General features: G+C 61.4%; 58 protein-coding genes and 3 pseudogenes (2 of these 61 running past the window's edge). 39 read left to right on the top strand and 22 right to left on the bottom strand.

The features are described from left to right. From AC5ZFO_RS19115 to AC5ZFO_RS19080, 8 genes and pseudogenes are all read left to right on the top strand, one after another. Positions 1-828 carry the 3' portion of an MFS transporter gene (locus AC5ZFO_RS19115; RefSeq protein ID WP_496122385.1) on the top strand. It extends 489 nt beyond the left edge of the window, so only the last 828 of its 1317 coding nucleotides appear in the window; the start codon falls outside the window, past its left edge; the stop codon is at positions 826-828. Positions 829-1055: 227 nt separating this feature from the next. Continuing rightward, on the top strand, positions 1056-1970 hold the full coding sequence (trbB, locus tag AC5ZFO_RS19110; RefSeq protein WP_496122393.1) for a P-type conjugative transfer ATPase TrbB: 915 nt from the start codon (positions 1056-1058) through the stop codon (positions 1968-1970). A gap of 1 nt (position 1971) precedes the next feature. Next, entirely contained in the window at positions 1972-2295 is a 324-nt protein-coding gene (locus tag AC5ZFO_RS19105; protein ID WP_496122384.1) for a TrbC/VirB2 family type IV secretion system protein, read from the top strand. Then, the gene (locus tag AC5ZFO_RS19100) at positions 2295-2558 is read left to right on the top strand and encodes a VirB3 family type IV secretion system protein (RefSeq protein WP_496122383.1); all 264 of its coding nucleotides are present in this window, start codon (positions 2295-2297) and stop codon (positions 2556-2558) included. The genes AC5ZFO_RS19105 and AC5ZFO_RS19100 overlap by 1 nt, the downstream gene beginning before the upstream one ends. A 10-nt stretch (positions 2559-2568) precedes the next feature. Then, positions 2569-3687: pseudogene (locus tag AC5ZFO_RS19095) on the top strand (conjugal transfer protein TrbE); the annotation flags it as partial. Between the two features lie 192 nt (positions 3688-3879). Next, positions 3880-4767, top strand: a complete 888-nt coding sequence (locus AC5ZFO_RS19090; protein WP_496122382.1) for a LysR substrate-binding domain-containing protein — start codon at positions 3880-3882, stop codon at positions 4765-4767. A 231-nt stretch (positions 4768-4998) separates the two neighbouring features. Further along, positions 4999-5199 carry a hypothetical protein gene (locus tag AC5ZFO_RS19085; RefSeq protein ID WP_496122381.1) on the top strand — a complete coding sequence of 67 codons (201 nt, stop codon included), beginning with the start codon at positions 4999-5001 and terminating at the stop codon, positions 5197-5199. Positions 5200-5202: 3 nt separating this feature from the next. Next, positions 5203-5580 (top strand): NUDIX hydrolase, encoded by a 378-nt coding sequence (locus tag AC5ZFO_RS19080; protein ID WP_496122380.1) that lies wholly within the window; start codon positions 5203-5205, stop codon positions 5578-5580. A 260-nt stretch (positions 5581-5840) separates the two neighbouring features. Here the strand turns inward: AC5ZFO_RS19080 and AC5ZFO_RS19075 are convergent, their stop codons facing one another. Together AC5ZFO_RS19075 and AC5ZFO_RS19070 are read right to left on the bottom strand one after the other, a co-directional pair. Then, entirely contained in the window at positions 5841-6575 is a 735-nt protein-coding gene (locus tag AC5ZFO_RS19075) for an NAD-dependent epimerase/dehydratase family protein (RefSeq protein ID WP_496122379.1), read from the bottom strand. Positions 6576-6771: 196 nt separating this feature from the next. After that, the gene (locus tag AC5ZFO_RS19070; RefSeq protein ID WP_496122378.1) at positions 6772-8175 is read right to left on the bottom strand and encodes an aldehyde dehydrogenase family protein; all 1404 of its coding nucleotides are present in this window, start codon (positions 8173-8175) and stop codon (positions 6772-6774) included. A gap of 414 nt (positions 8176-8589) precedes the next feature. On the opposite strand from AC5ZFO_RS19070, the gene AC5ZFO_RS19065 reads away from it, so the two are divergent. The 3 genes from AC5ZFO_RS19065 (at position 8590) to AC5ZFO_RS19055 (ending at position 10581) form a co-directional block, all read left to right on the top strand. Further along, complete coding sequence (locus tag AC5ZFO_RS19065) at positions 8590-9576, top strand: nitrilase-related carbon-nitrogen hydrolase (RefSeq protein WP_496122377.1); 987 nt, start codon at positions 8590-8592, stop codon at positions 9574-9576. A gap of 42 nt (positions 9577-9618) precedes the next feature. Next, positions 9619-9837 carry a DUF302 domain-containing protein gene (locus tag AC5ZFO_RS19060; protein WP_496122376.1) on the top strand — a complete coding sequence of 73 codons (219 nt, stop codon included), beginning with the start codon at positions 9619-9621 and terminating at the stop codon, positions 9835-9837. A 75-nt stretch (positions 9838-9912) separates the two neighbouring features. Continuing rightward, a complete protein-coding gene (locus AC5ZFO_RS19055) occupies positions 9913-10581 on the top strand; it encodes a cysteine hydrolase family protein (RefSeq protein ID WP_496122375.1) in 669 nt (222 codons plus the stop codon). A gap of 156 nt (positions 10582-10737) precedes the next feature. Here the strand turns inward: AC5ZFO_RS19055 and AC5ZFO_RS19050 are convergent, their stop codons facing one another. The 4 genes from AC5ZFO_RS19050 to AC5ZFO_RS19035 all read right to left on the bottom strand — a co-directional run bounded on the left by AC5ZFO_RS19050 (position 10738) and on the right by AC5ZFO_RS19035 (position 15498). Beyond that, positions 10738-11376 (bottom strand): FMN-dependent NADH-azoreductase, encoded by a 639-nt coding sequence (locus AC5ZFO_RS19050; RefSeq protein ID WP_496122374.1) that lies wholly within the window; start codon positions 11374-11376, stop codon positions 10738-10740. A gap of 252 nt (positions 11377-11628) precedes the next feature. Next, positions 11629-12258 (bottom strand): response regulator transcription factor, encoded by a 630-nt coding sequence (locus tag AC5ZFO_RS19045; protein ID WP_496122373.1) that lies wholly within the window; start codon positions 12256-12258, stop codon positions 11629-11631. A gap of 31 nt (positions 12259-12289) precedes the next feature. After that, positions 12290-12700 (bottom strand): response regulator, encoded by a 411-nt coding sequence (locus AC5ZFO_RS19040; RefSeq protein WP_212258240.1) that lies wholly within the window; start codon positions 12698-12700, stop codon positions 12290-12292. After that, positions 12700-15498, bottom strand: coding sequence for a PAS domain S-box protein (locus AC5ZFO_RS19035; RefSeq protein WP_496122372.1), 2799 nt, complete (start codon positions 15496-15498; stop codon positions 12700-12702). The genes AC5ZFO_RS19040 and AC5ZFO_RS19035 overlap by 1 nt, the downstream gene beginning before the upstream one ends. 366 nt (positions 15499-15864) lie before the next feature. Between AC5ZFO_RS19035 and AC5ZFO_RS19030 the strand changes: the two genes are divergently transcribed. The 5 genes from AC5ZFO_RS19030 (at position 15865) to AC5ZFO_RS19010 (ending at position 20193) form a co-directional block, all read left to right on the top strand. Next, positions 15865-17469: a GMC family oxidoreductase gene (locus AC5ZFO_RS19030; protein WP_496122371.1), complete on the top strand. Its 1605-nt coding sequence runs from the start codon at positions 15865-15867 to the stop codon at positions 17467-17469. 28 nt (positions 17470-17497) lie between these two features. Continuing rightward, positions 17498-18211, top strand: a complete 714-nt coding sequence (locus AC5ZFO_RS19025; RefSeq protein WP_496122370.1) for a sensor histidine kinase — start codon at positions 17498-17500, stop codon at positions 18209-18211. A gap of 79 nt (positions 18212-18290) precedes the next feature. Next, positions 18291-18782, top strand: coding sequence for a carboxymuconolactone decarboxylase family protein (locus tag AC5ZFO_RS19020; protein ID WP_496122369.1), 492 nt, complete (start codon positions 18291-18293; stop codon positions 18780-18782). 198 nt (positions 18783-18980) lie between these two features. Further along, positions 18981-19766 carry a meso-2,3-butanediol dehydrogenase gene (gene budC / locus AC5ZFO_RS19015; protein WP_496122368.1) on the top strand — a complete coding sequence of 262 codons (786 nt, stop codon included), beginning with the start codon at positions 18981-18983 and terminating at the stop codon, positions 19764-19766. Between the two features lie 109 nt (positions 19767-19875). Further along, a complete protein-coding gene (locus AC5ZFO_RS19010; protein ID WP_496122367.1) occupies positions 19876-20193 on the top strand; it encodes a DMT family transporter in 318 nt (105 codons plus the stop codon). Between the two features lie 919 nt (positions 20194-21112). On the opposite strand, the gene AC5ZFO_RS19005 is transcribed toward AC5ZFO_RS19010, so the two are convergent. From AC5ZFO_RS19005 to AC5ZFO_RS18995, 3 genes are read right to left on the bottom strand one after another with little or no spacing between them, the layout of a single operon-like run. Beyond that, positions 21113-21913 (bottom strand): ABC transporter permease, encoded by an 801-nt coding sequence (locus tag AC5ZFO_RS19005; protein ID WP_496122366.1) that lies wholly within the window; start codon positions 21911-21913, stop codon positions 21113-21115. After that, positions 21910-22506: an ABC transporter ATP-binding protein gene (locus tag AC5ZFO_RS19000; RefSeq protein WP_496122365.1), complete on the bottom strand. Its 597-nt coding sequence runs from the start codon at positions 22504-22506 to the stop codon at positions 21910-21912. Before AC5ZFO_RS19000 ends, AC5ZFO_RS19005 begins: the two co-directional genes overlap by 4 nt. Before the next feature lie 3 nt (positions 22507-22509). Beyond that, entirely contained in the window at positions 22510-23544 is a 1035-nt protein-coding gene (locus AC5ZFO_RS18995) for a Cj0069 family protein (RefSeq protein ID WP_496122364.1), read from the bottom strand. A gap of 336 nt (positions 23545-23880) precedes the next feature. Here AC5ZFO_RS18995 and AC5ZFO_RS18990 point away from each other — a divergent pair, with 336 nt between their 5' ends. From AC5ZFO_RS18990 to AC5ZFO_RS18950, 9 genes are all read left to right on the top strand, one after another. Then, positions 23881-24699 carry a chromate resistance protein ChrB domain-containing protein gene (locus AC5ZFO_RS18990; protein ID WP_496122363.1) on the top strand — a complete coding sequence of 273 codons (819 nt, stop codon included), beginning with the start codon at positions 23881-23883 and terminating at the stop codon, positions 24697-24699. Between the two features lie 49 nt (positions 24700-24748). Further along, positions 24749-24982 (top strand): PepSY domain-containing protein, encoded by a 234-nt coding sequence (locus tag AC5ZFO_RS18985; protein ID WP_496122362.1) that lies wholly within the window; start codon positions 24749-24751, stop codon positions 24980-24982. 17 nt (positions 24983-24999) lie between these two features. Next, on the top strand, positions 25000-25911 hold the full coding sequence (locus tag AC5ZFO_RS18980; RefSeq protein ID WP_496122361.1) for a DUF1259 domain-containing protein: 912 nt from the start codon (positions 25000-25002) through the stop codon (positions 25909-25911). 27 nt (positions 25912-25938) lie between these two features. Continuing rightward, a complete protein-coding gene (locus tag AC5ZFO_RS18975) occupies positions 25939-26535 on the top strand; it encodes a superoxide dismutase (protein ID WP_496122360.1) in 597 nt (198 codons plus the stop codon). Between the two features lie 11 nt (positions 26536-26546). After that, complete coding sequence (locus tag AC5ZFO_RS18970) at positions 26547-26705, top strand: hypothetical protein (RefSeq protein WP_496122359.1); 159 nt, start codon at positions 26547-26549, stop codon at positions 26703-26705. Between the two features lie 37 nt (positions 26706-26742). Then, entirely contained in the window at positions 26743-27144 is a 402-nt protein-coding gene (locus AC5ZFO_RS18965; RefSeq protein WP_496122358.1) for a hypothetical protein, read from the top strand. After that, the gene (chrA, locus tag AC5ZFO_RS18960) at positions 27144-28328 is read left to right on the top strand and encodes a chromate efflux transporter (protein WP_496122357.1); all 1185 of its coding nucleotides are present in this window, start codon (positions 27144-27146) and stop codon (positions 28326-28328) included. Before AC5ZFO_RS18965 ends, chrA begins: the two co-directional genes overlap by 1 nt. Before the next feature lie 10 nt (positions 28329-28338). Then, positions 28339-29757, top strand: a complete 1419-nt coding sequence (locus AC5ZFO_RS18955; RefSeq protein WP_496122356.1) for a hypothetical protein — start codon at positions 28339-28341, stop codon at positions 29755-29757. Between the two features lie 78 nt (positions 29758-29835). Continuing rightward, complete coding sequence (locus tag AC5ZFO_RS18950) at positions 29836-30594, top strand: hypothetical protein (protein ID WP_496122355.1); 759 nt, start codon at positions 29836-29838, stop codon at positions 30592-30594. Here AC5ZFO_RS18950 and AC5ZFO_RS18945 read toward each other — a convergent pair whose 3' ends face one another. The 4 genes and pseudogenes from AC5ZFO_RS18945 to AC5ZFO_RS18930 form a co-directional block, all read right to left on the bottom strand. Then, positions 30595-30882 (bottom strand): hypothetical protein, encoded by a 288-nt coding sequence (locus tag AC5ZFO_RS18945; protein WP_496122354.1) that lies wholly within the window; start codon positions 30880-30882, stop codon positions 30595-30597. It abuts the gene before it with no gap. Positions 30883-31271: 389 nt separating this feature from the next. After that, positions 31272-31499 (bottom strand): annotated as a pseudogene (locus AC5ZFO_RS18940) (efflux RND transporter permease subunit); the annotation flags it as partial. Between the two features lie 166 nt (positions 31500-31665). After that, entirely contained in the window at positions 31666-32304 is a 639-nt protein-coding gene (locus tag AC5ZFO_RS18935; protein ID WP_496122353.1) for a LabA-like NYN domain-containing protein, read from the bottom strand. 650 nt (positions 32305-32954) lie between these two features. Further along, positions 32955-33650 carry a protein-L-isoaspartate(D-aspartate) O-methyltransferase gene (locus tag AC5ZFO_RS18930; RefSeq protein WP_496122352.1) on the bottom strand — a complete coding sequence of 232 codons (696 nt, stop codon included), beginning with the start codon at positions 33648-33650 and terminating at the stop codon, positions 32955-32957. Between the two features lie 584 nt (positions 33651-34234). Between AC5ZFO_RS18930 and AC5ZFO_RS18925 the strand changes: the two are divergent. From AC5ZFO_RS18925 to AC5ZFO_RS18915, 3 genes and pseudogenes are all read left to right on the top strand, one after another. Then, positions 34235-34794 (top strand): annotated as a pseudogene (locus AC5ZFO_RS18925) (NADPH-dependent FMN reductase). 54 nt (positions 34795-34848) lie between these two features. After that, complete coding sequence (locus tag AC5ZFO_RS18920) at positions 34849-36117, top strand: amidohydrolase (RefSeq protein WP_496122351.1); 1269 nt, start codon at positions 34849-34851, stop codon at positions 36115-36117. Positions 36118-36210: 93 nt separating this feature from the next. Then, the gene (locus tag AC5ZFO_RS18915; RefSeq protein ID WP_496122350.1) at positions 36211-36858 is read left to right on the top strand and encodes a trimeric intracellular cation channel family protein; all 648 of its coding nucleotides are present in this window, start codon (positions 36211-36213) and stop codon (positions 36856-36858) included. A gap of 266 nt (positions 36859-37124) precedes the next feature. Here the strand turns inward: AC5ZFO_RS18915 and AC5ZFO_RS18910 are convergent, their stop codons facing one another. Next, entirely contained in the window at positions 37125-37316 is a 192-nt protein-coding gene (locus tag AC5ZFO_RS18910; protein WP_496122349.1) for a hypothetical protein, read from the bottom strand. 161 nt (positions 37317-37477) lie between these two features. Here AC5ZFO_RS18910 and AC5ZFO_RS18905 point away from each other — a divergent pair, with 161 nt between their 5' ends. Both AC5ZFO_RS18905 and AC5ZFO_RS18900 read left to right on the top strand, forming a co-directional pair. Further along, positions 37478-37840, top strand: a complete 363-nt coding sequence (locus AC5ZFO_RS18905) for a PRC-barrel domain-containing protein (RefSeq protein ID WP_496122392.1) — start codon at positions 37478-37480, stop codon at positions 37838-37840. Positions 37841-37952: 112 nt separating this feature from the next. Continuing rightward, positions 37953-38339 carry a response regulator transcription factor gene (locus AC5ZFO_RS18900; protein ID WP_496122348.1) on the top strand — a complete coding sequence of 129 codons (387 nt, stop codon included), beginning with the start codon at positions 37953-37955 and terminating at the stop codon, positions 38337-38339. 469 nt (positions 38340-38808) lie between these two features. Here the strand turns inward: AC5ZFO_RS18900 and AC5ZFO_RS18895 are convergent, their stop codons facing one another. From AC5ZFO_RS18895 to AC5ZFO_RS18885, 3 genes are all read right to left on the bottom strand, one after another. Continuing rightward, a complete protein-coding gene (locus AC5ZFO_RS18895) occupies positions 38809-39138 on the bottom strand; it encodes a hypothetical protein (RefSeq protein WP_496122347.1) in 330 nt (109 codons plus the stop codon). 80 nt (positions 39139-39218) lie between these two features. Then, positions 39219-39707 carry an Hsp20/alpha crystallin family protein gene (locus AC5ZFO_RS18890; RefSeq protein ID WP_496122346.1) on the bottom strand — a complete coding sequence of 163 codons (489 nt, stop codon included), beginning with the start codon at positions 39705-39707 and terminating at the stop codon, positions 39219-39221. Positions 39708-39788: 81 nt separating this feature from the next. Beyond that, on the bottom strand, positions 39789-40247 hold the full coding sequence (locus AC5ZFO_RS18885; RefSeq protein WP_496122345.1) for an Hsp20 family protein: 459 nt from the start codon (positions 40245-40247) through the stop codon (positions 39789-39791). Positions 40248-40628: 381 nt separating this feature from the next. Here AC5ZFO_RS18885 and rpoH point away from each other — a divergent pair, with 381 nt between their 5' ends. Next, complete coding sequence (rpoH, locus tag AC5ZFO_RS18880; RefSeq protein ID WP_496122391.1) at positions 40629-41585, top strand: RNA polymerase sigma factor RpoH; 957 nt, start codon at positions 40629-40631, stop codon at positions 41583-41585. A 249-nt stretch (positions 41586-41834) separates the two neighbouring features. Beyond that, a complete protein-coding gene (locus tag AC5ZFO_RS18875) occupies positions 41835-44918 on the top strand; it encodes an EAL domain-containing protein (protein WP_496122344.1) in 3084 nt (1027 codons plus the stop codon). A gap of 56 nt (positions 44919-44974) precedes the next feature. On the opposite strand, the gene AC5ZFO_RS18870 is transcribed toward AC5ZFO_RS18875, so the two are convergent. Then, on the bottom strand, positions 44975-45166 hold the full coding sequence (locus tag AC5ZFO_RS18870; RefSeq protein WP_496122343.1) for a hypothetical protein: 192 nt from the start codon (positions 45164-45166) through the stop codon (positions 44975-44977). A gap of 317 nt (positions 45167-45483) precedes the next feature. On the opposite strand from AC5ZFO_RS18870, the gene AC5ZFO_RS18865 reads away from it, so the two are divergent. Then, positions 45484-45651 (top strand): hypothetical protein, encoded by a 168-nt coding sequence (locus AC5ZFO_RS18865; protein ID WP_496122342.1) that lies wholly within the window; start codon positions 45484-45486, stop codon positions 45649-45651. Between the two features lie 396 nt (positions 45652-46047). After that, positions 46048-46275, top strand: coding sequence for a hypothetical protein (locus tag AC5ZFO_RS18860; protein ID WP_496122341.1), 228 nt, complete (start codon positions 46048-46050; stop codon positions 46273-46275). A gap of 1454 nt (positions 46276-47729) precedes the next feature. Here the strand turns inward: AC5ZFO_RS18860 and AC5ZFO_RS18855 are convergent. Then, complete coding sequence (locus AC5ZFO_RS18855) at positions 47730-48224, bottom strand: Lrp/AsnC family transcriptional regulator (RefSeq protein ID WP_496122340.1); 495 nt, start codon at positions 48222-48224, stop codon at positions 47730-47732. Between the two features lie 340 nt (positions 48225-48564). Here AC5ZFO_RS18855 and AC5ZFO_RS18850 point away from each other — a divergent pair, with 340 nt between their 5' ends. Continuing rightward, the gene (locus AC5ZFO_RS18850) at positions 48565-48999 is read left to right on the top strand and encodes a GAF domain-containing protein (protein WP_496122339.1); all 435 of its coding nucleotides are present in this window, start codon (positions 48565-48567) and stop codon (positions 48997-48999) included. 81 nt (positions 49000-49080) lie between these two features. Here the strand turns inward: AC5ZFO_RS18850 and gabT are convergent, their stop codons facing one another. Together gabT and AC5ZFO_RS18840 are read right to left on the bottom strand one after the other, a co-directional pair. Further along, on the bottom strand, positions 49081-50385 hold the full coding sequence (gene gabT / locus AC5ZFO_RS18845) for a 4-aminobutyrate--2-oxoglutarate transaminase (RefSeq protein ID WP_496122338.1): 1305 nt from the start codon (positions 50383-50385) through the stop codon (positions 49081-49083). Positions 50386-50542: 157 nt separating this feature from the next. After that, positions 50543-50887, bottom strand: coding sequence for a tRNA-binding protein (locus AC5ZFO_RS18840; protein WP_496122337.1), 345 nt, complete (start codon positions 50885-50887; stop codon positions 50543-50545). Positions 50888-51035: 148 nt separating this feature from the next. Here AC5ZFO_RS18840 and AC5ZFO_RS18835 point away from each other — a divergent pair, with 148 nt between their 5' ends. After that, positions 51036-52535 carry an NAD-dependent succinate-semialdehyde dehydrogenase gene (locus AC5ZFO_RS18835; RefSeq protein WP_496122336.1) on the top strand — a complete coding sequence of 500 codons (1500 nt, stop codon included), beginning with the start codon at positions 51036-51038 and terminating at the stop codon, positions 52533-52535. A gap of 20 nt (positions 52536-52555) precedes the next feature. On the opposite strand, the gene AC5ZFO_RS18830 is transcribed toward AC5ZFO_RS18835, so the two are convergent. Then, positions 52556-53125 carry a LuxR C-terminal-related transcriptional regulator gene (locus tag AC5ZFO_RS18830; RefSeq protein WP_496122335.1) on the bottom strand — a complete coding sequence of 190 codons (570 nt, stop codon included), beginning with the start codon at positions 53123-53125 and terminating at the stop codon, positions 52556-52558. Positions 53126-53325: 200 nt separating this feature from the next. Between AC5ZFO_RS18830 and AC5ZFO_RS18825 the strand changes: the two genes are divergently transcribed. The 3 genes in view from AC5ZFO_RS18825 to AC5ZFO_RS18815 are tightly spaced (at most 34 nt apart) and all read left to right on the top strand, a layout consistent with a single transcriptional unit that may run on beyond the window. Further along, the gene (locus tag AC5ZFO_RS18825; protein ID WP_496122334.1) at positions 53326-54102 is read left to right on the top strand and encodes an ABC transporter ATP-binding protein; all 777 of its coding nucleotides are present in this window, start codon (positions 53326-53328) and stop codon (positions 54100-54102) included. After that, positions 54099-54833, top strand: a complete 735-nt coding sequence (locus tag AC5ZFO_RS18820; RefSeq protein WP_496122333.1) for an ABC transporter ATP-binding protein — start codon at positions 54099-54101, stop codon at positions 54831-54833. The genes AC5ZFO_RS18825 and AC5ZFO_RS18820 overlap by 4 nt, the downstream gene beginning before the upstream one ends. 34 nt (positions 54834-54867) lie before the next feature. Further along, positions 54868-55151: the 5' end (the start) of an ABC transporter substrate-binding protein gene (locus AC5ZFO_RS18815; protein ID WP_496122332.1), read on the top strand. 928 nt of this gene lie beyond the right edge of the window; 284 of the gene's 1212 nt are visible here — the first part of the coding sequence; its start codon is at positions 54868-54870; the stop codon falls past the right edge of the window.

Genomic DNA, 55151 nt, shown 5'->3' with positions numbered 1-55151 from the left:
GACTGGCGACAACTCTTCGAAATCCTGGCGGCCGCGACCGGTGCGACAGCCATGCTCATCTATATCGTGGTTCCTGAGCGAGTCATCGTTCCGTCGACATCATCAATTCCCACCACCCTTGGCTCCGTTTTTGGCGATAGGCGTTTCTGGCGTATTGCGCCGTTGTCGGCGACCTGCGTTGGATCGTCCTGGTCTTTGCAAGGATTGTGGGCATCGCCGTGGCTGATGGACGTGGAGGGGTTTAACCGGGCTAGTCTCGTCAGACAGTTATTCATGATGTCGCTCGTACTCAGCGGCGGTGCCTGGTTGTTCGGAACGACGCTTCATTGCATCAGACGAAGAGGAGGCGGGGCGGAGACAATACTGGCGACGGTGGCACTTCTGTTCATCGTGGCGCAGATCGCCTTGATCCTGCGCGTGCCTTTGCCGTCCATTTTGCCGTGGTCAGTTGTGGCGATTGTCGGAACGGCAACCGTGGTCAGCTTCGCTGTGATCGCTGACTATTATCCGCCACAGCTTGCCGGTCGTGCCAACGGCGCCTTAAACGTTCTGCATTTCGGTTCTGCATTTCTGGTCCAATACGCGACGGGTGTGGTCCTGGAGCAGTGGCCCGCAGGGGATGGTCATAGATCTATTGTGGCCTATCAAGTCGCGTTCGGTCTCAACGTCGCAGTTCAGATCGCGGCGTTGGTCTGGTTCGCGCTACCCTGGCTCCAATCCGCCACTTTGCGGATAGCTTCTTCTCCTTCCATCATGCCGATCGCAGCTTTCGATGCCGTCGAAGCAGGCATCTTCTGCGAGCAAACCGATGACGATGCGGAATGGTGAACCGCGCCTGCAACGAACAGATATGGCCGAGAAGGCATCAAATAGCAGTTCGTAGCCTTTCCTTTTCTACGCTGATCTACGATCGCCGAAAGCACTCGTTGCCTTTGATCGTTTGGTGTCTTTTCTAATCATCCCATCTGAGGGCGCTCTTTGGACGTTCTCATTCGGTGGGGACCGCGGTGACAATCTATTCTATTCAATCGGAAGCGAGTTCGCGCGGTGCGCGAATGCTGCGCAGCGCGCTTGGCTCGGCGATTGCCGGCTACCTCGAAGATGAAGCGATCATCGAGGTGATGCTCAACCCAGATGGTCGGCTGTGGATCGACCGGTTGTCGAATGGTCTGATCGACACAGGCGAAACTCTGTCGGCTGCGGATGGCGAGCGCATTGTTCGCCTGGTTGCGCATCACGTCGGTGCCGAGGTGCATGCCGGCTCGCCGCGGGTTTCGGCAGAACTGCCTGGAACTGGTGAGCGTTTCGAGGGCCTGTTGCCTCCGGTCGTTGCCGCCCCGGCCTTTGCCATCCGCAAGCCAGCGGTCGCAGTGTTTACGCTCGACGACTACGTCGCCAAGGAGATCATGACCTCGGAGCAGGCCAAGATCCTGACGAGCGCGGTCGCGGTACGGAAGAACATCCTGGTCGCCGGTGGGACATCGACTGGCAAGACCACATTGACTAATGCGCTCCTGGCCGAGGTGGCAAAGACCTCTGATCGCGTAGTGCTGATCGAAGATACGCGCGAACTTCAGTGCAAAGCGCCCAATCTTGTGGCGCTCCGGACCAAAGACGGCGTTGCCACGCTATCGGACCTCGTTCGGTCCTCCCTGCGCCTACGACCTGATCGCATCCCGATTGGCGAAGTCCGAGGTGCCGAGGCGCTTGATCTTCTCAAGGCTTGGGGCACAGGTCATCCCGGCGGCATCGGCACTATTCATGCGGGTAGCGCGCTCGGTGCGCTGCGGCGGCTCGAGCAACTCATCCAGGAAGCCGTCATCACCGTTCCGCGTGCCCTAATCGCTGAGACCATCAACATCGTCGCTGTCCTTGCGGGCCGCGGCGCTGACCGCCGCCTCGCTGAGCTCGCCGTCGTCGCGGGGCTTGGTGCCGCCGGCGACTACAGCCTTTCATCAGCAGGAGACTGACATGCGTCAGCAATTTCGCTTTCTTCGAGGTGCGGCATCACTGGCTGCCTTCGGCACCATTCTTTTGGCGGCGCCGGCATGGGCGGCTGGCTCGAATATGCCGTGGGAGCAGCCACTCAATCAGATCCTGCAATCGGTCGAGGGGCCGGTCGCCAAGATCATCGCGGTCATCATTATCGTCGTGACCGGGCTCACGCTCGCGTTCGGGGACTCGTCGGGTGGTTTCCGAAGGCTGATCCAGATCGTGTTCGGTCTGTCGATCGCGTTCGCCGCCTCGAGCTTCTTCCTGTCGTTCTTCTCCTTCGGCGGCGGTGTGGTGATCTGATGGATGAGCCGGTCGCAGGTTTTGCCGTGCCCGTTCACCGCGCGCTCACCGAGCCGATCCTGATGGGCGGCGCGCCGCGGTCGGTCGCAATTGTCAACGGCACGCTTGCGGCTGCCCTGGGGCTGGGACTTCGGCTCTGGATCGCGGGTCTTGTCCTCTGGTTCATCGGCCACATGGCCGCCGTCTGGGCCGCCAAGCGCGATCCCGCCTTTGTCGATGTGGTGCGGCGACATCTGCGCATTCCCGGCCATCTCAACACCTGAGCTCGATAACATGATGAACCTTGCCGAATACCGCCATTCCGACGCGCGTCTCGCCGACTTCCTGCCCTGGGCAGCCCTTGTCGACGAAGGAATTATCCTGAACAAGGATGGCTCGTTTCAACGGACAGCAAAGTTCCGGGGGCCTGACCTCGACAGCGCGGTACCGGCCGAACTTGTCGGCGTCGCCGGTCGCCTGAATAACGCCCTGCGTCGCCTGGGATCAGGCTGGGCCGTGTTCGTCGAGGCACAGCGTCATTTTGCGGGGACCTATCCACCTAACTCCTTTCCGGATGTCGCGTCTGCGCTGGTTGACGCGGAACGCAGGGCTCAATTCGAGGAGGCGGGTGCTCATTATGAGTCCAGCTACTTCCTGACGTTCCTCTATCTGCCTCCAGAGGAAGGAGCCGCCAGGGCAGAGCAACTGCTTTACGAGGGGCGCGACCGCACGGTTGGAGCAGATGCCCGAGAGGTGCTGCGCGGGTTCATCGATCAAACCAATCGCGTGCTGCAACTCGCCGAAGGGTTCATGCCGGAATGCGGCTGGCTCGATGATCAGGACACGCTGACCTACTTACACTCGACGATCTCGACCAAGCGTCATCGGGTTCGCGTGCCCGAAATTCCCATGTACATAGATGCGCTGTTGTCCGACCAGCCGTTGGCTGGCGGGCTAGAGCCGGTGCTGGGTTCAGCTAATCTTCGGGTCTTGACGATTGTCGGTTTCCCGGGCGCGACGACCCCGGGGATCTTGGACGACCTGAATCGCCTCGCATTCTCGTATCGTTGGTCGACGCGCGCAATCATGCTCGACAAGACCGACGCCACCAAGCTGCTGACCAAGATTCGACGGCAGTGGTTTGCCAAGCGAAAGTCCATCGGCGCCATCCTCAAGGAGGTGATGACGAACGAGGCGTCGACGCTGCTCGATACCGATGCCCACAACAAGGCGATAGATGCCGATGCAGCTTTGCAGGAACTTGGCTCGGATCAGATTGGGCAGGCCTTTGTCACGGCGACCGTTACCGTCTGGGACCGCGATCCTAATGCTGCCGATGAAAAGCTCCGCCCTGTCGAGAAGGTCATTCAGGGCCGCGATTTCACCTGCATGATCGAGACGGTCGGTGTGGTCGTTCGGAACGGCAGCGTTCTCTTTCATGATCAACCTTGTGCTGGCGATGGGCGGCTGATCATTGGCGGGACACCGCCGGCGTTCAATCGAATAAAACGACCGCTTGTGTGAGGAAAACTCACTCTCGAAGGCGCCGCTTCGGATTGCGGCGGCGGTGCTTGTGGCCGGATCCTGAGTGAGTTAAATTCACACATGCCCCGTCGCCTCCCGCCGCTGTCCGCATTGCGTGCTTTCGAGGTGGCGGCGCGCGCCGGCAGCTTCACGGCCGCGGCTGCCGAACTGGGCGTGACCCATGGCGCCGTTAGCAAGCAGATCCAGTTACTGGAGGCGTGGCTCGGCCGTCAGCTGTTCCGGCGCGCCGGGCAACGGATGGAGCCGACGCCGCATGGCCGGGCGTTTGCGCGCGAAATCGGCGGTGCGCTGGACCAGATCGCGGATGCCGCGAGGCGCTACGGATCTTCGCTATCGAGCAGCGTGCTGCAGGTCCGCGCACCGGCGACGTTTGCCATGCGCTGGCTCATCCCGAGGCTACCGAAGTTTTATGCCAGACGGCCGCGGGCGGAAGTCTGCGTGTCGACATCGATGACGACCGACCGCGGCATCACCGGGCACTTCGATCTTGTGATCGGCCGGGGCCCGGAGCCCGGGGATCAATACGACTCCGTCGAATTCATGGACGAGCGGAATACCCTGCTTGCGAGCCCGTTGTTGCTCAAGCGAAGACCGCTGCGAAAACTGTCGGAGATTCCCCAGCACACAATTCTGTTGACCGATAGCCGGCCAGGGGATTGGGAAGATTGGCTGCAGGTCGCCGGCTATGCGGGCGAATTTCCGCCACGGCGGCAGGCGTTCGATCATTTCTTCGTCACCCTCCAGGCGGCGCTGGACGGTTTCGGGCTGGCGATAGGGCCAGTTTCGGTCTTAGCCAATGACCTCGCGCAGGGACATCTTGTCGCGCCGTTCGCAGGCATCGAAGTTGCACGGCAGAGTTACGTGGCGCTGACACCGCGCGACATCCACAAGCCGCCGTTGCTGGTCAGCTTTCTGAACTGGCTCCGCGAGGAGGGGAAGGCGGAATAGGGTCTTAGGAGTGTTGCTGCGAAATGCGCGTTCGGTTCCAGTACATAACGATCGCTCACATCGACTTGGAATGCCGTGGATCTCCACGGCCGAACTTGATCGACGATGAGCCGTATGGAAACCAGACCGTCGCTGCGTCGAGCCTGATGTGCGGCGACTTCAATTTCGACGTCGCTGATCCCCAGCATGCCTTGATCGATCGGTCCGGACGGCACGGGCTGAACTATCGCGATGCATGGACTGCCGGTCATCCCGGCCGCGCGCGCGCCGACTTGCGGTATCTACGACCGCGCGCAATGGGCCGATGGGCCCGATTGTCGCGACTTCATTTTCGTGACCGAAGATCTGATCAGTCAGGTTCGCAGCATCGACGTCAACGAAGCGACCGATGCGTCCGATCACCAAGATGTTGCGATCGAACTGGCGGAATAGAGAATGGCGAAGTCATCAAAACTTGTGGTCGCGAGGAGGGGCAGGGTACTCCTGGTCAGACGTCGACGCGACAAGCGTTGGATGTTTCCGGGCGGTCGCAGGCGAGCCGGTGAGAGTGAGAGAAAGTGTCTCCGTCGCGAGATTACCGAAGAGCTACCGAAGCTCAGGCTTGGTGACCTGAGGCTGTGGAAGGAAGTCAATGGCAAGAATCGCCTCACCGGCCGAAAGATGAGCGACGCGATATTCCTGACTAAGAAGGTTTCAGGTCCATTGAAGATTGGCGACAAGAGGGAGATCGACAGGGCGGCCTGGCGAAAACCGCGCGGGCTCAAGCTGACCCCAACCTCACGATACATTCGGGACAAGCTGTTTCCGAAATGAATCGCGCCGGTGAATTATAACGCATCTCCGTATGTAGATCGGCCGGAGCTTGTTGAGCCCGCGCCTCAGGTCAAGGGAAGGCCGCTCTTGGCGCAAACCGGACGTTCGGTCGGCCCCGCATGTCCCAGAAGGGCCATAAGCGGTCCTCAATGACCAAACTGGTGAGGTCGGCTAGGGACAAATGCCTTAAGTGGATACGCTGGAAAGCGACAGAGCACTTAAACAACACCGATTGGTAAGCTGAACCGCGCTCGAAATCGTCAAGCCGGAAGACGAAAGTCGGGAGTCCAACTCAGTTGCGCGCGTGCTTTTTCGGTTGCCACGTATCTGTCGGATTGCGCGATGTTATAGATACCCGGATCGCCGTGGTCGATGGCGAGCAGAGCAGCATAGGCCGCCGCATCCACATGAACCGGCGCAGAATTCGACGGCCGGTCCGAAACGGTTCCGGGACCATAAAGCTGGCCATAGCGAAGGACGACGCCCTCGAGCGGCGGCGATTTCAAAGTGAGATCCTCCAGCGCAATCACCCCTTGCAGGTTGATACCGCTCTCTCCCTCGGCCCCAGCATCGAGCGCATCCGTCTCCGCGTGCGGCTCGATCCCCGGCGCGTAGGCCCACGCGATGCTTTGTGCCACCAACCGACGGGCACCAGCCGCGATTGCTGCCGTGACGAGGTTGCGCGTTCCTTCGCTACGGATGCGGGCGGTACGAACGATTGCTGCTCCCATTTCAAGCGGGTTAAGATCCTTCGGGAGGTCGGTGAGCTGATGGATCACGATATCCGGGCGCGCCGATGCAACAACGCGTGATAGCGCTGACGCGTCGAAGACGTCGACCACGATCGGATCCGCCCCGAGCGACCGCAGCGTATCGACATTCGCTTTTGATCTGGTGCTACCATAGACATAGTGGCCAGCGCTGCGCAGGAGCGGCGTCAGGCGCCTACCGATGGCCCCTGACGCACCCGCGAGGAATATCCTGTAACCCATCATTCTTACTCCTGAGCCAGAACGCGCCTTAACAACGACTACACCGCTGTGCGCTTTCTTGCCGATGCATCCAGCGATAAGAAAGCAATCGTTCCATTCCTATGATCCGAAGTGCATATCCGCCTCGGGTCAGAAAAGGCGTGATCATCTCTCATTTGAGACGCGCAAAGCTGTTCGCATGTCAGAGGGGCGCCGAGCGTTACTTCGCCATATTGATGATCTTGGCTTGGGTGTACGCTTCGAGGCCTTCTCGTCCTAATTCTTCGCCGACGCCTGATTGCTTGGCACCACCAAAAGGAATATCGGGCGACACGTCGAGAAACTTGTTGATCCAGACAGTGCCGGTCTCGATTTTAGCTGCTACGTAGAACGCCCGATCGAGATCCTTGCCCCAAACCGTTCCGGCGAGCCCATACTCCGAGTTGTTGGCACGAGCGATCGCGTCATCAACGTCAGAGTAGCGCAGCACCGGGACGACCGGGCCGAACTGTTCTTCCGTGACCAGTCGCGTATCGTCGGCGATGTCCCGGACGATGGTTGGTTGAATGAAATAGCCCTTACGTCCGAGTGCTTCGCCGCCTGCAACGATCTTGCCGTTCCGTTTGGCGTCTTCGAGGAAGCCCTTCACCTTCTCAAACTGCGCCCTGTTCTGCAGCGGGCCCATCTGCGTCCCCTGCTTCAATCCGTCCTCGACCACCAATTCGCGTGCGAGGCGACCGAGTTCCTCGCAGATCCGATCATACTGTGAATCATGGACGTAGATGCGCTTGGCTCCGAGGCAGAGCTGGCCGGCGTTCATCATTGCCGCGACAAACAATTTGGGCGCTACTTCGACCGGGTCGACGTCATCAAGCACGATCGCGGCGTCGTTGCCACCCAGCTCAAGGGTTAACCGCTTTAGAGTGCTTGTTGCGCCGCTCATCACCTTCTTACCGGTCGTGGTCGAGCCAGTGAAGGCAACTTTCGCCACATCGGGGTGACTTGATAACGCCCCACCTAGATCATTGTTATCCACGATGATGTTGAGGGTACCCGCCGGCAGAACTTGCTCACAGATTTCACCGAACAGAAGCGTCGTGAGAGGCGTGGTCGGAGCCGGCTTCGCGACCACCGTGTTGCCGGCGAGCAACGCCGGCGCGAGTTTGAGGACCAGAAGGATAACCGGGAAGTTCCACGGCACGATAGCTGCGACCACGCCAAGCGGCATACGCTGACGCACGATCTTCTGTGTCGCATTGTCCTTTAACACTTCATACGGCAGATCGAGTTCCGCGTGATAGCGGATGATGTCTGTGGAGAAAGTGATCTCCCATACCGCTTCGGACAGTGGCTTGCCCTGCTCCAGTGTCAGCAATCGTGCGAACTCGTCTTTTCGCGCTTCGAGCGCGTCGGCCACTCTCCCAAGAAGAGCGCCGCGCTCTCGAACCGGCTTGGCTGCCCATGTGGGGAACGCCGCTTTCGCAGCGGCAACCGCTTCTTCGAGTTGTGCGATATCAGCCCGTGGAGCAACCGCAAGCAGTTCCTCGTTTGCCGGGTTGATGACGTCGAGCGTTGCTGCACCAGCCACCAACTTGCCGTCGATCAGCAGTTTGAATTCATTCATCGTTCACTCCCGGTCTAATCGCAAGATCGACCGCGGTCTGAACCGCGGTATGCGGAGAATTGCGCGCTTCAACGCATCGCACCTGCGCGCGACCATCCGGACGACGCGTTAGTCGGTCCGATCCCGCGGGGTGCTTATCGAGCGGCCACAACTCATGAGCCAGAATTGGTCACACACATGCTCCGCCTCAATCAGACCAAGGTGTCGCCGATACCTTGAGACGAGTCATCGCGACTGTTGGCGCTTCCTTGGTTTCACTAGGACCTCTTTAATGGCGCACGCCGCCGCCTCGTTGCGCCGGCGCTCATGCGCGAGGTGCCCGCGCAGAATGGCCGACGACACCATGGTGCAATTGAGCCAGGCGGCGGGTCCGCCTAGCTACACATAAACTTCGGTCACTTAGAGGGCACAGCCATGACCATCATCAAAGCAGCAGCCGTGCAGATCAGCCCAGTTCTCTACAGTCGTGAAGACACGACGGCGAAGATTGTCCAGAAGATCGTTGAACTCGGTCGAGAGGGCGTGCAATTCGCGACCTTTCCCGAAACCATTCTGCCCTACTATCCCTACTTCTCGTTCGTGCAGCCTCCGTTTGAAGCGATCGGTCAGAATCTCGTCCTGTTCGAGCAGTCTGTGACGGTGCCGTCACCCACGACGGCAGCGATCGGCGACGCTTGCCGGCAAGCCAATATCGTGGTGTCCATCGGCATCAACGAACGAGATGGTGGGACGCTCTACAACACTCAGCTTCTCTTCGATGCGGATGGCACCCTTATCCAGCGCCGGCGCAAAATACTGCCCACCCATCACGAACGTATGATCTGGGGCCAGGGTGACGGTTCGGGGCTCAGGGCCGTCGACAGCGCGGTGGGGCGCGTGGGGCAGCTGGCATGCTGGGAGCACTACAATCCATTGGCGCGATATGCGCTGATGGCTGACGGCGAGCAGATTCATGCAGCAATGTATCCAGGCTCATTCGGCGGCGACCTTTTCGCCGAGCAGACCGAAATCAACATCAGGCAGCACGCACTGGAGTCTGCTTGCTTCGTCGTCAATGCATGCGCCTGGCTCGACGCGGATCAGCAAGCCCGGATCATGCAAGACACCGGTTGTCCGATCGCTCCGATTTCCGGCGGATGCTTCACGGCAATCGTCACGCCACAGGGACAATTCCTGGGACAGCCGTTGCGCTCCGATGAGGGGGTGGTGATTGCCGACCTCGACTTTTCATTGATCGACAAGCGCAAGCGCCTGATGGATTCGCGTGGTCACTATAGTCGCCCGGAATTGCTCAGTCTTCTGATCAATCGCGCACCGGCTTCCCACGTCCACGAGGTTCACGCGCAGATGTCGTCAGTTGGGCTTGAGACCGCCGATGATTCGCTCACCGCCACGGGATAACGAGCGTCGCGACCGAAAACTAACCAACCAACGGAGAAAATGATGTTTCCCGTCGCGCGGCAAATGACTCAGCACGAACTCGCCGCGGCCCTCTATGCGCCTCTTCGCATCGTAGTCTACGAGTATGAGTCAGGCGCCGCGACTATCGAATACGACCGACCATCGGAGCTTTTTGGTCAATTCGGCAACGAACGCGTGACTGCAGTGGCACAAGACCTTGATGAGAAGATCCACGATGTTTTGATCCGCGCCGCAACATGAATCGATTGCATATCCGAAGGCGGTAGCAAGCCTGGGCCGAATACCGGCGCTGAGTGCAGACAAGGAAGAAAATCGATGGCTACGTACGAACCCACGATCACCGCGCTACTGTGCATCGACTTCTACAACGACTTCCTGAGCGTCGGCGGAAAGCTCTGGCCGTGGGTTAAGGAAGGCGCCGAGGAGGCCAACCTGCTGGAAAACCTTCGCACGATCGTTCGAGCCGCCCGTGAGGCAGGTATCGCGATCTATCACGTTCCACATCATCGCTGGGAACCCGGAGACTACGTGGATTGGAAGTATCCCTCGCCCTATCAGCTCGGCGCGGCGGAACGGCAAGCCTTTGCAAAGAATAGTTGGGGCGGGACGTTTCACAAAGACTTCCAGGTCGAGGTAGGCGACATAGTAGCTACCGAGCACTGGGCGTCGAGCGGCTTTCCCAACACGGATCTTGAACACCAGCTCAAGCGATACGGCAAAGAGAAGATCATCTGCACGGGCTTGTTGGCGAACACCTGCGTCGAAGCGACGGCCCGTATTGGGATGGAACTCGGCTTCCACGTTACGTTGGTACGAGATGGGACGGCAGCGCGCTCACATGAAGCCCTGCATGCTATGCTGGACATCGACGGCCCTACCTTTGCGCACGAGATCCTGACGACCGCCGAGCTGGTTTCTGCAATCCGGACTTCTGCGTCTGCTGGCGAAAAGTCTGCAGGGCAGGCGAGTTCAAAGCCGCTCTAGTCGGTCGTATGACCACGCGGAGTAAAGTATTTAGGACGCCCTGGCGCGTTGACGTTCATCCCGCGCTTCCCACGCCTGTCCCATTGAAGATCGGAGGGCAACGTGTCCATCGGAGTGGGACGGGTCCACCAGCGCGCGGACATGCCTCGGACTGTCTTATGGGTGAAGCCGCGCGCGGGATGGAGAGAAGTGTTCTCGTAGCGCTCGGTCTGCCCCGGCTCTCGCTTCGATAACTGCCTCCGGGCCAAGGGATGATCCCTCAACGGAGAAGAACGTGACATCAGTAAAGCCAATAACGCCCAGCACAGTTCTCATGTACGGGGTTAGAAAGTCCGGCTGACGCGCCAGCCCGCCGGAGTATCTGCCACCCGAGGACACCGCGACATAGATCGGGCGATTGCGCAGTAGCCCTTTGTAACCTTCCTTGGTCGCGTTGAACGTACGGCGTACTCGCACTATGTGATCTACCCAGGCCTTCAGCGCCGATGGAATGGTGAAGTTGTGCATGGGAGTTCCGATGACCACGTAATCCGAGTGCTCTAGCTCTTGAATGAGTTCGTCAGATCGAGCCATGGTTCCCTCTGGAAATCGCTCGGCTGACGATTGTCGAGTGCCTCCAAGTGCCGTCGCGTAACTTTCATCTATATGCGGGATCGCGCCGGCACCGATTACTCGATCCACCACTATTGCCGCTGGCTCCCGCTCAAGCAAATATTTGATAATCTTCCGAGACAATCTGTAACTCTCAGAGGTGTTTCCGCGAGGGCTGCAATTGACATGAAGGATTTTCATCATCGTCTCTCTCAGGTTCTAGAAGCGCTGAAAGACGCCGCGCCCTGAAAGACATAACCCTCTTCAAGCCTGGCTCTATTGCACCATGGTATCGTCGAGCACGCTGACCAGGTGGGGCAAGCCGCATACCGCCAGCCACGGAATTCAGATCTCAAACGGCCGTCGGCTCTAGCCATTTGGGGAGCTTCCACAGGTTCAGAGGCAACCGAAGAACGTTGAGGAAAGCCTCGTTCCGTTGAAAAGCAAAGATCCGTGTTAAGCGGACCGGTCCTGACCAAGACTGAGCTTGGCGGCCATCGCTGCTAGATCAACAAGCGAGCCAGCCTGCATCTTTCTCATGACCCGCCCTCGATGCGCCTTCACCGTAATTTCGCTGATACCAAGATCGAAGGCAACTTGCTTATTCAACCGGCCAGTCGTCACCAACGACATGACTTCTCGTTCGCGCCTACTGAGCATCCGGTATCGATCGGCGATGACCTGAATTTCAACTGCCCGATCAAGCAAGGCGCGGCTATGCTCAATAGCGTTGCGAATGGCCTCGAGCAGAGCATCGTCGGAGAATGGCTTGGTCAAGAATTCGACCGCACCCGCTTTCATTGCCCGCACGGACGTCGGCACGTCCCCGTATCCGGTAATAAAAATGATTGGCATGTCCGTGCGATCACCCGCCACGCGAACTTGAAGTTCGAGACCATTCAGATCGGGCAAATTCACATCAAGGATAAGACAGCTGGGAGCCTGCACTCGCGGATAAGAAAGGAACCCTTGAGCTGATGAGAAGGTCTCCGGTCGCCAACCGGCCGAGCTGATCATCAATTCCAATGACTCGCGCACTGAAATATCGTCGTCGACAACAAAAACGATCGGCAGGGTGTGCGACATGAATGACATCCAGGACAAGCGCTCTGTTAATTTACCGTACCTTCCCGCATTCGATGGTACTACGCGGCATTCTGCCCACACGAAGCGCGAGATCGATGGCATCGCGCAGGGAGGCGTCACTGAACGGCTTGAGCAGACATTCCACCGCGCCTTCTGCCATTGCGCGTGGCCGGACTGTCTCGTCACCGTGACCAGTAATGAAGACGATCGGAACGTCTTGCCGGCGTAACCGGAGTTCTCGCTGTAGGTCCGGTCCGGACATTCCCGGCATGGCCATGTCCAGAATCAAGCAGCTCGTGAGATCGATATGGTCGGAAACAAGAAACTCCTCGGCTGACGAAAACGCTTCGGCAGCGAAACCGAATTCCCTCAGCAGATCTGGTAGCGATTCACGTACCGATTCGTCGTCATCGACAATCGAAACGAGCAAACGGCTCGTCATTATAGGCTCCTCATCACCTGGCCCCGCGTGGCAGGACCCCAATTAACGTGTAGCTCGCGGTTCTCCGTGCTCCCAAGCCCAAGCGGGATAGAAAAGGAAACGGAAGCGCCATGGGGGTCATTTGATTGCGCCCACAGCCGACCATGATGATTTTCGATAATGGACCGGCTGACTGACAAGCCGATCCCCATGCCGGCTTCCTTTGTTGTGAAGAAAGCATCAAAGATCCTGTGCAGGTCCTGCGAGGCGAAGCCAACTCCTTCGTCTTTCACGGTAAGGCGCACGCTCTCATCCGTTTCGCGTTCGGTTTTGACGACGAGCCGCTTGGGGCGATTGTCGATACCGCCCATCGCATCCGACGCATTGCGAAACAAGTTCAGGATAACCTGCTGAAGCTGGACGCGATCCCCCATGACGGCCGGAAGGCAATCGTCGAAATCGGCCTCAAGATTAATTCGATCCCTCTTGAACTCGTTCTGCAGCAGCGCGATGACCTCTTGCGTCGCTTCATTGAGGTGAACTCGCTCCATCGAAAACCGGCGTTTGCCGAAGAGCGCCCGTAGTCGAACGATCACGTCGGAAGCACGGTTCCCGTCCCGTATGGTTCGCCGCGCGGTCTCGCGCGCTCCGTCAACATTGGGTGGATCCGCGGCCAGCATCCGCAGACAGGTGCTGGCATTGGTCAGAATGCCCGACAAGGGCTGGTTAACTTCATGCGCGATCGAAGCCGTCAACGCTCCAAGGCTGGCGATTCTCGATACGCGGGCAAGCTCTGATCTGACGTCCTCTAGTGCCTCCTCCGAAATGCGGCGCTTGGTGACGTCCTGCACGGCGCCGATGTATTCGAGCTGACCACTTCGGTTCCGGGTCGCATGAGCGACGAGATGAAGATATTTGACCGACTGATCGGGCATAAGCAGCCGGTGCTCGTACTCGAAATCCTCTGCCTCCGCGCTCACCCGGGCGATCATATCCTTCATCAGCAAGATATCGTCGGGGTGAACTCGCGATCCAATGAGCTCAAGCGTCACTGGGATCGCTTGGTCAAACTCGAAAATGCGATAAACCTGCTCTGACCAAATGATCTCTCCGGTAGCGACGCACCATGAGAGACTGCCGGTCTTGCTTAGGTGCTGGGCTTCGGTGAGAAATGCTCCACTTCGCTGCAATGCCTCCTCCGACCGCCTGCGTTCCGTTATGTCGCGCAGGTAGCAAGTAAACGATGGTGGTCCCTCCAGAGGAATGCGAGAGATCGCGAGCTCGACGGGGAATTCGCTGCCGTCTGCGCGTACCGCCGTCATCTCAACTCGTTTGCCGATCAATCGTGTTTCACCCGTCTGCAGATATCTAGCCATGCCTTGCCGATGCTTCTTCCGCAGAGCTGGAGGAATGATGGCAGTCGCCAATTCCCGACCGACGATCTCGCTACGGGGATATCCGAAGGTGCGTTCAGCGGCCGGGTTGAACTCGATTACTCGCCCTTCGTGATCCATCGTGATGATACAATCGAGCGCAGCGTCCAAGATCGCGGCCTTGCGCGCTTCACTTTGCTTCAACGCGGTGTCGCTCTGCGCTCGTTCGATGGCTATGCTGGCGACGTGCGAAAATTGGGCGATAAGATCCTGTTGTTCTCGGGTGGGCGTGCGCGGCTTGTCGTAGTAGATCGCGAAGGCGCCGGCAACCTTGCCCATCGTCGACGTGATCGGTGTTGACCAGCACGCTTGAAGCCCATGCGCCATGGCCATTGGGCACCAGGCATGCGTCGCCCATCGTGTTTCCAGCATGAGATTGGCGGCGACCACCTGTTCGTTCAGATGCGCGGCCATCGCGCAGGGGCCTGAATCGGCATTTACAGGGCGGCCAATGATTGAGTTGATGAAGGTGGCCGGAAGGCTAGGCGCGGCGCCGTGTTCAAGCCGCGTGCCGGTTGGGTCGACCAGCACCACGCTGCAATAGCACCCCTCGGTCGTAGTCTCAACGAGGCGGCACAGTGCCACGAGAATGTCCGACATCGAACTGCCGGCAGCCGCCATTTCCAGCAGTTGCTTTTGGCCCAAGAGCAGGGACTCAGCACGTCTCCGGTCATCGATATCGCTCTCGATCATGTACCATCGTACGATTTGTCCGCGCGCGTCCCTGCGGGGCATTCCACGCACGTGAAACCATCGATAAACGCCGTCAGCGCGTCGCATACGCTGCTCGACATCGTACGGCTCCCCCGTGGCTATCGATCGGTCCCAAGCCACTCTTACCGAAGGGAGATCGTCGGGGTGAACCAGACTTCCTGTCCTCCAGCCCTTTAGATCCTCGAGCGTCGTCCCGACATAGTCGAGGACATGCTGATTGACGCTCTCGAGTTCGCCCGTCGGTGTCATGAAGAACACCATCGCAGGAATGGTGTCGGAAATGGAGCGATAGAGACTTTCGCTCGCCCGACCAAGCCTCCCTCGGTCTTCGATATCAATATTCAGTCCGATCCATTTGACGATGTTTTCGGGCCCGTCGACTAATGGTCGAACTCGGATAGTGAACCAGTGGTATTCTCCATCGCAGCGACGCAGGCGCGCTTCCATCGCGCTTTCCGCGCCGGCTATCAGAATCGACCGCCAGCGCTCTAGCAGACCGGGTAGATCTTCCGGATGGACGGCACGCCGCCAACCGGCCCCCACTAGCTGGCCAGCATCAAGACCGGTGTACTCACACCAGCGACGGCTGACGTGATCTACATTTCCGTCAGGTAACGCCGTCCAAGCCAATCCTGGAAGCGCATCGAGTACAGGACTGAGGTCGTTCTCCATGGGGCTCGTTCCTGACGGTCACCGTGACAGAATAATGCGCCGGGGAGCCAGGCGGGGTCGATGATACCTTGGTGTCGGTTCAAGGATCGCCACTCCGGCTTTGAGCAGAAGCCTACTCCCTGACCTGCTCGATCGACAATCGATTTTGTCCGCGATCTTCGGCATTTACTGGCATCGGCGAAGGCTCGTGCATGGGCCGACGACTGAGGATCGCACGACTTGTCGACTTAAACGGCGGACGGCTGGCGACACCTTCGTGCAATGGATTCATCGCCGATACCGCGTAAATCGAACGTCAGCCGATGAACCGTCGCTTCCTTGTTTTCGCAATCGGCGCCGAAGCAAAGCTCCCTGCTGGAGTGCGTCATGGACCAACGTGAATTCGACTACGTCATTGTCGGTGCAGGTTCTGCGGGATGCGTGCTCGCGTCGCGTCTCACGGAGGATCCGAGCATCTCAGTCTGTCTGCTCGAAGCTGGCGGAGGAGACACGAGCGTTCTGATACAAGCTCCGGCTGCCTTCGTCGCAATGGTGCCGACAAAGCTCAACAACTACGCGTTCCAGACTGTACCACAGCCCGGCCTGAACGGCCGCCGCGGATATCAACCGCGTGGCAAAGTGCTTGGAGGCTCAAGCTCAATCAATGCGATGTTCTACGTGCGAGGAAACAGATGGGATTACGACCACTGGGCCTCGCTCGGCAATCCTGGCTGGTCCTATGACGACGTGTTGCCGCTGTTCAAGCGCGCTGAAAACAACGAACAGTTCAAGGATGATTACCACGGTCAGAGCGGACCTCTGAACGTTACCTATCAGCGATACGAGAGCCCGCTGACCAAGCTGTTCCTTGAGGCCGCAACGCTGCGGCAAATCCGGCTGAATCCTGATTACAATGGAGCGGCGCAAGACGGTGCCTTCGCGTATCAGGTGACCCATAAGGGCGGCGAGCGGTGCAGCACGGCCACGGCTTACCTCACTCCGAACCTGTCGCGCAAGAACCTCGCAATTCTGACACATGCCGTCTCTGCCAAGATATTGATGAGGGATCGTCGAGCGTACGGCGTGTCTTATTACCACGGCGGAGAGGTGAGGGAGGCGCACGCCCGGCGAGAAGTAATACTTTCCGGAGGCACTTTTGGTTCGCCGCAACTTCTGCAACTCTCCGGAATAGGCCCTGGCGAAGCGCTGACCCAGCTTGGCATTCCGATCTTGCACGACCTGCCTGGTGTTGGTGCGAATTTACAAGATCATATCGATTACGTGCAATCGTGGCGCTTGCTGGACGACATCGGGACAGTTGGCATTTCGTTCAGGGGCGCGGGGAGAATGCTGCGTGCGATCCTTGAGTGGAATTGCAGCCGTACCGGCTTAGTGACAACGACCTATGGCACGGCTGGCGCGTTCATTCGATCATCGCCGGAAGTCCCGGCGCCCGATTTGCAATTGATCTTTGTCATTGCAATCGTCGACGATCACGCACGCATGCTCCACCTTGGCCACGGCATATCCTGCCACGTTGATGTCTTGCGACCCCATAGTCGAGGTGTCGTAGGACTTACCAGCAACGACCCGCGCGATCCGCCCCGAATCGATCCCAACTTCCTTTCCGACGAGCGCGATCTAAGGCTGTTGGTCAAGGGAGCCCAAATCCAGCAAGGAATCATCGAATCCCGCCCATTCCATCAACTCCGCGGGGAAATGCTGTACCCGACGCGAATCGACGATGTTGCCGGTCTTGAGAGCGATATTCGCAGTCGAGCCGATACGCAGTATCACCCGGTTGGCACCTGCAAGATGGGTCCGGATGACGATCCGATGGCGGTGGTGGACGCCAGGCTGCGTATACGCGGCGTTGACGCGTTGCGCGTGGTTGACGCGTCCGTGATGCCAACCATCGTCGGCGGCAACACGAACGCTCCCACAATCATGATTGCCGAAAAGGCTGCGGATTTAATCCGAGAGAACGTCTGAACATTCGTTTCATATAGGGACTAACGGGATGGAGGCCGAACACATGCAAACGAACCACTCCAGCAGCAACGCACAGAACGTCGTCGATTTACGCCTCGAGCCAACATCGGTCGACCATTTGCTCATCCAAGAGCTTTCCCATCGTGTTAAAAATGAGCTCACGTCAGTGATTGGACTCGCTGTATCGATCGCGCGCCGCTCTACATCTCACGAAGTCAAGTCTGCCCTCGCCAAGGTGAGCAATACGCTACATTGCTATGCGGTGGCGCATCGGGCGTTACAGATGCCGGTACATTGCACCGAAATTGACGCATCTGAATACGCTGCCGCGCTCTGTCATTCGCTCTCGTGCGCTCGGCTTGATCCTCAAGGAATTGAGCTGATACTCATCTTGCGACCATTCAAGTTGCGTTCAGAGCGGTGTTGGAAGCTTGGTCTCATCCTTTCGGAGCTGATCACAAACAGCGCACGTCACGCCTTCGGAAATCGCGGCGGGACCATTGAGGTCACCCTGCGTACCTCGGGCTTGCTGGTTGAATGTTGCGTTAGGGATAACGGCTCAGCCCAGAGCCCACACGGGATCGGCCAAGGGCTGAAAATCGTAGCTGCCCTAGCAAAGGAACTGGGCGGCGCGATCAGCCATGAATTCGGATTGGAAGGGGCCACATCTACCCTTACGTTTCCGATCGAAGCCACGGCGCGACTTGTCGACGTTGTTGCAGCCAAGCCAGGTCAGGAGTGAAGCAATCGACGGCGCATACTCGGGCATAGTAGCTCAATAGTTGTCTCTAGGAACTCTCATCAGTAGGAAAGGATCTTCCATGAATAGTCGGATTGACTACATCAAGGCGTCGCCGGCGGGTTACAAGGCCTTCGGAGGGATCTACGCGCTCCTTCAGGAGAGCAGTCTCGCGAAAGAATTGATCTATCTCGTCTATTTGCGAGCATCGCAGATAAACGGCTGCGCGTATTGCATTGATATGCATTCACGCGATCTGCTCAAGTTCGGAGTCGCGGTAGAAAAGCTCGTGCTTGTACCGGTCTGGCGTGATGTAGGCGCGCTATTCAGCGTCCGCGAACGCGCTGCACTCGCCTGGGCGGAGACCGTAACGCGCGTAGCCGAGACCAACGTTCCCGCCGCTGACTATGAATCTGCTGCCGCCGAATTCAACGGTACGGAGCTCGCAGACCTAACCTATGCGGTCAGCTTGATGAATGTGTTCAATCGCCTGTCGATCGCATTCCGCACGCCGCCCGCGGCCTCGCTCAAAGTCGCGAATGCGGCATCGGCCGTCGGCCAGCGCGACGAATAGGGCATCGACCAAGTCTTGGCACCTCCTCCCGCTGCCAGGGAAAATTGGAGCCGTCGGAAGGCCGACGGCTCCTTCTTCAATGATCGTCCTATGCTCTCGGACAGGCAGACAAGGGTCACCGAGCGTTCTGAACAAACGGGAGCTCAAATGCCGAGCCGACATGCGAACTCTTAGATCGCATCGACGCTCGACCCTTAGATGGAGGTGACAGATATGCGTGCAAGAGTCCGAGACAAGGTTGTAGTAGTTACCGGCGCCGGCAGCGGCATAGGCGCGGCCACAGCAAATCGCTTCCATGCCGAAGGTGCCGCCGTTGTGCTGAATGGACGGCGCCAGTTCAAGTTAATCGAGGTCGGCGCGGCATTTGACAACGATCGCTGTATGGTCCGACCTGGTGACGTTTCAATCATCGAGGACGTAGAACGTCTAATTGCCGACGTGGTCGACCGCTTCGGCAGGATTGACGTTCTCGTCAATAATGCAGGGACCGGTACCGTCGGAGACTTCCTCACGATGCCCGTTCAGCATTGGCGCGACGCGTTTGCGGTCAATGTTGATGGCATCCTCAACACAGCACGAGCCACGCTTCCTCATCTAATCCAAAGCAAAGGCTCGATCATCAACGTCTCATCCATTAGCGGGCTGGGCGGTGATCGCGGGCTAAGCTTCTATAACGCGACCAAAGGTGCCGTCTGCAATCTCACCCGTAGTCTGGCCATCGAATTTGCTCAGGAAGGAGTGCGGGTGAACGCGGTTTGCCCAACTACCACCTTCACTGACCTGACAACACCAGTGCTTGAACAGTATCCCGAACTGCTTCAACGCCTGCTAGAGCGCATTCCTATGGGACGCGGCGCCCAGCCGCAAGAAGTCGCGAGCGTCATCGCATTTCTTGCGGGTGACGACGCAAGTTTCGTAAATGGAGTCAACTTACCGATCGACGGCGGCGTGGATGCGTCGAGTGGCCAAGCTCCTTTCCTTTAACGACAGGCTCGCGCAGTGGCAGGAAATATGAGGTGGCAAGCAAATCAGTCCAAGCGCGTCGACCTGGCTGGCCAATGCATTCCGTGAACTAATTAAGGGGCTTGGATCTATGGCATGGATGATACTGGCTTCTGCTGGCCTTCTCGAGATCGGATTTGCTTTCGGCATGAAGCTGTCGGAGGGATTCACGAGATTGATACCCTCGCTGTTTACCGCTGCTACCGGATTATCGAGCGTCTTTCTGCTCTCGCTTGCACTCCGAACTCTTCCCGTCGGAACGGGCTACGCGGTCTGGACCGGCATTGGTGCGGCGGGTACCGCCATTGTGGGCATCGCAATGCTGGGTGAGTCAGCCTCACCTGTTCGGATGCTTTGCATCGCTTCGATTTTGGGAGGGGTTATTGGTCTGAGGTTGGTTTCCGCTTGAGAAGCGACGCGCAGTAAACTTGATGAAGCTACCGGCTTCCGCAAAGGGTGCAGTTTCAAGCTGATGCCTCGATCGTAACGAACCTTCGTCGCGCTTAGCTCCATTTATCAAATGAGAGTCTTAAAGCTGCGTGACCGGGGCGTACCGCGAAGTTCTCCCGCACCGATATCGCGCGGGTCATGGCATCTACCGCACTGGCGATTGTCTGCCTTGGGTCAAACTGCGACTCCGTGGGGAGGGCTGCTCATAGCGAAAAGCGGACTATTCTGGTTGGCCCACGACGAGCAGCCGACCGTGACGTCTGGTGTGCTCTTGACGGTACTATTAAATATCCCTCGTTGAAGCGAGCATCCCCGTCTTGCTTGAGAGAGCCCTCTGAACAGTCGATTGACGCCGATAGGTACCGGAGGCGCCAGCATCACGAGCGGCTCGAATTTTCCTGTGAATTCAAGATCGAAAAATTGCGTCGGGTATACCGTCGGCATTTGTCCGTCAGATTCGAAAATTTATGTTTGCGGATCAACGACAAAACGTCATTCGCAATAATTGAGTGGGAGTAGTGAGTCCGGCTGGCATTGCGTCCTTTAGCGTAGTCTGGCGAGAGTTGCTCTCGCTGGCTTCGCACTCAGGTACTGACCTAAGCGACAAGGTTGGCTTATCCGGATGATAGTAAGCAATCCATAGCGTTTTCACTAACAGGGTATTGCATCGCACCTGATCGTACTAAAGGGCCGGGCATCCAGAACTTGATTTCGAGCACCGAAAGGTTTTGCCGCAAGGTGGACATTCGGCTAGATGCGAGTGTCGCAGAATAACGACAAAGCGAAATTGGCGGACCCGTTGAGGAGTCGGCGATGGCGGCGGTCTCAATAGATCTCCCTCAATCTGCCGTTTGGTTCGACAGGAGTGAGCAGCATTCCTACTCTTCGGTCAAAATGCGGTCGAGACGTAGCCGGTGTCGATGATCGGTCAGCAGGTGCGCGCCGCCCAGGACGGCGGCCAGAGTTCCCAGCCCGGTCCCGCCGGCAATCAGGAACATGATCAGCAATTGATATTTTACCGCATCGACCGGCTCGACGCCCGCAAGGATCTGGCCAGTCATCATCCCCGGCAGGGAAACAAGGCCGATCGCCGCCATGCTGTTCATGATCGGCATGAAGCCGCTTCTCAATGCGTCCCGGATGACTGGCAGCAGTGCCTGATACCGGGTGCCGCCGAGTGCGAGACACGCTTCCACGGCGGTCCGTTCGCGCACCAGGCTATTCGTCAGCACGTCCAAGCCCAAGCTTATGCCGGTCATGGTGTTGCCCAGCATCATACCCAGCAAAGGCAGCGCATAGCGCGGATGATACCAGGGATCGGCGCGTAGCTCCGTCAGGAGTGCGAACATCGTGACGGTACCGGCGGCGAGCAGCGTGCATCCGGCGCCCAGACCGTACTTCCAGACGCCCGGAAGGCGCCGCTTCTGCCGCGCGACGATCTCCCGTGAGGCGAAGACGACCATGATCAGGGCGGCGAGAGCGGTCCAGAGCGGCGACACCGCGGCAAACAGGAACGTCAGCACGTATCCAACGAGGACGAGCTGCACCACCATGCGCACCGTCGCGATGGCGAGTTGCTTTTCAAGCTTGAGGCGAAGAACAAGCGAGAGAACGCCGTCCATGACGACAAGCAGCGCGGGCAGGGCCAGATCACCGTATGAAAGCTGGATGTAGGTCACGGCCGATTTTCCTCGATCCCGCCGTCGGGCCTCATCGCAAATATCCTTGACCCGACGCGGCGCGCTTGGGCGTTGTCGTGGGTGCTCCAGACGACGCTCGTTCCGCTCGAAACTCGTTCGGCTATCAAGGATTCCACGGCCGCAGCGGATGCCGCGTCGAGCGCCGAGGTCGGCTCGTCCAGAAGAAGCACCCGCGATCGCAGCATGAGCGCACGCACAAGCCCCAATCGCTGTCGCTCGCCGGTCGAAAGTCTTTGGATCGGCCACGGTCCGCAGTCGTCCGGAAGCCCCAAACGGTTGACCAGGGGAAGAGCATCATCCCAGGCCATGAAGTGCTCCTGCACGATGTCGGCCCACCAGCCAGGCTCGGCGGCGAGGTACGTCACTTGTTTTCGCCAGGCAGGCGCGGGCATCGCCTCCCTCAGCGTTCCGTCAAGCTTGACCGTTCCTTCGTTCGGATCGAGGTCGGCGATGGAGCGAAGCAGCAAAGTCTTCCCGACCCCGGACGGTCCCTGCAGGGCGACGCATTCGCCGTCCTGCAGGTCGAATGACACGGAGATGTGCAAGCGCTTGAGCCCGCTGACCGTCAGCATGCGTCAAAGCGTAAGCTGCAGCCGATCGGCAACCCGCCGGGCGATCTCCGCCGGCGCCTCGTTCGGGTAGGGATGCACCGAGCTGACATTGATCTCGCCGAGCACGTAGCTGTCGTGCCCATCGGCCTGGACGGGGCCGAGCATGAAGTCGGCGTCCCAGATCGCGGGCAGGTCTCCCCGCGCGATGTCCAGCAGCGAGGTTAGCTGGGGCGTCCACTCCTCCTCCATCAACCGGCGCAGCCGCTGGAAGCGGGGATCTGCGTTCGACGTGTAGAGTCGCGGTCCGGCTTCGGAACGCGCCGCCGGCGAATCGACCAGGGCTTTGACCTTGTGATGGCCGAAGCCGGCGCAGCGATCGCCTGCCATGTAGCAGCGGACGACGCCTTCGCCCAAACGAGGCTGGTATGGCTGGTCGACGACGCTGCCGTTCTCGAAATACTCCGCGCAGCGGCGAAGGAAATCGTCCAATGCCAGTTCCTCGGAGGCCTCCTTGGTCGCGTCCAGCACCCTTAATCTCGAAGAATCCTGCGGCTGCTCGACCTTCCAGACACCTTGGCCGCCGTTGCCCCGGGCGCGCTTGATAACGCGTGGGCCGGCGGCGAGCCGCGCCGGCAGCTCGGCCCGCATGGCCTCCGCGGTTTGATAAAGCGCCGTGTCGCTTCCCCAACCCATCGAGCGGGTGCGATAGAGGACCTCCTTGGTGCCCATCTTGAGGATGACGTCCGGATGAGCGCTGACCCACACGCCTTGCGCGGCGACGTCGCGCAGCAGGGCATCGAGACCGGCGCGGTTTCGGCCGTCTTGAATCGGGTTGACCCAGACGAGCACGCCGTCCGCTGCGAGCAGTTGTTCGCGGACGGCGTCGGCGAAGCTTTCGTCGTAGATCGCGGGGTGACCTTCCACGCCGACGGCGGCGAGCGCTTCGAAGACGTCGACGAAGCGGCCGTTTTTCGAGGTGGCGTCTCGACGTGCGACGGCATCTCCTCGCGAGAGGATGGCGACTGTACGTCGAGGAGAGGGTTGTCGTTCGGTATCCATGCGCAAGCTCCACGTGTTGCGTGCTGCGCAGAACTTGGACCGAAGTCTCGCCGGGAGTCTGCTTGATCCCGCCCGGGCAGTCTACGTGAGGTCGCGTGGCTCCATCAAGTGGCCATTCTTCTCTCCGGAGGCGGAGTCAGCCCCAGTGACGTGATCGAGTTCGTTCCATTCGATCGCCGAAAACTCTTCGTGACCGAGGCCGGATATCTTGGAATCCATCGGTGCGCGCGGGTTGACAGCCGCTCCATCCGGGCTTTTATTCGCGCCACGGGGATGTGCGATCTCCCCGCGAGGCGTCATGCCCAAGAATCGCGTCCTGATCACCAAGGGCGCCGCATGTCAGCATCGTACATCTCGATCTCACCCGACAAATTGTCTCGATTGATAGGCACGGCGGCCGCGCCGGCGCTCATCGACGTCCGCATCGACGAGGACTTTTCGGCCGACCCGCGCCTGATTCCTGGCGCCGTGCGGCGCTCGCACCTTGACGTCCAGGATTGGGCGTCACGTCTCACGGGCCAGTCCGTCGTCGTGGTCTGTCACAAGGGCAAGAAGCTCAGCGAGGTCACCGCGGCCTGGCTACGATGCGGCAAGGTCGCAGCCGAGATCCTCGAAGGTGGCCAGGTCGGCTGGAAGGAAGCGAACCACCCTACAGTGCCGGCGGCCAAGATTCCCAAGCGTAACGGCCGTGGTCGCACGGTGTGGGTCACGCGAGCGCGTCCCAAGATCGACCGGATCGCCTGCCCGTGGCTGATCCGCCGTTTCGTCGATCCCACTGCGGTCTTCCTGTTCGTCACGCCGGCGGAGGTCGAGGCCGTTGCCGAACGTTTCGAGGCAACGCCGTTCGACGTCGAAAACGTGTTCTGGAGCCATCGCGGCGACCTCTGCACCTTCGACGTGATGATCAAGGAGTTCGGTCTGTCGTCGCCCGCGCTGGAGCGGTTGGCGACAATGGTCCGCGCCGCCGATACGGGGCGCCTCGATCTGTCTCCGGAGGCGCCCGGCTTGCTGGCGGCATCGCTCGGCCTTTCGCGCATGTTCGACGACGACCTCGAGCAATTGAACGCCGGTTTCCTTCTCTACGACGCGTTCTACCGATGGTGTCGCGACGCGACCAAGGAAACGCACAACTGGCCGACCAACAAGGTCAGGTGAGGCCGGAGGCAGGATGACTTCTGGGGCAGGGACAACCAGGAGATCAGAAATGCGAACATCGACGACCTATCCGGCCGCGCTCTTTGTAGCGCTTGCGGCGGGATTCTCGCCCGCCCATGCCCTGACCCAGGAAGAGCTGGTCGCCAAGATCCAGGCGGCCGGCTACTCGCAGGTGAAAGACGTCAAGTCGACGGCCGAAGGCACCACCGCCAAGGCGGTGAAGGACGGAAAGCCGGTGACACTCGTCGTCGACAGCAGCGGCCAGATCAAAGAACGAAACTGAGTTCGAGGAGCGGAACGATGAAACGGACAATTCACGGGCTGATCGCGCTCGGCGCATGCATCCTGGCACCTGCTTTCGGCTCCTTCGTTTCGGCGGCGAGTGCGCAGAGCGTCGACTGGCAGAAGGTCGACGAGACACTGGGGCGGAAGGCTGCCGTCTCGGACGACGTCCACCGCTACGGCTTTCCCCGTACCGATCTGTCCGTGACGCTGGACGGCGTGGCGATCAAGCCGGCGCTGGCGCTCGGCGGCTGGGTCGCGTTCAAGCCAGGGCATGGCGGCGCCATGGTCATGGGCGACCTTGTGTTGCTTGAGACCGAGATCAATCCTGTAATGGCGAAGATGATCGCGAGCGGTCTCGAGATCACCGCCGTGCACAATCATCTGCTGCGAGCGAGCCCGGCGACCTTCTACATGCACGTCGCCGGCCACGGCGATCCCGTCAAGCTGGCCTCGGCGATCCACGATGCGCTGGCCGAGAGCAAGACGCCGCCGACGGTCGCGGCGCCGGCGGGCCCGCCGCCGGCCGTCGATCTCGACACGGCGAAGCTCGACCAGATCATCGGCGTGAAGGGCCAGGCCAACGGCGGCGTCTACCAGTTCAACGTCAAGCGGCGAGACCCGATCACGCAGGACGGCATGCCGTTGGCCCCCGTCGGCCCGATGGGCGTCGCGATTGGCATCAATTTCCAGCCGACCGGAGGCGGCAAGGCTGCCATCACGGGCGATTTCGTGCTGACGGGGGACGAGGTCAACCCGGTCATCCTGGCGCTGCGGGCACACGGCATCGAGGTGACCGCGCTGCACAGCCACATGCTCGACGAGCAGCCCCGGCTGTTCTTCATGCACTTCTGGGCGAACGACGCCGCCGTGAAGCTCGCCGAAGGCCTGCGCGCGGCACTCGACAAGACTGCCAGTACGAAGAGTTGAGCCAGGATTGAGCGAAGGAGTTGCCTGATGCCCTACGAAACCAAGTCGCTGCCGTTCGACCCGAAATCGATCAGCGGCATCTCTGAAAAGGTGCTCGTCAGCCACTATGAGAACAACTACGGCGGCGCGGTGAAGCGGCTCAACGCGATCGGCGCGCAACTCGCCGAGCTGGACTTCGCCAAGGCGCCGAACTTCGTCATCAACGGCCTGAAGCGCGAAGAGCTGATCGCCGCGAACTCGATGATCCTGCATGAGATCTACTTCGACGGCCTCGGCGGCGCGAGCAAGCCGGGCGGCGCGCTCGCCGAGGCGATCGTACGCGACTTCGGGAGCGTTGAGCGATGGCGGACGGAGTTCGCGGCGATGGGAAAGGCGGAGGGCGGCGGTTCGGGTTGGGTGATCCTGTCCTATTCCCCTCGCAACAAGCGGCTCGTCAACCAATGGGCGGCCGATCATACGACAACGCTCGCCGGCGGCCGTCCCGTGCTGGTGCTCGACATGTATGAGCACGCCTATCACATGGACTTCGGCGCTGCGGCGGCCCGCTATGTCGACGTCTACATGGAGGCCATCCGCTGGGACAACGCCTCCGCGCTCTACGATCAATACGCGAAAGAAAGCTGAGGAGAGATGAGATGAGGGGGCTGAGAAGCCTTGCCGTTGCTGTGTTCGCGCTGGCCGGTCTGCTTGCTGCCCCACAGGCGGCTCGCGCGCAGACTTGCAAGGTCTGCGCCGACCAGCGAGCCGCCTGCATGAAGAACTACGCCGGCCCCGCCTGCAAGACCGAGTACTAGATGTGTCGGAAGGCGTGCAAAAAGTGAGGCTGGCGGAATGGAAGAGCCACCTCTTGCCAGGCGTCTCATCGCGGCACTCGCTACCGGCATCGGGGGACTGGTCATCCTCGATGCCGGCTTTGTCGCGGCCGAGAGCGTTCGAACGTTGACCGGCGCCCATTTTCGAGCGGCTTTCACGGGGAAGCAACTGACCGACGAGGTCCACTATCGATTTGTTTATGACAGCGACGGGACGCTGCGTACTTACTCGATGGGTGCGAAGCAGGTCGGCAAATGGCGCGTCCGGAAGGATGAAATTTGTCTCTATATTAAGGAGATGGAAGACGGCTGCTACCGCGTGACGCAAAGCGGCAAACGGTTCGAGCTGAAGCCGACGGGGCTCGGCGGTCCGCTCGACGGCATATTGGAGCCCGCATATCACGGCGATGGGGAGAAGTGATGACGACGACAACGATGAATGCCGAGCGTGGAAACATGGGCGAGCTGGTCCGCTATTTCCTGCGACTGGGCTTTCTCGGCTTCGGCGGACCGGTGGCGTTGGTCGGCCAGATGGAGCGCGAGCTCGTCGACGACAAGAAATGGCTCACCAAGGAGCAGATGCGCGAGACCATCGCCATTTGCCAGTCGCTGCCCGGACCGCTCGCGATCCAGGTCGGGATCTTCATCGCCTATCTGCGCGGCGGCTTCTGGGGCGCGTGGGCCGGCGGCTGGGCATTCATCCTGCCGAACTTCATCATCGTCGCCGCCCTCGGCGCGCTCTTCGTCCATCTCGGGGATCTCAAGGCGGTCACCGGCATCTTCTATGGCGTCAGCCCCGCCGTCATCGCCCTGATCCTGCATTCCTGCTACCGACTCGCGAAGCTCGGCATGGAAGACTGGCTGCAATGGGTGATTGCCGCGGTCTGTCTGGCGGTCACCGTGATCCTGCAGGCCGAGGTCGCATTTCTGTTCATCGGGGCGGGGATCGTCGGTATCGTTTATTACGGACACATCAAGCGCCCGCCGGTCGCTCTCCAACTCGCGCTGATCCCCGCGGCGGCGCCGGCCGCCGTGCCGGCCGCGACCGGGTCGACGCTCGGCAAGCTGCTGCTGTTCTTTCTCAAGGCGGGCTCGCTGACCTTCGGCAGCGGCCTGGTCATCGTTCCCTTCCTGGAGCAGGGGCTGGTGCAGCAGTATGGCTGGCTCAATGAGCGCGAATTCCTGGTGGCTGTCGCGATCGGCATGATGAGCCCCGGGCCGGTCGTGATCACGGCAACCTTCGTCGGCTATCTGGTGGCGGGCTTCTGGGGCTCCCTGATCTCGACGGTCGGCATCTTCCTGCCGTCCTTCTTGCTGGTCCTGATCGTGGCGCCGTTGCTGGCGCGCCATCGCAGGAATCCGAATGTGCAGGGCTTCGTGAAGGGCGCCTATGCGGCGGCGATCGGAACCATTTTGGGTGCATGCTTCCTGCTCGGCAAGATCGCGATCGGCGACTGGCTCACCGCGCTGATCGGCATCGTGTCGCTCGCCGTGCTGTTTCGTTGGAAAGTCAGCAATCCCTTGCTCATTGCCGTGACGGCGGTCATTGGGCTGGTTGCCTATCCGATTCTGCAGCCGGCATGGGTGCTCACAGGGCTGAAGTGAGATGCGGACGATGCGAACGCTGCTCGGGAATGCTCAGACATGGCTGCGCCTAGCGGCCGTAGTCCAAGCGGTCCTACTGACATCGGTCGCCCTCGCGCCGGCGGCCGAGGACGAGACCGTCGTCTTTGTCTGCCAGCACGGGGTGGTGAACAGCCAAATCGCTGCGGCTTATTTCAACAAGGCCGCGCAGGAGCAAGCGCTACCATTCAGGGCGGTGTCCCGGGGCATCGATCTTTACCGGTCGGTGCCGGTGCAGGTCCAGGACGGCCTTGCACTGGATGGTCTGGAGCCGGCCAACACGCCACAACAGCTCGTCGTGGAAGACATGACCGCGGCAGGCAGGGTGGTGGCGTTCGACGAAATCCCGGCAGAGCAGCGAGGGGGCGTCAACGTGACCTACTGGTCCGGCGTTCCCTTGGGCATCGACGATTACGAAGCAACCCGGGATCAGATCGTCCAGCGCATCGACGCGCTTATTCCGACGCTGACGGCGGCGGCCGAATCCGCTGGGAACAAGGCGCCTCTGCAGCTCGAAACCAAGATCCCGCTCGGCGATGTCCGTGGGCGGATCGATCATTTGGCGGTCGACCTGAAGCGGCGGCGATTATTCGTGGCCGAACTCGGCAACGACAGTGTCGGCGTCGTCGATCTGGCCGCTAACGCCGTCCTCAGAACCATCCCAGGGCTCAGCGAACCCCAGGGGGTCGGCTATGAGCCGTCGACCGACACCCTCTATGTCGCCAACGCCCGCGATGGATCGGTCCGGCTTTACGAGGCCAACGAGTACAAGACGACCGGACGGATTGAACTCGGTGGCGACGCCGACAATATCCGGATCGGCGCTGCCACCCGGCGCGTCATCGTCGGCTACGGCGATGGTGGTCTGGCGGTCATCGACCCGGCGTCTCGCAGCAAGGTCCAGAGCATACCATTGAAGGCCCATCCGGAGAGCTTCCAGCTTGAGCCCAGCAGCGGGCGCATCTTTGTCAACCTGCCCGATGCGCGAGCGGTCGTGGTGGTGGACAGCGCATCCGGGAAGCAGATCGCCAACTGGCCAATGGATAAGGGCGGCAATTTCGCGATGACAATCGATCGCGACCGCAGCCGTGTGCTTCTGGCGTACCGCAGCCCGGCTGCACTCGCAGTCTTTTCGACGGACGGCAAATCGATCGCGAGTGCGGAAACCTGCGGCGACGTCGACGACCTCTTCGTCGATGCAAAACGTGAACGTGTCTATGTGAGCTGCGGCGCCGGGTACATCGACGTGCTCGAAATCGGTGGATCGGCCTATCGGCGGATCGCACGCCTGCCGACGGCAACGGGCGCGAGAACGTCGCTCTTTGTGCCGGAGCTGGACCGCCTGTTCCTAGCAGTGCGCGCCGGCCCCGCCGGACCGGCAGCGATCTGGGTGTTCAAGCCAATGCCTTGAGATCGATAATGTGGGAGGCCATGCATGCGCGTATGGAGCCGAGGCTTTCGCAGCTTTCCAAGACGGCTTGCGCCGAGCTTGACGGTCGCGCTGGGATTGGTCGCCTGGTCTGGTCCAGCGTCGGCCTATCGCCCCTTCGACGGGACCGATGCGGCCGTCGCAAAGAAAGGGGAAATGGAAATCGAGCTGCAACCGGCCGGGCGTCTGCGCGATGAGAGCGGAGCAAGCCTGATTGCGCCGGCCTGGGTCATCAACTACGGTTTGAGCGAAGATTGGGAAGCCGTCTTCGAGGGGCAGGGACAAACACCACTTTCTCCATCTGGACCAACCAGCTTGACCGCAGCGGGAGCGTTCCTCAAGCATGTGGTGGTGCCCGGGAGCCTGCAGGACAAGAACGGCCCAAGCATTGCGACCGAATTTGGCGTCCTGATACCTGACAGCACCGGCGATTCAGGCGTCGGCTTTAGCGTGGCCGGGATCGTCTCGCAGCGTTGGGATTGGGGGACCATCCATCTGAATGCCGAGACGGCCTTGACCCGTGACCATCACGGCGACCTCTTCCTCGGTGCCATCATCGAAGGACCGGCAAATTGGACGGTGCGCCCCGTCGCCGAGATCTTCTATGAGAACGATTTCGGAAGGGAGGAGACGTTTTCCGGCTTGGTCGGATTGATTTACCGCGTCCGAGACGATCTGAGCTTGGACGTCGCAGTCCGTCATGCGATCACCGGCAGGCATCCGGTGAACGAGATTCGCGCGGGACTGACCTTCGGCTTTCCGCTTTCCTTCTTCGAAGGTCACGCCGCGCGCCAAGCGTCCCCGATTCCGCCTCGATAGCTACTGGCGGTCCCGGTCCTCGGGATGCGCACGCCAATCGCGGCCGACGGTCTGATGGCTGTCGTCCGGTTTTGCCTGGTTGGCGTGGTCGCTGTCGCCGCCCTCGGCTTTCCAGTCGCGCCCGATTTTGACGTCCTCCGCGCGGCTGCGATCCTGTCCGCGGGATTGCTCCGACTGTTGGGGCGTCTGAGGCTGTTGGGTAGGTGTGGTTTGCGCTTTCGCAGCGCCCCCTGATCCGACAGTCAACAAAAGGGCGGAAAACAGCGCAAGCGACAGAGCGTTTTTCATGGGTGTTCCTCGCAAGACTTGGCGATTAACTCGCCGTGGCGAGCTTTGTTCTTAGAGACGCACGTTTTCGCTCACGGCAGGGGCACTGGAACCGCGAAAAAGACAGGTGCTCTGACTAGAGACTGATGCCAGCGCTCTTTGGCCGGCCATAGGGGCAGCCGGTTAGCAAGATTGCCGCGGCGACCGCGCCGACATACGCAACCGGGTGTCCGGCCCAGAATAGCTTCCACGTCGGCAGAAACGCGGCTCAGGCCCGATCCTGCCGTCCGACGGCGACTCACGATCACCCACGTGTGCGAGCGCGCCTGCCGACGAGAGCAGGATCCCTCGGTCGGCGGCCTCGTCCATCGGAACGTGCAAAAAAGCGGGATCACCTTTTACCGCACGGACTACTCCGCTGCGCGGTCGACGAGGGGCGGAACGTCATCGCTTCGCCGGGCCCAGGCGGCTGGGATTGCGAACCTGGCATAGAGCGCCGGCAGCACGACGAGCGTCAGCAGCGTCGCGGTGAGCAGGCCGCCGATCACGACGGTCGCCAGCGGCTTCTGGACCTCGGCGCCGGTACCGGTCGCCAGTGCCATCGGTACGAAGCCGAGCGAGGCAACCAGGGCAAGCAGAAACGCAAGAGGACTGCAGGCTCAACGGCCGCCCCTCCGCCTTGAAGCTGCCCTCGCGGATTCTACGGAGAACAGTTGCAGAAACCTGGGAAATTTCCCGGCGCTCAAAGCACGAACGCGGCGTTTGAGGTGGGGCACGGAACTGGTACGCAAGACAAATGGCGCTTTACGGATTGACGTCGTCGCTTTCGCCGGGCGTCCGAACCGGGCCGGCGCGCCGCTGAAGCTGCTGTCGGACGGGCCGCGGCACGGCGCGCTCGCGCAAGGGTGGCCGCTCCGAGAGGTCCCTGCCGACTTTGGATCGCAACTCCATCAGGTCGATGAAGACATCGGCTTGCCGCCGAAGCTCGTCGGCGATCATCGGTGGCTGGCTGGAGATGGTCGAGACCACGGTCACCCGGACGCCGCGGCGCTGCACCCCCTCGACCAGTGAGCGGAAGTCCCCGTCGCCCGAAAACAGCACCATCACGTCCATCTGCCCGGCCAGGCTCATGGCATCGACCGCGAGCTCGATATCCATGTTGCCCTTCACCTTGCGCCGCCCGAAAGAGTCGACGAACTCCTTCGTTGCCTTGGTGACCACGGTGTATCCGTTGTAGTCCAGCCAGTCGACAAGAGGCCGGAGCGAGGAGAACTCCTGATCCTCGATGATTGCGGTGTAGTAGAACGCCCGAACGAGCGGGCCGCGGCTCTGGAATTCGATTAGTAGTCGCTTGTAGTCGATGTCGAAGCCAAGGGTCTTCGAAGTAGCATGCAGGTTGGCGCCGTCGATGAAGAGAGCGACCTTGCGAGGGACGGGCGACATGGGCACATCTCGGCTACCCCACGCGGAGCAAAGCGCTCCCGCACGAGGTCTGGTTATTGGTAGCTGAAGGTGGGGCTTGGGCGGTTTCGATGCTGCCGCTCACTCGCAGTGCCGACGCGAGGCATGCGGGCTCCGACGCGTGTGAAGCTACCTTTAATCGATTGGGCTTTCAATCTGTTTGATCCTTCCCACGCTTGAACCCGCGATGGGGAAGGAAAGACAGACCATAGATGGAAGTCCCTCTGGCTGATCCTACGGTGGCAATGCCCGACCAGCTGCCCGTTTTCGAGACCCACCTCAAAAGGCGCGGCCGCGCCTGGAAATGGTACGTGTGTACGACTGAAGGCGATGTGGTCATGCAGGGGTCGGAGAGCAGGAGGCGGGCCGCCAGGTACAATGCCAATCGCGGGCTTCTGCTGACGCTGCTGTCGGCCGCCCGTCAGTCCGTGCGGCGCGGGGAGCCAAAGCCAAGCCGCACCATCTCGCGCTGACGCTATACCATCGCCGCCCCGGCGCCTGCGCTGCGGTAGCCGGCCGACGGGGCGAAACGGCGGCGCCCACGCTGCGAGCGGCGCCGGGAGGCTCGCGAACGGGCACGGGCCAACGCCGCATCTTGAATTCGGACGACTTCGCGAGATCAAAGCTGGCCGTCATGGCTTCCGAGGCTCCCTGCCGGAGACAAGAGGAACGAAGCGCACCTCCTCTATCCTTTCCTCAATGAATCGACCGTCCGGCTCGCGTGTCAGCTTCGTCAGCCACTGCACACCATCAGGATCGCCGAGCGGAATGAGCAGTCGTCCCGACGGAGCTAGTTGAGTTTTGAGAACCGTGGGCGTCTCGGCGCTGGCGGCCGACACCAGGATCACGTCGAACTCGCCCCCGTCCGGCCATCCCGCGGTCCCGTCCCCAAGGCGCAGATCCACGTTGCGGCAACCGAGGTGCCGAAGGCGCGATCGGGCGCGCCGCACCAAGGCTTCGTGGCGCTCGATCGCGCAAGCCTCCCGCCCGAGCTTGGCGGCGAGTGCCGCCAGATAACCCGAACCCGCGCCGATCTCCAGAACCCGGTCCGACTTCGCGATCGCGGCAACCTCGAGCATCCTGGCGACGATGTAGGGTTGAGAGATGGTCTGTCCTTTCGGGATCGGTACAGCGCTGTCTTCGTACGCGGCTTCCGCGAACCTCCGATCAAGGAAAATTTCGCGGGGAACCTGCCGCATCGCCAACAGGACCCGCCTGCTGCGAATGCCGCGGCCGGCAATCTGCACGTCGACCATCGCGTCGCGGAGGAAGCGGGACCTCTTGGACCGTTTGCTCTCTTTGACCGCCCGCATGACCTCTCCGAACATGAATGATTTCACCCTAACGGATGGAAAACTCGGAGACCTGCGACTTGCTCCTTGACGCGCGGGTTGCGGAGCGGTGGCTCTCGCCGACGAGGGCCGACTTCGCTGCCGATGAGCGATCGCGGAGCTACACTTCAACCTGCTCGCGGTGGGAACGACCGCCTCCGGATCGAATTGATCCCGCTGAAACCGAACCTTGGAGAAAGCTCATGAAATGGATCCTGACGGCGGACGCCTAGGCGCCGTCGGGGCAGAAGTGACGTTTCCGATCTGCTGGGCGCGACGCGAGCGCCTGCCGATCCCGCGGCTCACCGAGAGGTGATGACCCGGAAGTATTATCAAGCTCATACTTGATGTGACCACGCAGGAGGTGGTCGCGTCGGCCGCGTTGATTTGAATTCCTCTGATCATGACCGCATCATCGTCGCGGAGCGGCCAAGCTTTTGGCGCGTTGGTAGTCGCCGTCGTGCATTCGTTGCGCCTTGAAAAATTTGGTTGCTGAGCGACAGGTCGCGTCGGCGATAGATCGACGCTGCTCAATGTTCGGTGGTGGTTTGGGCGTCTAGCCGCGATAAAAGGAGTGCGCAATGGACAGGACACGCGACGTTGCCGTGATCGTCGGCAGCCTCCGGAAGGATTCGATCAACCGCAAAGTGGCCGATGCCCTCGTCGGAGTTGCTCCGTCATCGTTGAAGCTCAGCATCGTCGACATCGGGCACTTGCCGATCTACAATCAGGACGGCGACGACGCCCCACCAGCGCATGGACCTCGTTCCGCGAGCGGATCAGGGCTGCGGATGCCGTTCTCTTCGCGACGCCCGAGCACAACCGCTCGGTGCCGGCCGCCTTGAAGAACGCCATCGACATCGGTTCGCGACCCTACGGCAAGAGCGCGTGGGACGGCAAACCAGGCGCGGTCGTCAGCGCCTCGCCTAGTGGCATCGGAGGGTTCGGCGCCAACCATCATTTGCGTCAGTCTCTCGTGTTTCTGAACGTGCCGGCGATGCAGCAGCCGGAAGCCTATATCGGCGGTGCCGACAAGCTCTTCGACGCCGACGGTAAGCTCGCCAACGACGGGACGCGCAAGTTTTTGGAGGGGTTCATGAAGGCCTACGCTGCCTGGATCGAAGCCAACGGCAATTCGTAGGGGAAACAACCGGCGACTGCCCGCCTGCAACGCAGGTCATGGAAGGATCGGATCATGAACGGCACCAGGGCAAGTTCTTCCGAGGCGGCACTGCAAAATCTCGATGGTCTGCTTCCCGAACTGGAGGTTCTCTACAAGGACGTGCACTCGCATCCGGAGCTTTCGATGCAGGAGACGCGCACGGCAGGTCTCGCGGCCGACCGGCTTCGCGCCGCCGGCTACGAGGTGACGACGGGCGTCGGCAAGACCGGGGTCGTGGGCGTCCTGCGCAACGGCGACGGGCCGGCGGTCATGCTGCGCGCCGACATGGATGCGCTACCCATCCAGGAGGCGACAGGTTTGCCGTATCAGAGCACGGCGACGGCAGCCAATCGGGAGGGCGAAACCGTGCCGGTTTCGCACATGTGCGGTCACGACATGCACGTCACGTGGCTGGCGGGCGCCGCCAATTTGCTGGCAGAGGCGAGATCGACTTGGCGCGGCACTTTGATGGCGGTCTTCCAGCCGGGGGAAGAGACGGCGGAAGGGGCGCAGGCCATGATCGATGACGGGCTGTTCAAGCGCTTTGCCAAGCCTGACGTGATCCTCGGCCAGCATGTGATGGTCGGGCCCTCCGGGACCGTCGCGGGACGCCATGGCGCCATCACGTCCGCCGCGGATAGCCTGCAGATCCGCCTCTTCGGCCGCGGCGCTCATGGATCGATGCCGCAGGCGAGCATTGACCCCGTCATCATGGCGGCCTCGACGGTGATCCGACTGCAGACCATCGTCTCGCGCGAAGTGGCGGCGGCGGAGGCCGCGGTCGTCACCATCGGCGCGCTGCAGGCGGGTACAAAGGAGAATGTCATTCCGGACGAAGCCATTATCAAGCTGAACGTGCGGACCTTCGATGAGGGAGTTCGCAAGCGCGTGCTGGCCGCGATCGAGCGGATCGTCAACGCCGAGGCCGAGGCGTCCGGCGCGCCGCGCAAGCCCGAGATCACGACCTTGGACCACTATCCTCTGAACGTGAACGATCGCGACGCGAGCAAGCGGGTGGTCGACGCGTTCCGCGGACATTTCGGCAGCGAGCGGGTGCGAGAGACCGGGCCAGCTCCGGCCAGCGAGGACTTCGGCTCGTTCGGGACCGAATGGCATTCGCCCTCGGTGTTCTGGTTCGTTGGCGGCACGGATCCGGACGCTTACGCCAAAGCCAAGGCTGCCAATCGGCTGAACGATCTTCCAGTCAACCACAGTCCGAAGTTTGCACCTGTTCTCCACCCGACCTTGCGCACGGGCGTGGAAACGTTGGTTGTCGCAGCGCGGGCCTGGCTCGCGCCATGACGACGTCGGAAGTTGACGTCGGTCGTCGGGACAAGGTGCAACCCGGGCACTGTTTCGACGTCTCCGACGCAATTGCCATTTGAGGAAAAAGGCTTGGATTCGCTTCCGTATCTGCTGGATCTTGTGGGCACATTCGTCTTCGCATTGAGCGGAGCGATGGCGGGGGTCAAGCGCAAGCTGGATCTGTTCGGCGTGCTGGTGCTGGCGTTCGTGGCGGCGAATACGGGCGGCATCACGCGAGATGTGCTGATCGGGACCGTTCCGCCTGGAGCCGTCGACGACTGGCGTTATCTAGCCGTGTCGCTCGCTGCCGGCGTCATCACGTTCCTCTTTCCGTCGGTCCTGGCGCGGCGCTGGAACCCCGTGCTGGTATTCGACGCGGCGGGACTGGCTTTGTTTGCTGTGTCCGGAGCGCATAAGGCGCTGGCGCACGGATTGAATCCGATCATGGCAATTCTGCTCGGCATGCTCACGGGAATCGGTGGTGGCATGGCCCGTGATGTTCTGCTGGCCGATGTCCCGATCGTGCTGCGCGCGGAGTTTTATGCGGTGGCGGCGCTGCTGGGCGCCGCGGTCGTCGTGATCGCCGACAGGCTTCAACTCCCCTCGGGCCCGGGCGCGCTGGTCGGAGCGGCGCTATGCTTCGGTCTTCGCGTCATTGCGATGAACCGCGGATGGAGACTACCGATTGCCGCGCTGGACAAGCGAAGCTCCGACGAGAATGACGAGCCATCCGGATGACTTTCGCCGTCCCCGCCGGACCGCTTGTGCCATGCGAGGCTACGAGGACCGATCCCGAGGGCGCGCCGCCGCCCGCAGCACCTCGCGCTCCCGGCAGAGGTCATCGGGCTTCGCTCGCATCCGCGCAAGCAGGAGCGCGGTCCATCCGCGAGACTACCGAGCACCGAACCCAAGCTGACTTGTGCGGAACTCGGTGCTGCCGCTTCCATCCGGCCTCCTCAGGTCGCTGGTGCTTTGATCGCCAACCGCGGCGCACCCGCTGCCGGCTACGCGGCAGCCGCAGCGCGCCCGGCGTCGGTGATGCGATACTCGATATCTCCGGAGGGAAGCGGTTCGGTCTCTACGAGACCCTGCTCCACGAGCCGCGCCACGATTTCATGGTCAAACGTCGACGGGCTAACCCAGGATTCGCTCAGGAGCTTCCTCAGAAAATCGCGCTCGAGATCGGTCAGATCCATCCTCGAACTCCGCTCGCCGACTTCTGCCGGCTCGCATTGCGGCCGCGTCATTCGAACCGGCCGCTCGATACCTTGGAAATCAAGTTTTCGCCACGGCATCTGCCAGGAACGGAGGCATCGTGGCCCCGTTGACTTCCGAAGGCAACATCCAGGAGGTCAACATGGCCATGGAAGATCGCGAGACGTTCAGCCTGATCGGCAGCGACAAGGTTGAGGGCACGAACGTGTACGGGGCCGACGCAGAAAAGGTCGGCTACATCGAGCGCGTCATGATCGACAAGGTCAGCGGCAGGGTGTCTTACGCGGTGCTCAGCTTCGGTGGTCTGCTCGGCATCGGCGACGATCACTATCCGCTGCCCTGGCAGGCGCTGAAATACGACAGCAACCTCGGCGGCTACGTCACCGGCATCACCCAGGACCAGCTCCGCAGCGCCCCCAAATACGCCGACGAGAGCAGTTGGAATTGGAGCGACCCGGCGAGGACGCGCTCCGTGAATGCCTACTACGGTGTGCCGGTGGCTTGAGACGGCAGGGCACTCCTGGTGCCTGGCGTGGCGGAGCGCGCTTCCTCCGGACCTGGGGCCAAGCACTCGCCGTCGTGCGAGACGACCCGCTCGATCACCGAGGAGACTAGAAATGAGTGACGCCGTTCGTGTCCTGGTCGTGGAGGATGAAGCTCTGATCGCCGGCTTCGTCGAGGATGCCTTGTCGGATGGCGGTTATGAGGCCTGCTCGGTCCATTCGGGAGAGGCGGCCCTGTCCACCTTTCGCGACGGGCAGGAGGGATGTCGGGCGCTGCTGACGGACGTCAACCTCGGTGATGGCATCAGCGGATGGGAGCTGGCGCGACAGGTCAGGGAAATCACGCCTGGGTTTCCCGTGGTCTACATGACGAGCGCCAGCGCGCCGGACTGGAAATCGCAAGGAGTCGATGGCAGCATCCTGATCGAGAAGCCGTTTGCGCCGGCGCAACTGGCTGCCGCCGTCTCGGAGCTACTCGATACGGGGGCCTCGCCGGGGTGAACCGGGATCGTTGTGAGCTTCCGATCCTTCGATCGAAGCACGCAACGGGTGGCTAGCGGATCGTCGAGTGCTAATGCTATCCCTTAGCCGCGCGTGCGGCCGTGGCGCGAGCCGCCGCGACCTCCATCCAGTCCCGCAGCAGGCCTCTGTCCTCTCGCGAAAAGGACGCCCGCCCCTTGAGATCCTCGAGCGTCTCGCCGGGATGGCATCGCTCGAAATCCTCTCGGATCAGCGACTCGAGGTAGGTCCGGTCCCAGGTTCCCCCTGAATCCAGATACTGGCGCGAGTTGGTCTTCATAGCGATGTTGGTATGTGAGCGCCCTGCGGGATCAGGATGCTCCGGCGGGACCTGCCAAACTGAGTTCGGTCGTAGTGCCGTCTCGTCCGTTCAGGCACGCGACAAATGGCATGGCGAAGGCCGCGGTTGCGTGCCCGAACAACACCATCGTGAGAATGGCCTGCGTGAACATCATGCGGACTGCCGCTGCGCGGCGGCCCAAGGCCGCCGCAGCCGCATGGGGACGCCGCCCGGTCGGGGCGGATCGTCGTCCTCTCCGTCCAGCCGCCGCAACGCGGCGAGAATATCGGCCAAGCGAAGGGTGTGGCCCATGCCTGGGATTTCGCGCAGGGCGGGACAGGATTCGACCGCGAACATGTCGGATGCCCAGGACGACAGGATGATCCTCTTCTCCGGGATGGAGAGTTCACCGTCGTTCAGAACATCGTCCGGAGACGCATAATGCGCGGCCGGGTGGAAGAGGGGATCGAGATTGCCGGTGATCGTGCTGGCATTGCTCATCGGTTGCCTCCCTACGCTCCTTTCTTCGGGATGGTTTCGATTACGGGCCGGGCGGCGGAGGGGGCCGCCGCCCGGATTCGCTACTGGGTATTGATGGCGATGCGTTTAACGCCCGCCTGCGGCTTGTCGGACTTCGGCAGCGAGATCGTCAGGACGCCGTCCTTGAACGACGCCTCGGCCTTGTCTTCCTCGACGTCCTGCAGCGGAATCTGCCGCTCGAAGGCGCCGTAGTAGCGCTCGGTGAAGTATTTTCCTTCGTCTTTGCGCTCGTTCTTCTTCTCGCCGCGGATGGTGAGGACGCCGTTCTTGATTTCGACGTTGACGTCCTTTTCCGTCATGCCCGGCAGCTCGGCCGACACGGTCAGCGCCTTGTCGGTCTCGTTGAGCTCGAGCTTCGGCCAGCCGAAGCGGCCTTCCATGAGCGGCGAAAGGTCCGACCCGCCGAAGCCGCGGAGGGCCTGGTCGAACAGACGGTTCATTTCGCGGTGGAGCGTCATGAACGGATCGTAGTCGCCACGTGACGTGGCGACGTCCTGGTTCCTCCAGGGAATGAGGTCGCGAACAGCCATGTTTTTTCTCCTTCCTTCGATGGTCTCCCGAGCGCGGAGGTCGCGTGCCTCCGCGCTCCTAGGCCAGCGCTCCAGATCGGCTTAAGCTGCTTCCTTCTGCTCGATCTGCGACGAAGGAGATGCGCCCGCGATCTGAATGCGGCGAGGCTTCATGGCTTCCGGAACCTCGCGCAACAGGTCGATCACCAGGAGCCCGTCCTTGAAGGACGCCTGCTTCACCTGGACGTAATCAGCGAGGTTGAACACGCGCCGGAACGGACGTGCGGCGATCCCCTGGAAGAGATATTCGCCGGCCGGCTTTTCGGGCTTCCTCCCTTCGACGGTGAGCGCATTCTGCTCGGCCGTCACAGTGATGTCGTCCGCGCCGAACCCTGCGACGGCCAACGTGATCCGGTAGTGATCCTCGTTGGAGCGTTCGATGTTGTAGGGGGGATAGTTGTCCTCGTTCGTCTGGCGCAGTGTGCTGTCGACGAGGTCGGCCAAGTGGTCGAAGCCGATGGTGGAGCGCCACAGGGGCGCGAAGTCAAACGTGGTCCTCATAACCAAGTCCTCCAAAGAGCAAGATGGGTACGAAGGAGCGCAGGGCGGAAATCCAGACGGGTCCGAAGTTTCCAGACCGGCGCCCGTGCCGGACCCAATCTGGCGTCCGGCACACCGCTCTCGCGGCAAGGAAAAAACTAGAAAAGCGCAAAAGCGTTTCAAGAGGCCGTCGAAAAAAATTGGACGGCGCGCAGGACGCGGAAGGAGTCAGGACCGATGGCGCAGAGCGCGCGCGGCGGCGGATCATGCGGAACAATTCGGTTCTTTCGCAATTTTGCGTTCGCCGCCGGAACGACATCGCGGGCGCCGAAACCAGGGCCCAAGGTTTCGCTGGCGGAGCTCGCACCAGAATTGCTCCTTGGAGGATTGGCTATGAGCAGTCTGTCGCTTCTGTCGCAAGTTCCCGCCGTCCGTTCGGAGGCTGGGCTTTCTCGCTATCTGACCGCGATCCGCGAATTTCCGCTGCTCGAACCCGCCGATGAAACGTCGTATGCGCGTCGGTGGCGCGAACATGGAGATCGCGAAGCGGCCTATCGCCTCGTCACAAGTCATCTCCGCCTGGCGGCCAAGATTGCGCTTCGCTACCGCGGCTACGGACTGCCCGTTGGCGACCTGATTTCGGAAGCGAATGTCGGTCTCATGCAGGCGGTCAAGAGGTTCGATCCCGACAAAGGGTTCCGGCTCGCCACGTACGCGATCTGGTGGATCAAGGCGACCGTGCAGGAATACGTCCTGAGGTCTTGGTCCTTGGTAAGGATGGGTACCACGCCCGCACAAAAGAAGCTTTTCTTCAACCTGCGCAAGCTCAAGAGCCGGCTCGGCGTTCGGGACGACGCCGAGTTGACGGCCGACCAGGTCGAGTATGTCGCCCAGGATCTCGGCGTCTCCGATCGCGACGTCGTCGAGATGAACGGCAGGATGCGGGGCGACATGTCGCTGAACGTGCCCGTCACTGAAGATGGCTCTCCGGGGGAGATGCTCGACCTGGTGAGCGACGATTCCCCGGATCCGGAGACGCTGATAGCCGAAGCGGAGGACCGGCAACGCGCCCGTGCCGCCGTTAGCCGCGCTCTGACTGCTCTGTCTGAGCGCGAACGGCGCATCATCGAGGCGAGATTCATGGCCGAACCGCCGTCGACGCTCGACGAACTCGCTCGGAATCTGCGCGTCTCGCGCGAGCGCGTGCGTCAGATCGAAGGCCGCGTCCTGCAGAAGATCAGGGCGGCCGTCACGGCCGAGATGGAAGGCAGCTCTCAGCGCCGCGATGGCAGCCGCGAGAGTCCGGTCGCTGCGCCCAGGCCTCGGCTACGACTGCCGGTCGGCACCCGCCGCGCATGAACGGTCCGACCGTCGCCTGTGATCGCGTGGATGACGCGAAGCCTCGCTTCGCGGAGCGCATCGACGGCCGCGATTTTCATTGGGCGCCCTCCCACGTCGGTTCCTGACGACGGCGAGGTCGTCACGGATCGCCGAACGGGCGCGGACCTTCGCAATTGCAGCAGTACCGTTAAGCTCAAAAACACCAAGGACGTTTACGTGCCGTTCGACACTCGTCCCCTAGCTTATTGATCGGCTGGGGACTTCTCGATGGGCTTACTCTCCCGAACGCGCGGCGCTTTCTCCATCGGCAGTACGAACGACCAGCTCGGTCGTTCGTTGCTCGTCGGGCAATTCCACGTGCTCCGGAAACAGATACCGGTTCTCTACGCCGTTCTGCTGGTCGACAGTATCAGCGTAGGGCTCGTGCTTCCATCCACGGTATCCGCCTGGCTCCGATTTGCGCTGCCCGCAGCACTCCTTGCCATCTGCCTCATTCGACTGATCCAATGGATCCGCTTGAACGGCGTCGACTTCACCCCCGAGGAGGCCTTTCGACAGCTCGTCAGAACCCGGCTCGTGGCGGTGGTGCTCAACACCGGGTTCGTGCTCTGGATTCTGGCGCTGTTCTGGGCCGTCGATCCCAGTCTCCGCGCACCCGTGGCGCTGCTCGTGTTCATGGGCTGCGTCGGCACCGCCTATTGCCTCGGCAGCTTCCCGCCGGCCTCCCTGCTAACCATGTTGATCGCCGGCGGCCCCATCGCGGCGGTGCTGCTGATCTCAGGGGACGGGATGATGATCTCGCTCGGGATCAATCTGCTGCTGCTCCTCGTCCTGCTCGGCCGAATGATCAACACCAACTTCCGGTCCTTCGTTCAACTGGTTCAAACCCATGGCAGGTTGACGGAAGAAGGCGAGCGCGCAAGGGCTGCGGAGCAGACCGCTACCGCCTTCGCCGAGCGCTTCGACACGGCCCTGAACAACATGTCCCACGGACTTTGCTTCTTCGACGAGGACCAGCGCCTGATCGTCTGCAATCGCCCGTACCTGGAGATCTACGATCTCGATCCCGAGATGGTCCAGCCGGGCATGAGGCTGAACGACATCGTCGACCTTCGCTATTCGGTCGGCAGTGCACCGAAGATGTCGAAGCAGGACTATCTGATCTGGCGCAACAGCGCTCCGGTGATCGCCCAGCAATCGGACACCACGGTCGAACTGACCAACGGGCGCATCGTCCGCATCCGGCATCGCCCCATGGAGGGCAAGGGCTGGGTCGCGACCCACGAGGACATCACCGAGCGTCACCGGACCGAGGCCGCGCTCGCCGAGGCCAAGGTCGCAGCCGAGCGGGCCGAAGCCGCTGCCCGCGCCGCACACACTCATCTTACTGAGGCGCTGGACGTAGTCCCCGAAGGGCTCGCGGTCTTCGACAAAGAGGACCGCCTGGTGCTGTGGAACCGGCAGTACGCGGAGGTCTACGCGGCGAGCGAGGAGGCCCTCGCGAGCGGGACGCCGTTCGAAAACATTCTCCGGGTCGGCCTCGCGCGAGGACAGTACCCTGAAGCGATGGGCCAGGAACAGGAGTGGCTTGCCGAGCGCATGGCCCGGCACATGCTGCCCAGGCACACCCACGAACAGCATCTGGCCGGTGACCGGTGGATCCGCGTCGAGGAGAGACGGACCTCCGACGGCGGAAGCATCGGGGTCAGGATCGACATCACCGATCTGAAGCGGCGCGAGGCGTCCTTCCGCCTTCTTTTCGAGGAGAACCCGCTTCCGATGTGGGTGGCGGACACGAAGACGCGGCAACTGATCGCCGTGAACGGCGCGATGTGCCGCCATTATGGCTATCGGCGCGAGGAGCTCCTCTCCATGACCGAGCAGCAGCTCGAGTGGGGAGAGCCGGACGACGGGTCGGAACGCGACTGCGAGCTGCAGAGAACCGCATGCGGCGAGGTGATCCAGGTCGTGATCGAGTCCCGGCCGCTCGTTTACGACGGACGCGCTGCTCACGTATGCGTCGCCTTCGACGTCACCGAGCGCAACCGGACCCAGGAGAAGATTAGCTATCTGGCTTGCCATGACGCCCTGACCGAATTGCCAAACAGGGCGGCGCTGGATCAGCATCTCGAAGCCGCGATCGACCGAGCGCAGGTCACCGGCAACGGCCTCGCCGTGCTCTGCATCGATCTCGACCACTTCAAGGAAATCAATGACCTGTTCGGCCACGCGGTCGGGGACGCCGTGCTTCGCGAAGTCTCGATACGCCTTCAAGAGGCAGCGAGAGGTTCTTACGTGGCCCGCGTCGGCGGAGATGAATTCATCGGCATCACCGAGGAAATGCCGTTACCGGCAAGCGCTGAACTGCTGGCGACCAGGATGCGCGCCGCCTTCGAACGTCCGATCGAAGTCGAGGGTCACGCCCTGAACGTCGATCTCTGCATCGGCGTGGCCGCGTTCCCGAGGGACGCGCACGACGCCGTCTCGCTGCTGGCGAACGCCGATGCTGCCCTTTATCGGGCCAAGCACGAGGGCAGAGGCGCGATCCGCCTGTTTACAAGCGCCATGGACCAGCAGCTTCGGGACCGTCGGGCCATCGAACACGACCTGCGGTTCGCGGTCGAGCGGGGCGAACTCTATCTGGATTACCAGCCGCAACAGCACAGGGATGGCCACATCACGGGATACGAGGCGCTCGTTCGCTGGCGACATCCCGTCCGCGGGATCGTCCCTCCCGGAGAATTCATCTCGATCGCAGAGCAGAGCGGCTCGATCGCGCAGATCGACGACTGGGTGCTGATGGAGGCATGCAGGGAAGCCGCCTCGTGGGACCAGTCCCTAAGGGTGGCGGTCAACGTCTCCGCAGCGCAGTTCCGCCGGGATAACCTTGATGTGCAGGTCCGGCAGGCCCTGCGGGAGAGCCGACTTCCGGCGTCCCGCCTGGAGCTCGAGATCACCGAAGGCGTCTTCATCGAGGATATTGCGCGTGCCAAGAAGGCGATGCAGTCTCTCAAGAACCTCGGCATATTGATTGCGCTGGACGACTTCGGAACTGGTTATTCCTCCTTGTCATACATCGAGGCGTTTCCTCTGGACAGGATCAAGATCGATCGGTCCTTCGTCGCCTCGCTCGGGCAGAGCGAGCGGTCGGTGGCCATCGTACGGGCCGTGATCGGCCTCGCCCATGGGCTCGGCATACCGGTGCTCGCGGAGGGGATCGAGACCGACCCGCAAATGTCGCTTCTCCTGCAAGAGGGTTGCGACGAGATGCAGGGATACCTGATCGGCCGGCCTGGAAGCTTGGCCACTCCAAAGAAGGACAAGAAGCTCCGACTGCGCGGCGTCTCGTGAATCCCAGCCGCCGAGCGCGCGCGACACCACGAAGTTCAGTCGCGGTCGGGGCTAAGTCATGCTTCGCCGGTGCCGGAGATCGTCGAGGGCGGGGTTGTGCGCGGCGGCGGCAGCGGCCTGGCGCGTCCGGCAGGTTTGGTCTTGGCGTCGTATCTCTTGGCCAAATCGAGCAACCGCCTTCGTGTGAACGGGTCCGCCTTCTCCGCCAGGTCTCGTGCGCGCTGCGCGAAGCCGCTGAAGTCTTCCATGACGCCACCCCACAACATTGCCGAAGGCCGATCTTCGATGATCGGCGAGGTTTACGTCAAGACATTGCTTGTGCCCGCCTGCCAAGCGGCACTACGCTGAAACTCCCGCGGGGGAAAGCCAAATGTCACTACATTCGATCGGAAGCCGTGCCCTCACTGCGGGCGGCCCATGAACGGCGCCGAACGGTCGCCGGCGGACAGGCCGCCCGTGTCGGCGGCCACTGACCCGTAGCGTCAACCGTCGCAAAGCCAGGACTGGCAAGTTCGTCCCGGGCATACCAACTTGTTTTGTAGATGCCACACATCGGGAGGTGCGCGTGTCGACGGTCGCAAAGCTGCTTGCGCGGAAGGAGCGGCTTCTAGAGCAGCTCGAGAGCAACCCGGGCCCGAACGAACGCGAGGAGATCGAGAGGCTGCTCGCGCAGATCGAGACCGCGCTGAGCCTGCTCGCTGCAGGAGATGCTGCCGCCCCAAGCGAGGAATGATCCCAGCTCGTGTCCGTCACAACGCGCTGAGATCGTCCGGCACCTCGCCGAACTTTCGGATCACCTTGGCGTCGCCGAAATCGCCGCTGGACGGGTCTCCGGTCGGGGAGAAAGGACTCTGTCTTCTCTCGAAAAGGATGCGCGCCGCTTGAGATACTCCGGCGTCTTCCCAGGACGAGATCGCTCGAAATCCTTCGCGATCAGCGATGATGTTTCGCGAACAGATCGGGCGGGTCCGACCGTGGCCAGCTGCCGTCGCAGATCCCCGATTGCCACGGACCTTTACGGCCTCGAAGCGGCACTCCACAGCATAAAGTGGTAGTTAAAATTAGCTCGTAATTCGCAATGTTACCTCAGCGGACTGGTGCTACGCTGTGTCTAGCGGGGGACTAACAATTGGCGATCTACCGAATACTTCAAAACTCACCCCTAGGGCCTGAGGAGATCACGCGGCTTTCCAAAGCTTACGAACAGGCCCTGCGCACGATTGGCGTGCAGGATCGGAACGACCCTCTCACCGAATTGATTGCCAAGAAGATTATCGAGATCGGTCAGACCGGCCTCAAGGACCCGGCCCAAATCTGCGTTCGGGCCGTCGAGGCACTGGGCCTGCCGAAAGGATAATTGCCCTGGGAATGGCCGTGGTGCGCCGACACGCAACGCGAGGCGCCCGAGGGGTCGGCATCGGCATGGGACCTGAGTTGGCGCCTTTCCTTAGCCGGGGACTGCCGCGGCCTGGACGCATTTCCAGTGGTTTCAAGGCGTGGCCGCCCGCGCTAGAGGCCGTCGACCCTGGCTTCGGATTCAGAGGAGCAGCAGTTCGGCGGCAGCGGCTACGACGCGGCACCGCGACCTCTGAGGACCAGATTTTCGAAACGACAGCGCGATGATGGTGAGGTGAGGCCGTCGACGAACTCCGGCGCCTTCTCGGTCGCGGCGCTCCCTCATGGAACTCCCCTCCAATGAATGCCGCAGAGCCCGACCTGCCGCCGATCCCTCCGGAGAAGCGGCCGCAGGATCCCGGCATGGACGGGAGCGACATACGGTTCGAAGGAGAGCACGCCGGTCGAACATCCCGACACCATGCCACAGGTAATCTAGGTGACCGATGCCGAGGGGCGGAAGGCCGCATACGCCTCCCCGCTTTGATCCTGCGATGGGCTCATCGAGCGCAGAGAGGGGAAGAGGCGACCTTCTGTCTTGTCATTGGTTGGACGACATTGTCCTTGATTGGATTCAGGTGGACTTCGGTTGCTGGAGCTAGCTCGAACTAGCCCATGATGGATTGGAACGAGAATTCAGGATTGGCAATCGGTTAGAGGGCCGCGTGTTGAGCACCATCCAGCGGGAGATCAAGAAAAATCCCTCGGAGGCTAGCATCGCGCACTCGTTCGACTATCGGCCGACCGAGTTTTGCACTAAAGCGTTAAGGTGCCGGGAGAGGCCGCAGGGGAGGTCTCGGCAGCTCGCGCGAGATCGCCGCAGAGACACGAGCGCCGGTTCTCACCTTCTGCAACTTCTCGGGACGGCTGGTCCACTGCGTGCTGATCAACTATCCCACCATAAGCGCATGCCTGAAACGACATCCCAATGACCGCTGACGGTATCGGCTGATAGTTGGCCAAAGCCCAAGAGGAGACCGTTTCGCCTTGGTGTGGTTTATTGCGTCGATTGATTCCGATAGTTGCTGAAGGTGCCAAGCCTGAGAGCGTCGCAAATTTTCCTGTGAACTCAAGACCGAAGAATTCGGGCGGGTATACCGTCGGCATTAGACCGTCAGCTTTGAGGATTTGTGCTTGGAAATCAACGCGAAAACGTCTTCGTAAATCATTGAGTGGGAGTAGTGTGATCGGATGCTGCTGCGCGGTTTGGCGTAGGCTTCGTAGGTGCTCCATTGGCATGTCGACTGTCGTGGACCTCGACTTAAAACCGATCCACGTCGCCGTCAAACTCCGGTTTGGCTGATATCGAGCTGCGGCGTGCTACAGCGTGCAGAAGGGCCGGAGTCGTTTGGAAGGTCTACGGGGAAGGAAGCCACGCGTCGGCCAGCCGTGGTCGGGCCGAAACGCTGGCCGGGCTCATTGCGCAGGATCCATCAACGTTTTTAGCGGAAGGGCATGCTTCACGATCGGAGATTTAAGAACGATGTAGCTAAAGTACTTCTCGATCCCAACATTGCGCTCGAGCAAGTTTTCCATTCGCTCTTGATAGTGATTGATATTACGACACACAAAACGGAGCAGGTAATCGTAGCCGCCGCTGACGAGATGACATTCCATAAGCTCGTCGACGTTGCGCATGTTAGCCTCGAACTTTACGAAATCCTCCTTGCGATGATCAACAAGCGTGATTTCGGTAAAGACTGTGATGCTCTCGGTTAGTTTGGACAGATTGATCTGAGCGCCGAAGCCCGTGATGTAGCCGGCGGCTTCGAGCCGCTTCACGCGCTGCAGGCAAGGGCTTGCGGAGAGACCGACGGCTTCCGCGAGATTCGCGTTCGTCATCCGCCCGTCCTTTTGCAATTGGACGAGGATGTTCAGATCAATACGATCGAGCTTCGTAGCACCGTTCATGGGATCGCCTCCATACGGGCCGCCGATTTACGGATGGCCAGACACCTGGCAGCTTTTTCCCGGCTGGTTTCTCAGGTCCACGGGCGGCCGAGCATTTCGTCTCGTTCGGGATGCCGGAGCACGGATGAATATAGCGGCAGGCCATACATTGAGAGAGGGTTCGGACACTTAAGTGTCCGGCGTCGCCGAAGTTCGGGCGCCGACGCGGTAGAAGTCACTGGTTTGCCGTCGCCGTTTGACGGTTACCTCTTTATGAACCAGTCCGACTCCGCCGGTCGATCGAAAGGTACTGACGATGTCTCGACGAGCACTTGAGCTTTTCTCGGAGGCCGCAGATCACGTGCGGTCCGATTTCGGGCCGGAAAAAGCGTACGGGTTGGTCGAGAGCGCCCTGAGCGATCTCGTCGGTTTCAGGCTTTTGACGATTTTGCGCGTCGAAGGCAATTTGGTACGTCGAATGCACACCAGCGATCCGGCAGGTTACTCCGTCGGTGGGACGAAGGACATAACGGCAGATGCGTGGTTACGGGCCATGCTCGACGCCGGTCGTCCCGTCGTCAGCGAAACGCCCGAACTGGTGCGCGAACGCTTTCCCGACCACGACGCGATATTCTCGCTCGGCTGCGGCGCGGTGCTCAACGTTCCCGTGGTGGGGGCGGGAGTAACGCTCGGCAGTCTTAACCTTCTTCACGAAGCGGGCCACTATAGTCGTGAACACGCTTTGGTCGTCCGTCCGTTTGCGATGCTGCTGGCGTTGGCGTGGACCGCCGAGTAGCGGAAGGCGGAAGCTTTCCGAGCCAGGCTCGGTATGCGAGGAGCCGGACGCCTGCGCATCCGGCCCCCACGATCGGACGGCCTAAGCGACGGCCTTCACGCTCTCGGCCGAGAGCGCGGCATCGATGATCCCGACAGCTCTGTCGAGATCTTCCTCCGACACGACCAGCGGAGCCAGGAATCGGATGACGTTGCGGTGAACGCCGCATTTGATTACCAGAAGCCCTCGCTGGCGCGCGGAATCGATCACGCGCTGCGCCCGGTCCGGATCCGGAGTCTTGCTCTTCTGGTCGGTGACCAGTTCGATCGCCTGCATGAAGCCCAAGCCACGCACGTTGCCGACGATCGAGTGCTTCTTCGCCAGATCGCGCAGTCCTGCCTGTAGGCGTTGGCCGAGCTTTTCGGCGTGATCGAGCAGCCCATCATGCTCGAAGGCTTCGAGTACCGCGAGCGCCGCCGCACAACTGACGGCGTTGCCGCCGTAGGTGCCGCCGAGACCACCGGGCAGGGGAGCGTCCATGATCTCCGCGCGGCCGACGACGCCGGAAAGCGGGAAGCCGCCGGCCAGACTCTTAGCGACCGTCACCAGGTCGGGCTGGATCCCGGAGTGTTCGAAGCCGAAAAGCTTGCCGGTCCGGCCGAAGCCGGTCTGGATCTCGTCGGCGATCAGGACGATGCCGTGGCGCTTCGTGATCTCGCGCAACGCCTTGAGGAATGGCGCCGGCGCCGGGAGGAAACCGCCGTCGCCCTGCACGGGCTCGATGATGATCGCGGCGACGCGATCGGGAGCGATCTGCGTCGCAAAGACCTCGTCAAGAGCTTCGAGCGCGCGCTCGGTCGTCATGTCGCGATAGGCGTCCGGGAATGGCGTGTGGAAGATCTCGGAGGCGAACGGTCCGAAGTTCTGCTTGTAGGGCTGGCTCATCCCGGTGAGGCTAACGCCCAGCATGGTACGGCCATGAAAGCCGCCCCGGAATGCGATAATGGCGGAGCGGTTGGTGTAGGCGCGCGCGATCTTGACGGCGTTCTCGACGGCCTCGGCGCCGGACGTCAGGAAGATGCTCTTATAGGCTTCTCTCTTTCCGACCAGGGTGTTGAGCTTCGCGGCGAGATCAAGATATGGTCGATACGCAGCAACCTGGAAGGCCATATGCGTGACGTCCTTGAGCTGCTTCTCCACCGCGGCCACGACGCGCGGATGGTTGTGCCCGACATTGAGCACGCCGATGCCCGCCACGAAATCCAGATACTTATTGCCGTCAACGTCCCAGACGTACTCCCCTTGAGCACGAGCGACGGTGATCGGGTGCGCAGTGAGAACACCGCGCGGCACGTTGGCATTGCGCAGCGCGTTGAGTTCTGCGGCGGTGGATTGAGCGGCTGACATGGCGTGATCCCTTGCTGGTGTATTGGCCTGGCCACCGGAGCCGGCCTTGACGGGATCCTAAGCACCTCGCATCGATCAATTTGCCGAAGACGGCGTCCAGACAGCATGCTCTGTCGTCGTTGGATCGCCAAACCGCAGGCCGTGCTGCGGCACGCGCCTAGAATATCGGCTCGCCGACCGCGACCCCGCTGCGGGGGCTCAGCACGATCACCTTCCCATCGGCATCTTTCGCGCCGAGGATGAGAAGTTCAGACGTGAAACCGGCGATGTTCTTTGCGCCGAGATTGCAGACGCAAACGACGAGGGTGCCGACCAACGCTTCCGGGGTGTAGTTCGTGATCTGGGCGCTCGACCACATGATCCGGTCGGCCCCGACGTCCACGCCCACCTTATAGGAGGGATTTCTAGCTCTGGGGAACGGCTGGACTTCGACGACCTTGCCGATCCGGATGTCGAGACGCGCGAAGTCGTCGTAGGTGGCCAAGGCCTTGAGATCGGTCATTCCGTATCACTCCGTGGATCCGTGCGGTAGGCGCGGAAGCTCATTAGACCACCTCGCGGCAGCAGGACATTCTGTAAGAGACGCTTAGACGGCATTATTCGCGCGTCGGGCCAGATTCATCGGCAGAGCCTGTCGGGGCGACGGTGCCATGCTGAGGGCCTCAATTCTGGAGGTCTCCATGTCGCTGCGCGAGCGTTTGAAGGATTCGAGTCTATTCCGTGAGCAGGCTTTCGTGGGGGGCGTCTGGGTCGACGCCGCTGCGGGCGCCAAGGTCCCGGTGATCGATCCCGCCACCGGCGCCGAGATCGGCACGGTGCCGGCCCTGGGTGCGGAGGAGACCAGACGTGCGATCCAGGCGGCCGAGGAGGCTTGGCCGGCCTGGCGTGCGCTGCCCAGCAGCGAACGAGGACGGTTGCTGGAACAGTGGTGTAGACTGATGCTCGACAACATCGACGATCTTTCCACGATCATGACGGTCGAGCAGGGAAAACCGCTGGCGGAATCCGCTGGCGAGATCCGCTACGGTGCCGGCTTCATCAAATGGTTCGCGGAAGAGGCGCGCCGACTCTACGGCGACACCATACCTGCGCCGACGTCGGATCGTCGGATCATCGTGCTTCGTGAGCCGGTGGGTGTTTCCGCCGCGATCACACCGTGGAATTTCCCCAACGCGATGATCACCCGCAAGGCAGGCCCGGCCCTTGCCGCCGGTTGTCCGATCGTCGCCAAGCCGTCCGAATTGACGCCATTCTCCGCACTTGCGTTGGCGGTCCTCGCCGAGCGCGCCGGTATTCCGAAGGGTGTGTTTTCGGTGGTGACCGGAATGCCTCAGGAGATTGGAGGCGAACTCACTTCGCATCCTTCGGTACGCAAGCTTTCCTTCACCGGGTCGACGCGCGTGGGCCAACTCCTGATGCAGCAGTCGGCCTCGACGGTCAAACGCGTCAGTTTCGAGCTCGGCGGCAACGCGCCCTTCATCGTATTCGACGACGCTGACGTCGATCTCGCCGTCTCCGGATTGATGGCGAGCAAGTTCCGGAACGGCGGCCAGACCTGTGTCTGCGCGAATCGCGTTCTCGTTCAGGATAAGATCTACGACAAGTTCGCCGACCGTCTGCTGGCCGCGACGTCGAAGCTGGTCGTCGGCAGCGGTCTGCGCGAGGGAGTCACGATCGGGCCGCTGATCAACCGCGCCGCGGTCGACAAGGTCCGCCGCCATATCGACGACGCGCTCTCGAACGGCGCCTCCCTGATGCTGGGAGGAAAGACGGGGACCAAGGACCAGTTCGTCGAACCTACGGTCCTTTCGAACGCGACCGCGGATATGCAGTTGGCCAACGAGGAGACCTTTGGGCCCGTCGCTCCGTTGTTCCGCTTCAAGCACGAAGACGAAGCGATCCAGATAGCCAACGCAACTCCCTACGGATTGGCGTCCTACTTCTACACCTCAGAGATCAATCGCTCCTGGCGCGTCGCCGAACGGCTCGAGTTCGGCATGGTGGGTCTGAACACCGGCTCGGTCTCGCTAGAAGTCGCGCCGTTCGGCGGCATCAAGCAGTCGGGCATCGGCCGCGAGGGCTCGAAGTTCGGCATCGACGAGTATCTCGAGATCAAGGCGTTCCACATCGGTGGACTGTCCGCCCAATGAGCAGGAGCGCCACCGACCGATCAGCCTGTCAGAAGCCTCTGCACCAGGTCCGGCGTGTTCGTGACGCTGTACTTGCGGAGCAGGCGCGTCTTGTAGATGTCGACCGTTCTCGGACTGATTCCGAGGGAGAGGGCTGCTTCCTTGCCGGTCTTTCCTTCGATCAGAAGGGCGGCGATGTCGCGCTCGCGCGGCGTGAGAGAGCCGCCGATCGTGACCTTCTTCGGTTGGCGGCTCGAAAGCTCGGTGAAGACCCACAGCGTGTTCCGATGCGGATCTTTGGGCGTGTAGGTGAACCCACGCACGTGGACCCAGAACAATTCGCCGTCGAGGCGGCGCATGACGCGATCGTCGGAGAACACCTTTTCCTTCGCCAGCAGCGGACCGACGCGCTGGCCGGCGCTTTCGAAATGCGTGTGGCTCGGATAGAGCCGCTCGAAGGTAGTACCGGTGAACTCGTTTGGCCTTCCGCCGAAGATCTCCGCAAAAGCCTTGTTGCACGCGGTGATGACGCGATTGCTGGCGATGGCCTGGCCGACGGGCGCGTCCTGAAACGCGCGGCGATAGTCGATGTCGGCGGACGCAGCTTTCATGTTTCTTCCCCGGCCTCTGGTTCTGGTCGAACACTTAAGTGTCCGACACCTATAGCATTAAGTGTATAGGTCTGCGTAACCTAATGGAATAGGTGATGGGTGGAAACATCGAAATAAAAGCGCCGGAAAAATCCGGCGGATACGGCGCAAAGGCGTGCCGAACCCTTCATCCGTCCGGTGGAACGTCATGAGGTGTGCCGATGACGACGTCAGCGTCGTTGCTTGAGGTGAACGATATCAGGGCGAGCTTCGGCGGCGTCCGCGCCCTCGACGGCGCGAGCTTTTCCGTCCAAGCGGGCACCATCACCGGTCTGATCGGCCCCAACGGCGCCGGTAAGACGACCATCTTCAATTGCATCTCCGGGCTCGTCGACGGGTTCTCGGGCGCCGTGCGCTTCGACGGCGCCGATATCTCCCGTGCTCGTCCCGAAGTCGTTTCGCGATCCGGTCTGGTGCGTTCGTTCCAGCTTGCGCGCGGATGCCCGCTCATGACGGTCTTCGAACATCTCATGCTGTACGGACCGCGGCAGGCGGGAGAGGGTGTGCTTCGCGCGCTCACGAATCCCGGCGCGGTCCGCCGACAGGAAGAGGAATTGCGCGAACGCGCCCACGCGGTCGCCAAGCGCCTTCGGCTTGACCACGTGCTCGATAATCTCGTCACCGACCTGTCCGGAGGACAGAAGAAGCTGCTGGAGATCGGGCGGGTACTCCTCGCGGATCCCAAGATGGTCCTGCTCGACGAGCCGATGGCCGGGGTCAATCCGACCCTCGTTGGCGAAATCGCCGAGCAACTCGCCGCGATCGGAGAGTCGGGCGTCACCATCCTTCTGATCGAGCACGAAATGGAGCTCATCGAGCGGCTCTGCGACGACGTCATTGTCATGGCGGACGGGAAGTTCCTGACGAGAGGCAGCTTCGACGAAGTGACGGCCGATCGTCGCGTGCAGGAAAGCTATCTTGGAGTGCAACTGCAATGACGACGCTGAACGCGAACGCGGTCTGCGGCGGCTACGCGACCGCCGATTTCATCGTGAAGGGCGTGGATCTCAAGGTCGCGCCCACTGATCTTGCCGTCATCATCGGGCCCAACGGCGCCGGCAAGTCGACATTCCTGAAGCTGCTTGCCGGGCTTCTGCCGAAGCGGACCGGCGACGTCTCGATCGATGGGACCGCACTCCCTGCCGGAGACGCCCATGCCGCCTGTGAACGCGGCATCAGCTTCGTGCCGCAGGAGCGGAACGTTTTCGGCAGCCTTTCGGTCCAGGAAAATCTGGAGATGGGCGGTTACCTGCTGCGATCCGGGTTGAAGGATCGGATCGAAGAGCAGTTGAACCGATTTCCGATGCTGCGCGGACGGCTTCGCGACAAGGCGGGAAATCTGTCCGGCGGTCAACGGCAAGTGCTGGCGATGGCCGTGGCTCTCATGACCAACCCGAGCGTCCTGCTCTTGGACGAACCCACAGCCGGCCTCTCGCCGGCGGCGGCGAAGGACATCTTCGTGCTGGTCCGCGACCTCGCGGCGAGCGGACTGGCGATCCTCATGGTCGAGCAGAATGCGCTCTTGGCGCTTGAATACGGAACGCGCGGCGTCGTCCTGGTCGCCGGCAAGAAGGTCCGCGACGCTGCTGCAGCCTCGGTGATGGAGGACGACGAGATCAGGCACCTGTTTTTGGGGCGGGCCGCGCCGGCGGCCGCGCACCGACATTGAATCATTGCAACCCGTGAACGGTGAGGAGTCGGACATGTCGAACTTGGATAGACGTACTTTCCTGCAGGCCGGCCTGGGCGTCGGCGGGCTCATGCTCTCGTCGAGCCTCACCCGCGCGTGGGCGCAGCAGGGCGATCCGATCAAGATCGGTCTGATCATCCCGCTCACCGGAGCGACCAGCCAGTTCGGCGCTACGATGGGCCAGGCGGCCAAGGTCGCGGTGACCGAAATCAACGGGGCGGGCGGCGTGCGCGGGCGCCCCGTTGAAATCGTGATCGAGGACGACCAGAGCAATCCGGAAGCCGCAGTCCGTGCGGC

Source organism: Bradyrhizobium sp. Unk1, assembly GCF_059512345.1.
Note: the sequence above shows the minus strand (reverse complement) of the source record. Positions and strands in the feature narration are given on the sequence as shown.

Coding starts and splice junctions, on each gene's coding strand:
- AC5ZFO_RS19000 (WP_496122365.1), bottom strand. CDS start 22,506: ATGCTGACGGTCAGCGGGCTCAAGCGCTTGCACATCTCCGTGTCATTC.
- AC5ZFO_RS19045 (WP_496122373.1), bottom strand. CDS start 12,258: ATGTCGCACACCCTGCCGATCGTTTTTGTTGTCGACGACGATATTTCA.
- AC5ZFO_RS19070 (WP_496122378.1), bottom strand. CDS start 8,175: ATGAATGAATTCAAACTGCTGATCGACGGCAAGTTGGTGGCTGGTGCA.
- AC5ZFO_RS19040 (WP_212258240.1), bottom strand. CDS start 12,700: ATGACGAGCCGTTTGCTCGTTTCGATTGTCGATGACGACGAATCGGTA.
- AC5ZFO_RS19090 (WP_496122382.1), top strand. CDS start 3,880: ATGCCCCGTCGCCTCCCGCCGCTGTCCGCATTGCGTGCTTTCGAGGTG.
- AC5ZFO_RS18835 (WP_496122336.1), top strand. CDS start 51,036: ATGCTGAGGGCCTCAATTCTGGAGGTCTCCATGTCGCTGCGCGAGCGT.
- AC5ZFO_RS18970 (WP_496122359.1), top strand. CDS start 26,547: ATGAGGGGGCTGAGAAGCCTTGCCGTTGCTGTGTTCGCGCTGGCCGGT.
- AC5ZFO_RS18875 (WP_496122344.1), top strand. CDS start 41,835: ATGGGCTTACTCTCCCGAACGCGCGGCGCTTTCTCCATCGGCAGTACG.
- AC5ZFO_RS19055 (WP_496122375.1), top strand. CDS start 9,913: ATGGCTACGTACGAACCCACGATCACCGCGCTACTGTGCATCGACTTC.
- AC5ZFO_RS19030 (WP_496122371.1), top strand. CDS start 15,865: ATGGACCAACGTGAATTCGACTACGTCATTGTCGGTGCAGGTTCTGCG.
- AC5ZFO_RS18980 (WP_496122361.1), top strand. CDS start 25,000: ATGAAACGGACAATTCACGGGCTGATCGCGCTCGGCGCATGCATCCTG.
- AC5ZFO_RS18840 (WP_496122337.1), bottom strand. CDS start 50,887: ATGACCGATCTCAAGGCCTTGGCCACCTACGACGACTTCGCGCGTCTC.
- gabT (WP_496122338.1), bottom strand. CDS start 50,385: ATGTCAGCCGCTCAATCCACCGCCGCAGAACTCAACGCGCTGCGCAAT.
- AC5ZFO_RS19100 (WP_496122383.1), top strand. CDS start 2,295: ATGGATGAGCCGGTCGCAGGTTTTGCCGTGCCCGTTCACCGCGCGCTC.
- AC5ZFO_RS18885 (WP_496122345.1), bottom strand. CDS start 40,247: ATGAGGACCACGTTTGACTTCGCGCCCCTGTGGCGCTCCACCATCGGC.
- AC5ZFO_RS18900 (WP_496122348.1), top strand. CDS start 37,953: ATGAGTGACGCCGTTCGTGTCCTGGTCGTGGAGGATGAAGCTCTGATC.
- AC5ZFO_RS19060 (WP_496122376.1), top strand. CDS start 9,619: ATGTTTCCCGTCGCGCGGCAAATGACTCAGCACGAACTCGCCGCGGCC.
- AC5ZFO_RS19065 (WP_496122377.1), top strand. CDS start 8,590: ATGACCATCATCAAAGCAGCAGCCGTGCAGATCAGCCCAGTTCTCTAC.
- AC5ZFO_RS18990 (WP_496122363.1), top strand. CDS start 23,881: ATGTCAGCATCGTACATCTCGATCTCACCCGACAAATTGTCTCGATTG.
- AC5ZFO_RS18910 (WP_496122349.1), bottom strand. CDS start 37,316: ATGGATCTGACCGATCTCGAGCGCGATTTTCTGAGGAAGCTCCTGAGC.
- AC5ZFO_RS18895 (WP_496122347.1), bottom strand. CDS start 39,138: ATGAGCAATGCCAGCACGATCACCGGCAATCTCGATCCCCTCTTCCAC.
- chrA (WP_496122357.1), top strand. CDS start 27,144: ATGACGACGACAACGATGAATGCCGAGCGTGGAAACATGGGCGAGCTG.
- AC5ZFO_RS18955 (WP_496122356.1), top strand. CDS start 28,339: ATGCGAACGCTGCTCGGGAATGCTCAGACATGGCTGCGCCTAGCGGCC.
- AC5ZFO_RS18945 (WP_496122354.1), bottom strand. CDS start 30,882: ATGAAAAACGCTCTGTCGCTTGCGCTGTTTTCCGCCCTTTTGTTGACT.
- AC5ZFO_RS19050 (WP_496122374.1), bottom strand. CDS start 11,376: ATGATGAAAATCCTTCATGTCAATTGCAGCCCTCGCGGAAACACCTCT.
- AC5ZFO_RS19075 (WP_496122379.1), bottom strand. CDS start 6,575: ATGATGGGTTACAGGATATTCCTCGCGGGTGCGTCAGGGGCCATCGGT.
- AC5ZFO_RS18830 (WP_496122335.1), bottom strand. CDS start 53,125: ATGAAAGCTGCGTCCGCCGACATCGACTATCGCCGCGCGTTTCAGGAC.
- AC5ZFO_RS18920 (WP_496122351.1), top strand. CDS start 34,849: ATGAACGGCACCAGGGCAAGTTCTTCCGAGGCGGCACTGCAAAATCTC.
- AC5ZFO_RS18855 (WP_496122340.1), bottom strand. CDS start 48,224: ATGAACGGTGCTACGAAGCTCGATCGTATTGATCTGAACATCCTCGTC.
- trbB (WP_496122393.1), top strand. CDS start 1,056: ATGCTGCGCAGCGCGCTTGGCTCGGCGATTGCCGGCTACCTCGAAGAT.
- AC5ZFO_RS18995 (WP_496122364.1), bottom strand. CDS start 23,544: ATGGATACCGAACGACAACCCTCTCCTCGACGTACAGTCGCCATCCTC.
- AC5ZFO_RS18935 (WP_496122353.1), bottom strand. CDS start 32,304: ATGTCGCCCGTCCCTCGCAAGGTCGCTCTCTTCATCGACGGCGCCAAC.
- AC5ZFO_RS18825 (WP_496122334.1), top strand. CDS start 53,326: ATGACGACGTCAGCGTCGTTGCTTGAGGTGAACGATATCAGGGCGAGC.
- AC5ZFO_RS19085 (WP_496122381.1), top strand. CDS start 4,999: ATGCATGGACTGCCGGTCATCCCGGCCGCGCGCGCGCCGACTTGCGGT.
- AC5ZFO_RS18985 (WP_496122362.1), top strand. CDS start 24,749: ATGCGAACATCGACGACCTATCCGGCCGCGCTCTTTGTAGCGCTTGCG.
- AC5ZFO_RS18890 (WP_496122346.1), bottom strand. CDS start 39,707: ATGGCTGTTCGCGACCTCATTCCCTGGAGGAACCAGGACGTCGCCACG.
- AC5ZFO_RS18965 (WP_496122358.1), top strand. CDS start 26,743: ATGGAAGAGCCACCTCTTGCCAGGCGTCTCATCGCGGCACTCGCTACC.
- AC5ZFO_RS18820 (WP_496122333.1), top strand. CDS start 54,099: ATGACGACGCTGAACGCGAACGCGGTCTGCGGCGGCTACGCGACCGCC.
- AC5ZFO_RS19035 (WP_496122372.1), bottom strand. CDS start 15,498: ATGGAGAACGACCTCAGTCCTGTACTCGATGCGCTTCCAGGATTGGCT.
- AC5ZFO_RS19105 (WP_496122384.1), top strand. CDS start 1,972: ATGCGTCAGCAATTTCGCTTTCTTCGAGGTGCGGCATCACTGGCTGCC.
- AC5ZFO_RS19010 (WP_496122367.1), top strand. CDS start 19,876: ATGGCATGGATGATACTGGCTTCTGCTGGCCTTCTCGAGATCGGATTT.
- AC5ZFO_RS19080 (WP_496122380.1), top strand. CDS start 5,203: ATGGCGAAGTCATCAAAACTTGTGGTCGCGAGGAGGGGCAGGGTACTC.
- AC5ZFO_RS18905 (WP_496122392.1), top strand. CDS start 37,478: ATGGCCATGGAAGATCGCGAGACGTTCAGCCTGATCGGCAGCGACAAG.
- AC5ZFO_RS18870 (WP_496122343.1), bottom strand. CDS start 45,166: ATGGAAGACTTCAGCGGCTTCGCGCAGCGCGCACGAGACCTGGCGGAG.
- AC5ZFO_RS19025 (WP_496122370.1), top strand. CDS start 17,498: ATGGAGGCCGAACACATGCAAACGAACCACTCCAGCAGCAACGCACAG.
- budC (WP_496122368.1), top strand. CDS start 18,981: ATGGAGGTGACAGATATGCGTGCAAGAGTCCGAGACAAGGTTGTAGTA.
- AC5ZFO_RS18930 (WP_496122352.1), bottom strand. CDS start 33,650: ATGTTCGGAGAGGTCATGCGGGCGGTCAAAGAGAGCAAACGGTCCAAG.
- AC5ZFO_RS18975 (WP_496122360.1), top strand. CDS start 25,939: ATGCCCTACGAAACCAAGTCGCTGCCGTTCGACCCGAAATCGATCAGC.
- AC5ZFO_RS19020 (WP_496122369.1), top strand. CDS start 18,291: ATGAATAGTCGGATTGACTACATCAAGGCGTCGCCGGCGGGTTACAAG.